This window comes from Thermobifida cellulosilytica TB100 (assembly GCF_001517975.1).
Taxonomy (GTDB): Bacteria; Actinomycetota; Actinomycetes; order Streptosporangiales; family Streptosporangiaceae; genus Thermobifida; species Thermobifida cellulosilytica.
The window spans coordinates 344169-400522 of the sequence record NZ_KQ950182.1 but is presented as its reverse complement, the minus strand read 5'-3'; the positions used below and the strand labels follow the sequence as shown (position 1 = coordinate 400522).

The 56354-nt window shown below is 72.2% G+C and carries 55 protein-coding genes and 1 pseudogene (1 of these 56 only partly in view); 27 read left to right on the top strand and 29 right to left on the bottom strand.

Annotated features, from left to right (window positions below; translation table 11 throughout):
- The 7 genes from AC529_RS11900 to AC529_RS11875 all read right to left on the bottom strand — a co-directional run.
- Window positions 1-66, bottom strand: partial view of an RNA polymerase sigma factor gene (locus AC529_RS11900; protein ID WP_232306709.1) — the 5' end (the start) only. It extends 1458 nt beyond the left edge of the window; the window shows 66 of its 1524 coding nt (coding positions 1-66); the start codon lies at window positions 64-66; the stop codon falls past the left edge of the window.
- A gap of 124 nt (window positions 67-190) precedes the next feature.
- Window positions 191-949: a hypothetical protein gene (locus AC529_RS11895; RefSeq protein WP_068756582.1), complete on the bottom strand. Its 759-nt coding sequence runs from the start codon at window positions 947-949 to the stop codon at window positions 191-193.
- 190 nt (window positions 950-1139) lie between these two features.
- Window positions 1140-1442 carry a DUF1416 domain-containing protein gene (locus tag AC529_RS11890; RefSeq protein WP_068756579.1) on the bottom strand — a complete coding sequence of 101 codons (303 nt, stop codon included), beginning with the start codon at window positions 1440-1442 and terminating at the stop codon, window positions 1140-1142.
- Window positions 1439-2278, bottom strand: a complete 840-nt coding sequence (locus AC529_RS11885; RefSeq protein WP_068756576.1) for a sulfurtransferase — start codon at window positions 2276-2278, stop codon at window positions 1439-1441. Before AC529_RS11885 ends, AC529_RS11890 begins: the two co-directional genes overlap by 4 nt.
- Before the next feature lie 239 nt (window positions 2279-2517).
- Window positions 2518-2607 (bottom strand): putative leader peptide, encoded by a 90-nt coding sequence (locus tag AC529_RS21340; RefSeq protein WP_394326442.1) that lies wholly within the window; start codon window positions 2605-2607, stop codon window positions 2518-2520.
- Between the two features lie 101 nt (window positions 2608-2708).
- Complete coding sequence (locus tag AC529_RS11880) at window positions 2709-3395, bottom strand: LmeA family phospholipid-binding protein (RefSeq protein WP_068756574.1); 687 nt, start codon at window positions 3393-3395, stop codon at window positions 2709-2711.
- 170 nt (window positions 3396-3565) lie between these two features.
- On the bottom strand, window positions 3566-4774 hold the full coding sequence (locus AC529_RS11875; protein ID WP_068756572.1) for a putative quinol monooxygenase: 1209 nt from the start codon (window positions 4772-4774) through the stop codon (window positions 3566-3568).
- 185 nt (window positions 4775-4959) lie between these two features.
- On the opposite strand from AC529_RS11875, the gene AC529_RS11870 reads away from it, so the two are divergent.
- Entirely contained in the window at window positions 4960-5856 is an 897-nt protein-coding gene (locus AC529_RS11870; protein WP_083948156.1) for an HAD family hydrolase, read from the top strand.
- Between the two features lie 44 nt (window positions 5857-5900).
- Here the strand turns inward: AC529_RS11870 and AC529_RS11865 are convergent, their stop codons facing one another.
- The 5 genes from AC529_RS11865 to hemL form a co-directional block, all read right to left on the bottom strand.
- Window positions 5901-6884 carry an NAD-dependent epimerase/dehydratase family protein gene (locus AC529_RS11865; protein ID WP_068756571.1) on the bottom strand — a complete coding sequence of 328 codons (984 nt, stop codon included), beginning with the start codon at window positions 6882-6884 and terminating at the stop codon, window positions 5901-5903.
- A 119-nt stretch (window positions 6885-7003) separates the two neighbouring features.
- Window positions 7004-7102 carry a 30S ribosomal protein bS22 gene (locus AC529_RS19655; protein ID WP_078760640.1) on the bottom strand — a complete coding sequence of 33 codons (99 nt, stop codon included), beginning with the start codon at window positions 7100-7102 and terminating at the stop codon, window positions 7004-7006.
- Window positions 7103-7325: 223 nt separating this feature from the next.
- Window positions 7326-7961: a histidine phosphatase family protein gene (locus AC529_RS11860; RefSeq protein WP_068756568.1), complete on the bottom strand. Its 636-nt coding sequence runs from the start codon at window positions 7959-7961 to the stop codon at window positions 7326-7328.
- Window positions 7962-8004: 43 nt separating this feature from the next.
- Window positions 8005-8949 (bottom strand): LysR family transcriptional regulator, encoded by a 945-nt coding sequence (locus AC529_RS11855; RefSeq protein WP_068756566.1) that lies wholly within the window; start codon window positions 8947-8949, stop codon window positions 8005-8007.
- 102 nt (window positions 8950-9051) lie between these two features.
- Entirely contained in the window at window positions 9052-10344 is a 1293-nt protein-coding gene (gene hemL, locus AC529_RS11850) for a glutamate-1-semialdehyde 2,1-aminomutase (protein WP_068756564.1), read from the bottom strand.
- A 165-nt stretch (window positions 10345-10509) separates the two neighbouring features.
- Here hemL and rraA point away from each other — a divergent pair, with 165 nt between their 5' ends.
- Together rraA and pglX are read left to right on the top strand one after the other, a co-directional pair.
- Window positions 10510-11001: a ribonuclease E activity regulator RraA gene (rraA, locus tag AC529_RS11845; protein WP_068756562.1), complete on the top strand. Its 492-nt coding sequence runs from the start codon at window positions 10510-10512 to the stop codon at window positions 10999-11001.
- Between the two features lie 568 nt (window positions 11002-11569).
- Window positions 11570-15142: a BREX-2 system adenine-specific DNA-methyltransferase PglX gene (gene pglX, locus AC529_RS11840; protein ID WP_068756560.1), complete on the top strand. Its 3573-nt coding sequence runs from the start codon at window positions 11570-11572 to the stop codon at window positions 15140-15142.
- 10 nt (window positions 15143-15152) lie between these two features.
- Here the strand turns inward: pglX and AC529_RS11835 are convergent, their stop codons facing one another.
- The 8 genes from AC529_RS11835 to AC529_RS11800 all read right to left on the bottom strand — a co-directional run bounded on the left by AC529_RS11835 (window position 15153) and on the right by AC529_RS11800 (window position 22625).
- On the bottom strand, window positions 15153-15815 hold the full coding sequence (locus tag AC529_RS11835) for a bifunctional DNA primase/polymerase (RefSeq protein ID WP_068756558.1): 663 nt from the start codon (window positions 15813-15815) through the stop codon (window positions 15153-15155).
- A gap of 129 nt (window positions 15816-15944) precedes the next feature.
- Entirely contained in the window at window positions 15945-16928 is a 984-nt protein-coding gene (gene hemB / locus AC529_RS11830) for a porphobilinogen synthase (RefSeq protein ID WP_068756556.1), read from the bottom strand.
- Between the two features lie 19 nt (window positions 16929-16947).
- Window positions 16948-18633: a bifunctional uroporphyrinogen-III C-methyltransferase/uroporphyrinogen-III synthase gene (locus tag AC529_RS11825; protein WP_068756554.1), complete on the bottom strand. Its 1686-nt coding sequence runs from the start codon at window positions 18631-18633 to the stop codon at window positions 16948-16950.
- Between the two features lie 53 nt (window positions 18634-18686).
- Complete coding sequence (gene hemC, locus AC529_RS11820; protein WP_068756551.1) at window positions 18687-19649, bottom strand: hydroxymethylbilane synthase; 963 nt, start codon at window positions 19647-19649, stop codon at window positions 18687-18689.
- Entirely contained in the window at window positions 19646-21088 is a 1443-nt protein-coding gene (locus AC529_RS11815) for a glutamyl-tRNA reductase (protein WP_068756921.1), read from the bottom strand. The genes hemC and AC529_RS11815 overlap by 4 nt, the downstream gene beginning before the upstream one ends.
- An 80-nt stretch (window positions 21089-21168) precedes the next feature.
- Window positions 21169-21861, bottom strand: a complete 693-nt coding sequence (locus AC529_RS11810; protein ID WP_068756549.1) for a redox-sensing transcriptional repressor Rex — start codon at window positions 21859-21861, stop codon at window positions 21169-21171.
- A 179-nt stretch (window positions 21862-22040) separates the two neighbouring features.
- Window positions 22041-22271, bottom strand: coding sequence for a glutaredoxin family protein (locus AC529_RS11805; protein ID WP_068756547.1), 231 nt, complete (start codon window positions 22269-22271; stop codon window positions 22041-22043).
- A gap of 93 nt (window positions 22272-22364) precedes the next feature.
- Window positions 22365-22625 (bottom strand): MoaD/ThiS family protein, encoded by a 261-nt coding sequence (locus tag AC529_RS11800; protein ID WP_068756919.1) that lies wholly within the window; start codon window positions 22623-22625, stop codon window positions 22365-22367.
- Window positions 22626-22732: 107 nt separating this feature from the next.
- On the opposite strand from AC529_RS11800, the gene AC529_RS11795 reads away from it, so the two are divergent.
- The 7 genes from AC529_RS11795 to pstB all read left to right on the top strand — a co-directional run bounded on the left by AC529_RS11795 (window position 22733) and on the right by pstB (window position 30355).
- The gene (locus AC529_RS11795; RefSeq protein ID WP_068756546.1) at window positions 22733-23497 is read left to right on the top strand and encodes a winged helix-turn-helix transcriptional regulator; all 765 of its coding nucleotides are present in this window, start codon (window positions 22733-22735) and stop codon (window positions 23495-23497) included.
- A gap of 258 nt (window positions 23498-23755) precedes the next feature.
- Window positions 23756-24766, top strand: a complete 1011-nt coding sequence (locus tag AC529_RS11790) for a hypothetical protein (protein ID WP_083948155.1) — start codon at window positions 23756-23758, stop codon at window positions 24764-24766.
- Window positions 24767-24801: 35 nt separating this feature from the next.
- The gene (mshD, locus tag AC529_RS11785; protein ID WP_068756542.1) at window positions 24802-25767 is read left to right on the top strand and encodes a mycothiol synthase; all 966 of its coding nucleotides are present in this window, start codon (window positions 24802-24804) and stop codon (window positions 25765-25767) included.
- 278 nt (window positions 25768-26045) lie between these two features.
- Window positions 26046-27161, top strand: a complete 1116-nt coding sequence (gene pstS, locus AC529_RS11780; RefSeq protein ID WP_068756540.1) for a phosphate ABC transporter substrate-binding protein PstS — start codon at window positions 26046-26048, stop codon at window positions 27159-27161.
- 321 nt (window positions 27162-27482) lie between these two features.
- Window positions 27483-28445 carry a phosphate ABC transporter permease subunit PstC gene (gene pstC, locus AC529_RS11775; RefSeq protein ID WP_068756538.1) on the top strand — a complete coding sequence of 321 codons (963 nt, stop codon included), beginning with the start codon at window positions 27483-27485 and terminating at the stop codon, window positions 28443-28445.
- Window positions 28445-29527, top strand: coding sequence for a phosphate ABC transporter permease PstA (gene pstA / locus AC529_RS11770; protein ID WP_068756536.1), 1083 nt, complete (start codon window positions 28445-28447; stop codon window positions 29525-29527). Before pstC ends, pstA begins: the two co-directional genes overlap by 1 nt.
- Window positions 29528-29575: 48 nt before the next feature.
- Window positions 29576-30355: a phosphate ABC transporter ATP-binding protein PstB gene (gene pstB, locus AC529_RS11765; RefSeq protein ID WP_068756533.1), complete on the top strand. Its 780-nt coding sequence runs from the start codon at window positions 29576-29578 to the stop codon at window positions 30353-30355.
- A gap of 114 nt (window positions 30356-30469) precedes the next feature.
- Here the strand turns inward: pstB and AC529_RS11760 are convergent, their stop codons facing one another.
- A complete protein-coding gene (locus AC529_RS11760; protein WP_068756532.1) occupies window positions 30470-31468 on the bottom strand; it encodes an inorganic phosphate transporter in 999 nt (332 codons plus the stop codon).
- A gap of 42 nt (window positions 31469-31510) precedes the next feature.
- The gene (locus tag AC529_RS11755) at window positions 31511-32128 is read right to left on the bottom strand and encodes a DUF47 domain-containing protein (RefSeq protein ID WP_068756530.1); all 618 of its coding nucleotides are present in this window, start codon (window positions 32126-32128) and stop codon (window positions 31511-31513) included.
- 446 nt (window positions 32129-32574) lie between these two features.
- On the opposite strand from AC529_RS11755, the gene AC529_RS11750 reads away from it, so the two are divergent.
- From AC529_RS11750 to purM, 3 genes are all read left to right on the top strand, one after another.
- Window positions 32575-33084: a sterol carrier family protein gene (locus AC529_RS11750; protein WP_068756527.1), complete on the top strand. Its 510-nt coding sequence runs from the start codon at window positions 32575-32577 to the stop codon at window positions 33082-33084.
- 10 nt (window positions 33085-33094) lie between these two features.
- A complete protein-coding gene (gene purF, locus AC529_RS11745) occupies window positions 33095-34549 on the top strand; it encodes an amidophosphoribosyltransferase (protein WP_068756525.1) in 1455 nt (484 codons plus the stop codon).
- A gap of 80 nt (window positions 34550-34629) precedes the next feature.
- The gene (gene purM / locus AC529_RS11740) at window positions 34630-35679 is read left to right on the top strand and encodes a phosphoribosylformylglycinamidine cyclo-ligase (RefSeq protein WP_068756523.1); all 1050 of its coding nucleotides are present in this window, start codon (window positions 34630-34632) and stop codon (window positions 35677-35679) included.
- 189 nt (window positions 35680-35868) lie between these two features.
- On the opposite strand, the gene AC529_RS11735 is transcribed toward purM, so the two are convergent.
- Window positions 35869-36108, bottom strand: coding sequence for a DUF3073 domain-containing protein (locus tag AC529_RS11735; RefSeq protein WP_068756522.1), 240 nt, complete (start codon window positions 36106-36108; stop codon window positions 35869-35871).
- A 443-nt stretch (window positions 36109-36551) separates the two neighbouring features.
- On the opposite strand from AC529_RS11735, the gene AC529_RS11730 reads away from it, so the two are divergent.
- Complete coding sequence (locus AC529_RS11730) at window positions 36552-37481, top strand: hypothetical protein (protein WP_068756520.1); 930 nt, start codon at window positions 36552-36554, stop codon at window positions 37479-37481.
- Between the two features lie 694 nt (window positions 37482-38175).
- The gene (gene bldC / locus AC529_RS11725) at window positions 38176-38379 is read left to right on the top strand and encodes a developmental transcriptional regulator BldC (protein WP_011293174.1); all 204 of its coding nucleotides are present in this window, start codon (window positions 38176-38178) and stop codon (window positions 38377-38379) included.
- A gap of 129 nt (window positions 38380-38508) precedes the next feature.
- Here the strand turns inward: bldC and AC529_RS11720 are convergent, their stop codons facing one another.
- Window positions 38509-38871 (bottom strand): YkvA family protein, encoded by a 363-nt coding sequence (locus AC529_RS11720; protein ID WP_068756518.1) that lies wholly within the window; start codon window positions 38869-38871, stop codon window positions 38509-38511.
- 236 nt (window positions 38872-39107) lie between these two features.
- Between AC529_RS11720 and AC529_RS11715 the strand changes: the two genes are divergently transcribed.
- Together AC529_RS11715 and AC529_RS11710 are read left to right on the top strand one after the other, a co-directional pair.
- A complete protein-coding gene (locus tag AC529_RS11715) occupies window positions 39108-39977 on the top strand; it encodes an N-acetylmuramoyl-L-alanine amidase (protein ID WP_068756516.1) in 870 nt (289 codons plus the stop codon).
- A gap of 104 nt (window positions 39978-40081) precedes the next feature.
- The gene (locus AC529_RS11710; protein WP_068756514.1) at window positions 40082-40714 is read left to right on the top strand and encodes a DivIVA domain-containing protein; all 633 of its coding nucleotides are present in this window, start codon (window positions 40082-40084) and stop codon (window positions 40712-40714) included.
- Window positions 40715-40730: 16 nt separating this feature from the next.
- Here AC529_RS11710 and AC529_RS11705 read toward each other — a convergent pair whose 3' ends face one another.
- The gene (locus AC529_RS11705) at window positions 40731-41333 is read right to left on the bottom strand and encodes a TetR/AcrR family transcriptional regulator (protein ID WP_068756512.1); all 603 of its coding nucleotides are present in this window, start codon (window positions 41331-41333) and stop codon (window positions 40731-40733) included.
- Window positions 41334-41600: 267 nt separating this feature from the next.
- On the opposite strand from AC529_RS11705, the gene AC529_RS11700 reads away from it, so the two are divergent.
- A complete protein-coding gene (locus tag AC529_RS11700; protein WP_068756510.1) occupies window positions 41601-41843 on the top strand; it encodes a DUF6504 family protein in 243 nt (80 codons plus the stop codon).
- A 4-nt stretch (window positions 41844-41847) separates the two neighbouring features.
- Here AC529_RS11700 and AC529_RS11695 read toward each other — a convergent pair whose 3' ends face one another.
- Entirely contained in the window at window positions 41848-42489 is a 642-nt protein-coding gene (locus tag AC529_RS11695) for a YigZ family protein (protein ID WP_068756508.1), read from the bottom strand.
- Between the two features lie 61 nt (window positions 42490-42550).
- On the opposite strand from AC529_RS11695, the gene AC529_RS11690 reads away from it, so the two are divergent.
- Window positions 42551-43042 (top strand): NUDIX hydrolase, encoded by a 492-nt coding sequence (locus tag AC529_RS11690; RefSeq protein ID WP_068756506.1) that lies wholly within the window; start codon window positions 42551-42553, stop codon window positions 43040-43042.
- 105 nt (window positions 43043-43147) lie between these two features.
- Here AC529_RS11690 and AC529_RS11685 read toward each other — a convergent pair whose 3' ends face one another.
- The gene (locus AC529_RS11685) at window positions 43148-43630 is read right to left on the bottom strand and encodes a glutathione peroxidase (RefSeq protein WP_068756504.1); all 483 of its coding nucleotides are present in this window, start codon (window positions 43628-43630) and stop codon (window positions 43148-43150) included.
- A gap of 152 nt (window positions 43631-43782) precedes the next feature.
- On the opposite strand from AC529_RS11685, the gene AC529_RS11680 reads away from it, so the two are divergent.
- The 5 genes and pseudogenes from AC529_RS11680 to AC529_RS11660 all read left to right on the top strand — a co-directional run bounded on the left by AC529_RS11680 (window position 43783) and on the right by AC529_RS11660 (window position 51194).
- Entirely contained in the window at window positions 43783-45240 is a 1458-nt protein-coding gene (locus AC529_RS11680) for an outer membrane protein assembly factor BamB family protein (protein WP_068756502.1), read from the top strand.
- A gap of 62 nt (window positions 45241-45302) precedes the next feature.
- Window positions 45303-47195 (top strand): methylmalonyl-CoA mutase small subunit, encoded by a 1893-nt coding sequence (gene mutA, locus AC529_RS11675; RefSeq protein WP_068756499.1) that lies wholly within the window; start codon window positions 45303-45305, stop codon window positions 47193-47195.
- The gene (gene scpA, locus AC529_RS11670) at window positions 47192-49414 is read left to right on the top strand and encodes a methylmalonyl-CoA mutase (protein ID WP_068756498.1); all 2223 of its coding nucleotides are present in this window, start codon (window positions 47192-47194) and stop codon (window positions 49412-49414) included. The genes mutA and scpA overlap by 4 nt, the downstream gene beginning before the upstream one ends.
- Before the next feature lie 103 nt (window positions 49415-49517).
- Window positions 49518-50516: a methylmalonyl Co-A mutase-associated GTPase MeaB gene (gene meaB, locus AC529_RS11665; protein ID WP_068756496.1), complete on the top strand. Its 999-nt coding sequence runs from the start codon at window positions 49518-49520 to the stop codon at window positions 50514-50516.
- Between the two features lie 309 nt (window positions 50517-50825).
- Window positions 50826-51194 (top strand): annotated as a pseudogene (locus AC529_RS11660) (STAS domain-containing protein).
- A 231-nt stretch (window positions 51195-51425) separates the two neighbouring features.
- Here AC529_RS11660 and ptsP read toward each other — a convergent pair.
- Complete coding sequence (gene ptsP / locus AC529_RS11655) at window positions 51426-53102, bottom strand: phosphoenolpyruvate--protein phosphotransferase (protein ID WP_068756493.1); 1677 nt, start codon at window positions 53100-53102, stop codon at window positions 51426-51428.
- 131 nt (window positions 53103-53233) lie between these two features.
- Between ptsP and AC529_RS11650 the strand changes: the two genes are divergently transcribed.
- The 3 genes from AC529_RS11650 (at window position 53234) to AC529_RS11640 (ending at window position 55058) form a co-directional block, all read left to right on the top strand.
- Window positions 53234-53908 (top strand): helix-turn-helix transcriptional regulator, encoded by a 675-nt coding sequence (locus tag AC529_RS11650; protein ID WP_068756492.1) that lies wholly within the window; start codon window positions 53234-53236, stop codon window positions 53906-53908.
- Between the two features lie 33 nt (window positions 53909-53941).
- Entirely contained in the window at window positions 53942-54391 is a 450-nt protein-coding gene (locus tag AC529_RS11645; RefSeq protein ID WP_068756490.1) for a DUF3291 domain-containing protein, read from the top strand.
- A 103-nt stretch (window positions 54392-54494) separates the two neighbouring features.
- On the top strand, window positions 54495-55058 hold the full coding sequence (locus AC529_RS11640; protein WP_068756488.1) for a superoxide dismutase family protein: 564 nt from the start codon (window positions 54495-54497) through the stop codon (window positions 55056-55058).
- Window positions 55059-55085: 27 nt separating this feature from the next.
- On the opposite strand, the gene AC529_RS11635 is transcribed toward AC529_RS11640, so the two are convergent.
- Complete coding sequence (locus tag AC529_RS11635; protein ID WP_068756486.1) at window positions 55086-56246, bottom strand: carbohydrate kinase family protein; 1161 nt, start codon at window positions 56244-56246, stop codon at window positions 55086-55088.
- Window positions 56247-56354: the final 108 nt, after the last annotated feature.

Sequence of the window (56354 nt, the reverse complement as noted above, 5' to 3'; positions counted from 1 at the left end):
GTACGCCGCACTCAGCCCGTCCCGCTCGCCTTTCGCGATCGCGTGCACGATGTCTGCGTCACGCATGGCCAAAAGCCTAGCCTCGCCGCCGTTTCCGGCATAGTCCCGTGAACCGTGACAGCGGGGGGCGCGGTGGCGGTCCTGCCGGCCGCGCCCCGCCGCGGTCTCCGTCCGGTCGTCCGGCCGCCGACTACTCGGCGCTCCCGGTGTCGTCGTCGGGGGTGCGGCGCCGGTACAGCAGCAGACCGCCCGCGCCGACCGCGGTGAGCAGTACTCCCGTGCCCGCGACGAGGGCCAGGCCGGGGCCGGTCAGCGGCAGTCCGCCCGCCGGTCGCGGCTTGTCGGCGGGCTCGTCTGCGGGCGTGTCGCCGGGTTCGTCGTCCGGCCGGTCACCGGGCTCGTCGTCCGGGGTGGGGCGCAGGCAGTCCTCGGAGACGTGGGTGACGGGGCAGTCGGGGACGTCGGTGACCGGGCAGGGGTCGCCCTCCTCCGTGACGCACGGCTCGGGGTGGCCGCCCGGGGGCTCGTCCAGGCAGTAGACGTGGTCGTCGTGGAAGTAGCAGCCGTCCTCGTCGAGCGGCACGGGGTGCTCCTCGCCCGGGCAGTACACGTAGCCGGGGTTGCCGCTGTAGGAGAAGCATCCGCTGTCGAGCTCGGTCCACTCGCCGTCCCCCTCGTCGGGGCTGCACGCGTCGCCGATGCAGCCGTCGATCGGCAGCTCCTCCTCGGCGGGCAGGACCGGCTCCGCCTCGGGCAGGACCGGCTCCGCGGGGGAGGGCTCCCCCGTGCCGGGGGCGGAGGGCGGGGCCTCCAGCAGCGGGCCGCCGGTGGTGAGGCCGACCTCGGAGTCGGCCAGCGCGGCGGGGGCCTGGGCCAGGGAGGCGGCGCCCAGGCCCAGGGCGAGGACGGCGGCGGCGAGCAGCCGCCGGGCGAGAGGCGTGGTCGTCATCGTGGACTCCTCGGTGTGCGTCGTGCGCGTTCACCGGTAAGAGCCGCCGACCGCGGCGGGGACAACGATTTTTCGGCGACCGGTCCAGAAATTTCTTCCGCGGTCCGCAGGACACGAAAGTCCACCGGCGGCGACGGGGTGGTCCCCGTCGCCGCCGGTGGACTTGTGCGCTGTGGCGGACGGCTGCGGACTAGGCCTGCACCTGCAAGTCGATGACCTTGCCGACCTCGGCGTTCACCGCGTACTCGGCGGTGAAGCCCTTGGAGGCCAGGACCCTGACCTTCCACTGGCCGTCGGCGGCGAAGAAGCGGAAGGTGCCCTCCTCACCGGTCACGACCTCGCCGACGAAGTCGTCGGAGGCGCTGAGCAGGCGCACGTAGGCGCTGGCGAGCGGCTGGCCGTCCCGGGTCACCGTGCCCTGGATGACCGCCTGGTTTCCGGCGTCGACGCCGGCGAGGGCCACGCCCCCGACCGGGGCAGCGCAGGTGCTCACTTGGCCTCCCCCAGTTCCACCGGGACGCCGACCAGCGAGCCGTACTCGGTCCAGGAGCCGTCGTAGTTCTTCACGTTCGGGACGTCGAGGAGCTCGTGCAGCGCGAACCAGGCGATGGAGGAGCGCTCACCGATCCGGCAGTAGGCGATGATCTCCTTGTTGAGGTCGACGCCGGCCTCCTCGTACAGCTTCCGCAGCTCCTCGTCGGACTTGAAGGTGCCGTCCTCGTTGGCGACCTTGGCCCACGGGATGTTGCGGGCGGTGGGGATGTGGCCGGGGACCTGGGAGACCTCCTGCGGCAGGTGGGCGGGGGCCAGCAGCTTGCCGCTGAACTCGTCGGGCGAGCGGACGTCGACCAGGGCCTTGTTGCCGATCGCGGCGACGACCTCGTCGCGGAAGGCCCGGATGGAGGTGTCCTGCTCCTTGGCGGTGTAGTTGGTGCGCTCGCGCTGCGGGACCTCCGCCACCAGCTCGCGGGAGTCGAGCTCCCACTTCTTGCGGCCGCCGTCGAGCAGGCGCACCTTCTCGTGGCCGTAGAGCTTGAAGTACCAGTAGGCGTAGGCCGCGAACCAGTTGTTGTTGCCGCCGTAGAGGACGACGGTGTGGTCGTTGGAGATGCCGCGCTCGGACAGCAGCGCCTCGAAGCCGGCCTTGTCGACGAAGTCGCGACGGACCGGGTCCTGGAGGTCCTTCTTCCAGTCGATCTTGACCGCGTTGCGGATGTGACCCTTGTCGTAGGCCGAGGTGTCCTCGTCGACCTCGACGATCACGACCTCCGGGTCATCCAGGTGAGCCTCCACCCAGTCGGCGTCCACCAGGACGTCGGAGCGGCTCATGGGGAACCTCCTTGTTGTGTGTTCTCTTCTCTGCTGTTCTGGCTCTGGCACAGCGTGCGAGTCGGCAGGAACGGAAAGTTGTTGCTCGGGGCGCACCCGTGGCTGTGTTCTACGGAGACGGGGTGCGGTGCACGGTGCGGGAGGGAACTCGCCCCGGAGGGGTGCGGGAGTTCCGTTCGTATGGCGCGTGAGGAGGGTTGCGGCGCAGAAACAGCCGCACTTCCGTGAGCGGGATCGCTCTAACGGGCAGCGTGACAGAGCGCCGTGGCGACACGGCAGAAGTCGACGGCGCGTCGCTTCGTCAAAAGCGCGTCTGTCAGGAGAGTCACGGAGAAGATGTTACGTGCTCATTCTTCGGATGTCACGGGTGGCTTGGTTCACAGCATGAAAAAAGCCGCCCCGCCGGTCCGGCGGGGCGGCCTGCGGGGGCCTACTTGTCGGCGGAGCCGACGATCTGCACGTTGCTGCCGACCGCGGTCGCCTGGATGCCGTTGGGCAGCAGCTCGACGTCGGTCACCTCGAGGTCGAAGGGGAGGCGGGGCAGCTTCATGGTGAGCGTGAGCATGCTCTCCACCACGCTCGTCGGCACCAGGTCCTCGCCCAGCTCGATGTCCTGGGGGGTGACGGTGAGCTCGTCGCCGTCCACCTCGATCGTGAAGCCGCTGGAGAGGGAGGCGCTGAAGCCCTGGTAGGCGAGGTCGCCGGACATGCGGGGCGCACCGTTCGCGGCTTCGATGACCACGCCCTCGGGCAGCCGCTTCTGCAATTCGCTGTAGGGCAGCAGCACCGTGCCCTCGACCCCTCCGGCCACCACGTTGGGCTCCGTCAGCAGGTCGGAGAAGGGCGCGCGGACGTCGGTCAGCGTCACGTCGACCCGGTCGACCTGCACCTCCTCGACGGTCATGGCACCGGTGACCACGTGGATCTCCTGGTACTCGCCGCCGATGGCCTGGTGGAGGAAGGGGAAGCCACCGATGGTGACCTCCGGTTCGGAGGCCATGTCGTACTGCTGGGAGATCCGCTTGGCGATCTCGCTCTCCGCCGCGTAGTGCGCTCCCCTGTCGGCGGCCACCAGCAGAACCAGGAGGAAAATCAGGAGGACGAGGACTTTTCTCATCGGGCTTCCAGCACACTCCGTAGGTCGGCGAGCCGCGCCGCGCTTGAGACGCACCGAACGCGGGTATCGCTAGGAGATTACTGCAATCGTCCGATTGATCCGGGTGTGCGGTGCGGTATCCCAGTGAACTCTGAGGAACTTTCCACCGCGGGCTCGTGGGCGGGCCGGCGTCACCTCGGCATCAGCATGTCGGGCAGGGCGTCGGCCGCGGCCGCTCCGGCCAGGGAGAGCTCGATGACGTTGGTGGCCACGACGTGCCGGACGGAGCGCCGCATGAAGTCGATCATGTGCGGCTGCTGCTCGTGCTCCTCGTAGGCCAGCCGGTCGCGGTAGATCGCGTAGACGATGCGCTGCTGCGGGGAGCTGGGCACGGTGTGGCAGGCGTACAGGAGGGTGTCGGGCTCCCGGCGGGAGACCTCGTCGACCACCTCCTCCACGCACTCGTCGAAGAGGTCCTCGTGCCCCTCCTTGAGCGTGTAGATGGTGATGATGCCCTGCACCCGGGAGGGCCTGCGCGCCGGAGGCTCCGGCTCCTCGTCGTAGTCGTCGCGGCTGCCCCTGCGCCGCCGACGCCGTACCGGTTCCTCGTCGAAGTCGTCGTGGTCGCCCCTGCGCCGTCTGCGCCGCACCGGCTCCTCCTCGTCTTCGTCCTCGTCGAGATCGTCGTCGAAGAAGTCGTCCTCGTCGTCGCGGCCCCTCCCCCGGCGCCGCCCGCCGCGGCGCGGGGGCGCGCTCGCCCTGACCACTGCGACCCACAGCGAGGCCACCGCCCCGAGCATCATGAACTGGCCGAGGGTGCCCAGGCCGAACCTGCTGACCAGGATCTCCAGCAGGGCCGCGAGCCCCACCAGCCCGAGCACGCCCAGCTCGTGGCGGCTCTGCTCCGGTCTCCGGGACATGCGCAGCCCGGCTGCGGCCGCCCCCCAGACCACTGCCACCAGGACGAACACGTGCACGAGGGCCAGGACGGCCATCGGGATGACGTCGTAGTGCTCGGAGGCGGCCGGGTAGTCGGTGTCGTAGCGCCCGCGCAGCCGGTCCATGGTGAGGATCACCAGGGGGACGATGGTCAGCGTGGTGACCACCAGGCGGGTGCCAAAGCGCCCCCGCGGGGACTCCACCGCGTACTCGACGGCGCCCCAGCCCAGCAGCAGCGGCCCCAGCAGGCCGACACCGATCTGGAAGAGCCGGAACGTGGTTTCGGAGAAGTCCAGGAGCGACGCCGGGAAAGCCGCGCTGAGCGCGATCACGGCGGCCGCCGCGGACCCCACCCAGACGATGACGGCGAAGCCCGGGTAGCGGTACGCACGCGCGCCGAGCGCCGCGGCGGCGCTCCAGGCCACCAGGGCGCAGACGACTGCAAGTCCTACTTCGACCATCTCGACAATGATGCTGCACTTTCCGGACGGAACGCGCCTTCGGGCATGAAGCCGATCCCCCAACAGGGTGATCATTGCGACATAAGGACCACATTCGACAGGTATATGTGACTTACCTCACTCACCTCGGCTTCGGGTTCCTCAGAGGGGACCCCCGTGCCGTCACGGGCCGTAGGCTCGTTCCCATGTGGAGCCGTCTCCAAGACCGTGACCACGGCCGCACCGCGCTCACCGGAGCGGCCTCCGTCACGGCAGCCGCCAACGCCCCCTCCCACCCGGCGGACGCGCACGCCCCCCAACAGCGCTCCGGCGATCCCAGCCGCAGCGCCGCCTTCTTCGACGTCGACAACACGCTCATGCGCGGTGCCTCCATCTACCACTTCGCGCGCGGGCTGGCCGCGCGCAACCTGTTCACCACCCGTGACCTCATCCGCTTCGGCTGGGGGCAGATCCTCTTCCGGATCAGCGGGCTGGAGCGGCACCACCACATCAACGCCGCGCGCGAGGCCGCCCTGGCGTTCGTGGCCGGGCACAAGGTCTCCGACCTCGTCGCGCTGTGCGAGGAGATCTACGACGAGACCATGGCCGACCGCATCTGGGAGGGCGCCCGGCGGCTGGTCCGGCGCCACCTCGACGCCGGGCAGCGGGTCTGGCTGGTCACCGCGACCCCGGTGGAGCTCGCCGACATCATCAAGCGCCGCCTGGGCCTCACCGGCGCGCTGGGCACGGTCGCCGAGTCGGTGGACGGGGTGTACACGGGACGCCTGGTGGGCGATCTGCTGCACGGTCCGGCCAAGGCCGAGGCGGTCCGCGTGCTCGCGGAGGAGGAGGGGCTCGACCTCTCCCGGTGCACCGCCTACAGCGACTCCTACAACGACCTGCCGCTGCTGTCCCTGGTGGGCAACCCCAACGCGGTCAACCCCGACGACGAACTACAGCGGCACGCGCACGCGCACGGCTGGCCGGTGCACGACTTCCGCAAGCACCGCACCGCGCTGACCGTGGGGCTGCCCTCCGCCGTGGCCGGTGCGGTGGCCGGCGGGGTCCTGGTGGGGGTGCTGCGGCGCCGTAGGCGCCTGTGAAGCGGGGCGCGGGCACGCCGCCCGCGCAGGGCCGGTTGCGCGGCTCAGGCGCTGCGCTGCGGACGGCGGCGCCGCCGCGGCGACGACACGGCGCACCCGGCCACGTAGCTGTCGAACGCCTCCTGGGAGGTGTAGGTCGGCGACCAGCCGAGCGCCCGCTGCACCTCGGCGCAGTCCAGGGGGCGGGGAGTCCCCCACTGCCGCAGCCGCTCCGGGGAGTAGTCGAGCTTCCTGCGGCCTGCCAGGCTGCCGAGCACGCGCAGCCCCGACTCGGGCATCGGCAGCGCCACGGAGCGGCCGGTCCGGCGCAGGCACTGCGACAGCGGGATCGCCCCGGGGGCGGCCACGTCGAAGACCCCCGCGCGGTCGACGAGCGCCATGCGGCGGATGACCTCGACGCCGTCGTCCTCGTGGAGGAACTGTAGCCGCGGGTCGTGGCCGCGCAGCACCGGCACCAGACGCCGCTCCAGGTACTGGGTGAAGGGGGACTCCACCGACGGCCCCATCAGGTCGGTCAAGCGCAGCACCGCGATGGACAGGTCGGGGCGGCGGCGGGCGAGGCCGCGCACGTAGCGCTCGGCCTTGGCGGCCTCGGTGACCTCTCTCAGCCGGGCCCGCGCCGCCCTGCGGCTGCGGGCCGGGACCGCTCCCGCCGGAGGGTCCTCGGGCACGCAACTGTGGACCGCGGCGGTGGAGCGCACGACCAGCCGCCGCACGGTGCTGGACCGCTGGCAGGCCGCCAGCACCTGCATGGTGCCCAGGACGCCGTTCTCCGCCTCCCGGCCCCGGCCGTCCGCCACGGCCAGCCGGAGGTGCAGGACGGTGTCGGCCCCCGAGTCCCGTACCGCCGCGGCGACGCTGCCGTCGCGCAGGTCGGTCCGGACGAACTCGGCCCGCCCCAGTGAGTGCTCGGGGGCCGTCGAGTCGACGCCGATGACCCGTTCGACCTCGGGATGGTCCTGCAGGGCGGCGGCGACTCTGGCTCCCAGGTAGTCGGAGACCCCGGTGACGAGCACGACGCGGGCCATGTCGACACTCCTTCGACGGGCGGAAGCTGCGGGAGAGAGGTCCTTGTCCGCGTCGCCCGCAGCCGCCGCACCTGCGCTTGGGGGGCTGGGTCTCGCGGAACGTCCGCGGAGAGGCAAGCCTACTTCTTGTTGCGGCGCGCGATGCGGGTCTTCTTCAGCAGCTTGCGGTGCTTCTTCTTGGCCATGCGCTTGCGGCGCTTCTTGATCACCGAACCCATAGGATCACCTCGGTTGCACAGATGTGTCAGTGGAGAAAAACACGACGACGCGACACTGGACAGGGGACCGGCCCGCCGTCTGGGCAGGTGGGGCGACACATGGCGTGCGGCCCGGCACCCGGGCGAGCCGCCCCGACCGAGGCGGTGCCCAACAAGCTAGGGTACCCTCTCCGGCCGCGGGACGAACGCAGTGGCGGCGCCTGCGGCCCCGCCGCGCCGGGGCTCAGGCTCCCGGCACCGGGGAGCTTCCGGGGTACAGGGAGGCCGCGGGTTCGGCGTAGGAGATCTCGACCAACTGCTCGTCCCTGAAGATCAGCGAGGTGACGCTGGCCAGGTTGCACTGGCGCCGGTCCGGCCGGTGCCACAGGCGCTGCCGTTCGGCGGCGCGTCTGATGATCCAGATCGGAAGCTGGTGGCTGACGCACACCGCCTCCCGCCCCCACGCCACCTTGCGCACGTGGCGGATCACCTCGCTCATGCGCCGCACGATCGCGCGGTAGGGCTCGCCCCAGGAGGGCTGGAACGGGTTGTACAGCCTGCTCCAGGTGCGCGGGTCGGCGATCGAACGGGAGGTGAAGGGCCTGCCCTGGAAGTGGTTGGCCGCCTCCACCAGCCGCTCGTCCAGTTGGATCTGGAGGCCGAACTCGGCGGCGACCGGCTCGGCGGTCTCCTGGGCCCGCTCCAGCGGGGAGGAGTACAGCGCCGCGACGTCACGTCCGGAGAACCACTCCGCCGCGAGCTCGGCCATCTTGCGCCCCCGCTCGCTGAGGTGGAAGTCGGGCAGCCGCCCGTAGAGGATCCCTTCGGGGTTGTGCACCTCGCCGTGGCGCAGCAGGTGGATGACGGTGGTCGTGGACATGACGGCGGGACCGCTTTCCTTCGGGGTTCGTGCCTGGCCCGGTTCACACCGTGACAGAACCGGGGCGGAGGTGGACCTTCCGCGTATCCCCCACCGTATCGACCGCCTCTTGCAGCGCCCGCACCACGGCCTGCACAGCCGGGCGGTGGCGCGACTCGCAGCGCCACACCAGGTAGAGGTGGCGCTCCAGGCGGGGCCGGACCGGGACCGCCGCCACTCCCGGGGGAAGGGGCCCCCTGCCGAGCCGCGGCAGCACCGCGATGCCGTGGCCCTCGGCGACCAGGGCCAGTTGGGTGGAGTACTCCTGGGAGAAGTGCACGATGCAGGGCTCCATCCCGTGGGACCGCAGCGTGTGGCAGAGCCAGGCGTGGCAGATGTCGGTCGGCGGGGCGCCCACCCACTCCTCGTCGGCCAGTTCGGTGAGGGACAGCGCCTCGCGGCCCGCCAGCGGGTGCGTGCTCGGCAGCGCGATCTCCGCCGGGTCGTCCATGAGGTGGAGCTTCTCCAGCCCGGCGGGGAAGGACAGCGGCGACCCCCGCCAGTCGTGCACGACGGCGAGGTCGAACTCTCCGCGCAGGACCTGCGGCAGTGCGGCCTTGGGGTCGCGTTCGTGCAGTTCCACGGTGAGCTGGGAGTGCTCCTGGGCGACCCGGCGCAGCATCTGCGGCATGAGCCCGCGCGAGGCGGTGGCGAAGGAGGCGATCTTGAGCTTGCCCACGACGCTGCCGCGCTTGGCCTCCAGGTCGGCCTCGGCCTCGGCGACCAGGCTGAGGATGCGCTCGGCGTGCCCGGCCAGCAGCAGCGCCACGTCGGTGAGCCGGACCCCGCGCCCGCTGCGCTCCAGAAGCCGGCAGGAGGTCTCCCGTTCCAGCTTGGCGATCTGCTGGGAGACCGCGGAGGTGGTGATGCCCAGTACCTCGGCCGCCGCACTCACCGAGCCGTACTCGGCGATCGCGTGCAGCGCTCTTAATCGGTCGAGATCAAGCACTATCCCATCGTAAAGATCTCTTTAACGATGGGCCAGCGAAATCCGTAGCCCGGCTGCGTGTGCGCGGGGGCGGCCCCGGGCCGGAGCCCGGAGCCGCCCCGGCTAGGCCGCCTGGGCCGCGGCCTTGGCCGCGGCGGGCAGGGCGGAGACGATCCGGTCCAGGGCGGCGTCGTCGTGCGCGGCCGAGAAGAACCACGCCTCGAACGCCGCGGGCGGCAGGTAGACGCCCTGCTCCAGCATCGCGGTGAAGAACGCCGCGTACCGGGCGGTGTTCTGGGCGCGGGCGCCGTCGAAGTCGACGACCTCCTCGTCGGTGAAGAACACCGTGAACAGGTTGCCGCCGTGCTGGATGCGGTGCGGCACGCCCTCGGCGGACAGCGCCTCGCCCACGGCCGCGGAGACCCGCGCGGCGGCGGCGTCGATGTGCGCGTAGACCTCGGGCGTGGCGTTGCGCAGCGTGGCCAGTCCGGCGGCGGTGGCCAGCGGGTTGCCCGACAGCGTGCCCGCCTGGTAGACGGGGCCGCTCGGGCTGAGCTGGTCCATGAGGTCGGCCCGGCCGCCGAACGCGGCCGCGGGCAGCCCGCCGCCCATGACCTTGCCGAAGGTCATCAGGTCGGGGGTGACGCCCTCCAGCCCGAACCAGCCCGACGGGCTCACCCGGAAGCCGGTGAGGACCTCGTCCAGGATGAGCAGCGCGCCGTGCCGGGCGGTGATCTCCCGCAGCTTGGCGTTGAAGCCGTCGCGCGGGGGCACCACGCCCATGTTGGCGGGGCACGCCTCGGCGATGACGCAGGCGATGTCGTCCCCGGACTCGGCGAAGGCCGCCTCGACGGCGGCCACGTCGTTGTAGGGCAGCACGATGGTGTCGGCCGCGCTGGCCCCGGTGACCCCGGGCGAGTCGGGCAGGGCGAAGGTGGCCACCCCCGACCCGGCGGCGGCCAGCAGCGCGTCCACGTGGCCGTGGTAGTTCCCGGCGAACTTGACCACCTTGCTGCGGCCGGTGGCGCCGCGGGCCAGCCGGATCGCGGACATGGTGGCCTCGGTGCCGGAGTTGACCAGCCGCACCTTCTCCACCGGGGTGCGCGCCGCGATCTCCTCCGCCAGCTCCACCTCGGCGGCGGTGGGCGCGCCGTAGGAGGTGCCCCGGGACGCCGCCTGGGCCAGCGCCTCCACGACGGCCGGGTGGGCGTGGCCCAGGATCAGCGGCCCCCACGAGCAGATGAGGTCGACATAGGTGTTCCCGTCGACGTCGGTGAGGTAGGCGCCCCTGCCCGACGCCATGAACGGGGGCGTGCCCCCGACCGCCTTGAAGGCCCGGACCGGGGAGTTCACCCCGCCGGGGATCACGGCCCGGGCGCGTTCGAACAGCTCACGTGATGTCTGTTGAGTAGCCACACGCCCAGTCTGTCAGCCGTCGGCACCGCCCCGGTTCCGGGACGCGGTTCGCGCCCCCTGGTCGCGGACCGTGGCGGACCGGTCGGTAACTTGGGGCGCGTCCGCGCTCCCGGGGCGCCCCCGCACGGGCCCCGGTTCCCGCCACCGACACCCACGGAGCGACCGATGCCCACGGACTTCACCACCGCCGACCTGATCGACGCCCACGGTGACGAACTCGCCAGTTGTGAGACCCAGTTCCGCCAGTTCGGCGGCGTCCGGGCGTTCTTCGGCCCGATCCGGACCGTCAAGTGCCACGAGGACAACGCCCTGGTCAAGGAGGTCCTCAACCAGCCCGGCGAGGGCCGGGTCCTGGTGGTGGACGGCGGCGGCTCGCTGCGGTCGGCGCTGATGGGCGACATGATCGCCAGGGCCGCCGAGCGCAACGGCTGGGCGGGCGTGGTGATCAACGGCGCGGTGCGCGACGTCGCCGAGCTGGCCACGCTGTCGCTGGGGATCAAGGCGCTGGGGTCTAACCCCCGCAAGTCCGCCAAGGCGGGCGCGGGCGTGGTCGACGGCCCGGTCGCCTTCGGCCAGGTGGTGTTCACGCCGGGGGCGTGGCTGTACAGCGACGAGGACGGGATCGTGGTGAGCGACCGGGAACTGGCGCTGGGCTGAGCGCCGCCACCGGGGCGCGGCCGGGCCCCGCTGCCTGCGGAGCGGCGTCCACCGCTCCGCAGGCAGGAGCCTCGACCCCGTCGGCGGGCGCCGACGGTACCGGTGGAGGCCGCGTCCCGACGTGCCCCCCTTTTTCCATCTCCCCCTGGTACGCCGGAACGCGGCCCGTCTGCAACGGGTGGGCGGACATGTCGGGATGCCCGCCCACCCGAGTCCGGACGCACTCCTACGGCCGCCGCAGCCGCAGGGGACGGCCGCGTCACCGCCCGAACGTCCTGCGGTACCGCGAGGCCCGCAAACACCACAGTCAACGCTCGGTGAGTGCTCTGCTTCAGAATGTTACCCCCCTGACGCAGAAGCGTGGGTCGATTCGCGATTTTCCCCGTTCCGGCTGCCTCCGGCCGCGCTCCCCGCGGTCGCGCGTCTTCCGGCCTCCCGGCCCGCCCGTCTCGACCGACTCCGGTACCACCTGGACGGATCTCCCGTTCCGGCCCTGTCTGCGGGATGCCGCCTGGCAGGATGAGAGGCGCGTGTGCCCCGGAGAGCCGGATCGGATGAGGGAGGCGCGGTGGCCGGTTGCAAGGACCGAGGTGACCTGCTGGCGGAGCTGGGCCGACAGGCCGTGCTGCTGGAGGAGGACCTCCGCGCCCGCAGTGCGGAGGAGGAGTTCGCCGCCGTCCTGGAGGCGGAGTACCGCGCGGCTCGCGAGGCGCGGCGCACCGGCGCCTCCTACCCGGCCTGGCGGGACGAGCGGGTCGCCCAGGCGGCCGCCGCCTGGGTGCTGGGCACGCTGTTCGTCCGGTTCTGCGAGGACAACGGACTGGTCGAGCAGCCCTGGATCACCGGTCCCGGCGACCGGGCGGAGGCCGCCGAGGCGCGTCAGCAGGCGTTCTTCGCCACCACCCCCAACCTGAACGACCGCGACTGGCTGGTCTCCGCCTTCGTCCACCTCGCCAAGTGCCACCGCACCACCGAGGGGCTGTTCAACCGCTCCTACAACCCGCTGTGGCAGCTCACCCCCAGCGCCGAGGCCGCCGGCGCGCTGCTGGAATTCTGGCGCCGCCGCGGCCCCGACGGCGCCCCGGTGCACGACTTCACCGACCCCGACCTGGACACCGGCTTCCTCGCCGACCTGTACCAGGGGCTGCACGAGTCCGCGCGCACGGCCCACGCCCCGCTGCACACGCCCGCCTTCGTCGTGGACTTCCTGCTCGACCTCACCCTGGAGCCGGCGATCGAGGAGTTCGGGCTGGAGCCCGAACTGGAGGTGCGCAGCGGCTCGGGCGGCGCCGTCTGGCAGCACAGGGGACTGCGGGCCATCGACCCCGCCTGCGGCAGCGGCGAGTTCCTGCTCGGGATGTTCACCCGCCTCCTCGCCCGGCACCGCGCGGCGGCGGGGGCGCAGGCCGACCTCTGGGAACTGGTCCGCAAGGCCCTGAACTCGGTCCACGGCTGCGACCGGGACCCGCTCGCGGTGAGCATCGCCCGGTTCCGCCTGCTCGTCTGCGTGCTGCGCGAGACCGGCGCGCGCCGCCTGGACCAGGCGCCGGACTTCCCCCTCCACATCGCGGTGGGGGACGCACTGCTGCACGGCCGGGACGCGTGGAGCTCCGCCGACGGCCCGCCCACCGCCGACCGGCAGGTGTTCACCTACGCCACCGAGGACGTGGCGGACCACGTCCGGCGGGTGGACCTGCTGGGCCGCGAGAGCTACCACGCGGTGGTGACCGAGCCGCCCCACGCGGTGGTGCGGGACCGCCAGGAGAACGCCAACTACCGCTCCGTCTACGACGTCTGCTCGGGCGCCTACCCGCTGTCCGTGCCGTTCACCCAGCGGCTCTTCCGGCTGGCCACCCGCGAGCACGCGGGCTTCGCCGGGCAGATCACCGCCAACGCGTTCCTGAAGCGCGAGTTCGGCCGCAAGCTCGTCGAGGACTTCCTGGGCCGGAAGGTGAAGCTCACCCACATCGTCGACACCTCCGGCGCGTTCCTGCCCGGGCGCAGCGCCCCGACCGTCGTCCTCGTCGGCCGCAACACCGTCCAGGGCTGGGCCGACCCGATCCGCGAGGTCCTCGGCACGCGCGCCGAGCCCGCCCCGCCCGCGGACCCGGCCCGGGGCGCGGTGTGGCGCTCCATCGTGGAGAACGTCGGCCGCCCCGGCATCGAGACCGCCTGGGTGAGCGTCCGCAACGGCGACCGCGACCTGCGCGCCTGCCATCCCTGGTCGCTCAGCGGGGGCGGCGGGGAGGAGCTGCGGCGGCACCTGGAGGGCGCCCCGCAGCGCCTCGGCGACCGCGTCGCCGAGGTCGGCTGCGACACGCTGCTGCGCGAGGACGGCGTCCACGCGGTGGGCGAGGGCGTCCTGGTGCGCGCCCGGGTCGGCGCGCCGCACCGGCGGCCGGTGGCCGCGGGCGGCGCCGTCCGGGACTTCCGGGTCGCCGCTCCGGTCGTCTCGCTGTGGCCGTACTCCGGTGAGCCGCCCGCCCCGGACCTCCCGCCGGAGGCGGAGCGCCTCCTGTGGGCCTACCGGACCCTCCTGCGCGGTCGGGCCGCCCCCGGCCAGCCCTGGTACGGCTACCCGGCGTTCCAGGCCGACCGGCGCCGCGGCCCGCTCGCCATCGCCTACGCGGAGACGGCCACGCACACCCACTTCGCGCTGGACCGGGACGGGACGGTGTTCGGGCAGGGCTCCCCGGCGCTGCGCCTCCCCGAGGGGGCCACCGAGGAGGACCACCTGCGGCTGCTGGGGGTGCTGAACTCCGCCGCGGCGTGCTTCTGGCTCAAGCAGGTCAACCCGTCCAGGGCCGGAAGACCGGGCCGCAGCGGGGAGGAGGCGTGGCAGGAGCGCCACCAGTTCGCGCCGGCGCGGCTGTCCGGCCTGCCGCTGCCCGCCCGGCTGCCGCTCGAACCCGCCCGCACCCTGGACTCCCTGGCCCGGCAGGTCGCCGACCACGAACCCGCCGCCGTCGTGGCCCGGGGCGTGCCCTCCCGGCAGCGCCTGGCCGAGGCGCGGGAGGCCGCCGAGGCGCTGCGCCGCCGGATGGTCGCGCTCCAGGAAGAGCTGGACTGGCAGGTGTACGGCCTCTACGGGCTGCTCTCCGACTCCGAGGCCGCCGCGGTGCTCTCCCCCGACCCCGTCGAGGTGCCCGGGATCGCCCCGGGCGAGCGCGCCTTCGAGATCGTCCTGGCCCGTCAGATCGCGGTCGGCGACTCCATGACCGCCTGGTTCGCCCGGCACGGCACGACCCCCGTCACCGAGCTGCCCCGGCACTGGCCCGAGGAGTACCGCAGGGTCGTGCAGGCCCGGATCGACCTGCTGGAGAAGCGCAGCGACCTGGCCCTGGTGGAGCGCCCCGAGTGCAAGCGGCGCTGGTGGTGCGAGCCGTGGGAGGAGCGCCAGGCCGCCGCGCTGCGGTCCTGGCTGCTGGACCGGTGCGAACGGCGCGACCTGTGGTTCGCGGACCGCGACGGCACGGCCGTGCCCCGCACGCTGACCCTCGCCGAACTGGCCGACGCCCTGACCCGCGCGCCGGACGGGGAGGACGTGGTCGCGGTGGCCGGGTGGTACGCCGCCGAGCACCTGGGGCGTCCCGGCGCCGGTCTGGTCGAGGTGCTCGAACAGGTCGTCGCCGACCAGCACGTCCCCTTCCTGGCCGCCTACCGGTACCGGCCGTCGGGGCTGCGCAAGTACGCGCGCTGGGAGGAGGTGTGGCAGTTGCAGCGGGAGGAGGACCGCACCGGGCGCGTCCTGGACGTCCCCGTGCCGCCCCGCTACGCCTCCGCGGACTTCCGCAGGCCTTCGTACTGGGCCAACCGCGGTCGGCTCGACCTGCCGGGCGAGCGGTTCGTGTCCTATCCGCGGACGGAGCCGCCGCACGACGGCGCGGTCGTGCTGGGCTGGGCCGGGTGGGACCACCTGCAGCGGGCCGAGGCCCTCGTGGGGCTCGTCGAGGCCCGTCCCGCCGAGGCGTGGAGCCGGGAGGAGGTCGCCCCCTTGCTCGCCGGGGTGCGCGAGCTCCTGCCGTGGCTGCGCCAGTGGTACGACGGGGCCGACGCGGCGCGGATCGCCGACTGGCTCGCCGCGCAGCAGGAGCGCCACGACCTCACCGACGACCACCTCAGCACCTGGCGGCCCGCCTGATCCGGTCCGCTCAGGAGGGGGTCCCGCACACGTCGACCAGGATGCTCAGCATCGCGATCGGGTCGGGCAGGTGGACGGGGCCCTCCGTGCTGAAGGGGGAGCGGATCCACTCGACGGTGCGTCCCGAGGGGAGCAGCGACGGCGGGGCGGGCACGTAGCTGTCGCGGCAGTGCCAGCGCAGGCCCGGGGTGTCCTCGACCGTCTCGGGGAAGCAGTCGAGGCGGCAGGACCACCACTCGTCCTCGTCGATGGGGGAACGGGTGGCCACGAAGAACAGGTAGCGCTGGGCGTCCAGGGCCGCGACCGGCCCCAGGCGCAGGCCCGCCCGGTCCACCTGGGCCATGGCCATCACCCCGGCCTCCGCGGGCACGTCGAAGACGTCGAACACACGCCCGGTGGGCAGGATGATGTTCGCCTCCGGCGCGGCCGACCACCAGCGTCTGATGGTGTCGGGGTCGGTGCTGGCCTCCACCGCCCACGCCGCGCTGACCGGGTGCACCCCCGGGGCCGGACATCCCAACCGGTCGCAGGTACAGGAGCGCGGCCCCTCGCGGTCGGGATGCGCTCCCCTGCACACCGGCCATCCCAGCGCCGCGTACTCCAGCGCGGCGTCCACCGTGGCGGCCGGTTTCTGCCGACGGCGCCGGCGCCTGCCACCCAACACACCGACCATGTGTCCCCCTTGCTCTCGTGCCGGCCTCCGACACCGGGTGCGGTGCCCTGGGGCCGGGCCCGCGGGTGTCGGGGCTGTTTCCTGCTCCCGGCACCCGCCTGGGCTGCCGGGGTGCTGTGTGGTTCCCGGTTACCGAAGCATCCGCGCTGCCTCGGTGGCCCAGTAGGTGAGGATCTGTGCGGCTCCCGCCCGCCGATAACAGGTGAGCGTCTCCAGGATCACCCGCTCCCGCTCCAGCCAGCCGTTCCTGGCCGCCGCCTCGACCATCGCGTACTCGCCGCTGACCTGGTAGGCGGAGACCGGCACGGTGACGGCCTCGGCGACCCTGGCCACGACGTCCAGGTAGGCCAGGCCCGGTTTGACCATGACCATGTCGGCTCCCTCGGCCAGGTCCAGCTCGACCTCGCGCAGCGCCTCCCTGGCGTTGGCGGGGTCCTGCTGGTAGGTGGAGCGGTCACCGAACTGCGGCGCGCACTCGGCGGCGTCGCGGAACGGCCCGTAGAACGCCGAGGCGTACTTGGCCGCGTAGGCGAGGATCGCGACGCCGGTGTGCCCGGCCCCGTCCAGCGCGGCGCGGATCGCCGCCACCTGGCCGTCCATCATGCCGCTGGGGGCGACCACGGCCGCCCCGGCCTCGGCCTGGGCCACCGCGACGGAGGCGTAGCGCTCCAGGGTGGCGTCATTGTCCACGTCGCCGGTGTCGGTGAGCAGCCCGCAGTGGCCGTGCGAGGTGTACTCGTCCAGGCACAGGTCGGTCATCAGCACGGTGGCGTCGCCGAGGTCGGCGGCGAGGTCGCGCAGTGCCGACTGCACGATCCCGTCGGGGTCGTCGGCGGCGGAGCCGCGCTCGTCCTTGGCCGCGGGGACGCCGAACAGCATGATCCCGCCGACGCCCGCCTCGACCGCCTCCTCCGCGCTCTTGCGCAGGCTGTCCCGGGTGTGCTGGTAGACGCCCGGCATGGAGCCGATCTCCTGGGGCTCGTCGATGCCCTCCTTGACGAACATCGGCAGGATGAGGTTCTCCGGCCGGACGCGCGTCTCCGCGACCAGCCGCCGCATCGCGGGGGTGGCGCGCAGCCGCCGCGGCCGGGCCAGCGGGAAACGGGCGGTCATGGGTCCTCCTGGTCTCGCGTCACATCATGCTCTTGCGGCGGCGGCCCCGACGCTTCTGGCTGGGCCGCAGCACCGGCTTGCCCTCCTCGATCGCGGCCTGCCGCTGGGCCGCGCCGAACTCCGCGAGCGCCTCCGCCAACGCCGCCACGGACGCCTTCGGCGCCTGCACGTCGACCCGCAGCCCGAACTCCTCGGCGGTCTTGGCGGTCTCCGGCCCGATCACGGCGATGACCGTGGTGGCGTGCGGCTTGCCCGCGATGCCGACGAGGTTGCGGACCGTGGAGGAGGAGGTGAACAGCACCGCGTCGAACCCGCCGCCCTTGATGGCCTCGCGGATGGGCGCGGGCGGCGGCGCGGCGCGCACGGTGCGGTAGGCCGTGACGTCGTCGACCTCCCAGCCGAGTCTGGTCAGGCCCTCGGAGAGGACCTCGGTGGCGATGTCGGCGCGCGGCAGCAGCACCCGCTCGATCGGGTCGATCTCGGCGTCGTAGGGCGGCCACACCTCGACCAGTCCGGCCCCGGACTGCCGGTCCTCGGGCGGCTGGAGGTCGGGGTGGATGCCGAACGCCCGCAGCGCGGCGGCGGTCTGCTCGCCGACCGCGGCGACCTTCACCCCGGCGAAGGCGCGCGCGTCCAGGCCGTAGTCCTCCAGGCGCTCGCGGATGGCCCGGACCGCGTTGACGGAGGTGAAGGCCACCCACTGGTAGCGGCCGGTGACCAGGCCGCGGACCGCCCGCTCCATCTGCTGCGGGGTGCGCGGGGGCTCCACCGAGATGGTGGGCACCTCCTCGGGCACCGCCCCGTAGCCGCGCAACTGTTCGGAGAGGGCGGCGGCCTGCTCGCGGGTGCGCGGCACCAGGACCCGCCAGCCGAACAGCGGCTTGGTCTCGAACCAGGAGAGCTTCTTCTGGCGGCGCGCCCCCTCGCCGACGACGAGCAGCGACGGCCGCGGGACCGTGTGGCCCTTGGCGTCGGCGGCCTTCAGGTCGGCCGCCAGGCGGGCCAGGGTGGAGGTGACGGTGGTCTGCTGGGTGGTGGTGCCCATGCGGGTGACCGTGACCGGGGTGGTGTCGGGGCGCCCGCCCGCGATGAGGGTCTTGCAGACCCGGTCGAGCCCGGGCCCCCTGGCCTCCGGGTCGTCCTCGGTGGGCGCGTCGGCGGCCAGCACGACCAGCGTGGCGCCGCTCTGCGCGGCGTTGACCCAGTCCACGTCGGTGTTCGAGGCGTCGATCACCCGGATCTCGGCGGTACCCGCGGGCGTCAGCTCGGTTCCCGCGTAGGCGGGGACCGCGGTGATCGCGGAGAGCCCGGGCACGATCTCGAACTCGATGCCCGCGTCGCGGGCGGCCTCGGCGAGGTCGGCGCCCTGGGAGGCCAGCAGCGGGTCCCCGGCGTAGAGCCGGACCACGCGCAGCCCCTGGGCCGCCTTGGCCACCGCGAACGCGTCGGCCTTGTCCCCGTACTCCTCGGGGCCGACGATCTCGGCGTCGGGACGGCAGTGGCGCAGCAGCCCCTCCCGGTGCCGGGCGAGCGGTCCGGTCTCGCCGACCGTGAGGACGACGTCGGCCTGCCCCAGCAGCGCGGCGCCCCGCAGCGTCAGCAGCTCGGCGTCGCCCGGTCCGGCGCCGACCAGCGCGATGTGGCCGACGGCGGGCTTGGCGGCTTCCTCGGCCCGGGGGGCCGGGGTCTCAGTCTGCGGGTTCACTTCGCTCCTCTTCTCACCTGTCCGCGTCCCTGGTCCAGCGTGGGACGCGCTGGTCAGATCTCTCCCCTTCCCACCGCGGCGTCGGCCACGATCCGATCGGCTCCCTGCCGGATCATCTCGCGGGCGAGCTGACGGCCGAGTGCGGCGGCCGCCTGGACCGTGTCGGGGTAGTCGGTGACGGTGACCGTCCGCTCGGCGCGCACGGCCTGGCTTCCGTCGGGGGCGACGACCGCGGCGCGCAGGCGGAGGCGGTCGTCGGCGGTGAACTCTGCGTACGCCCCGACCGGCGCGGCACAGCCGGCCTCCAGTTCGGCCAGGACGACGCGCTCGGCGGTGACCGCGGCCCGGGTGGGTCCGTGGTCGACCGTGCCGAGGTAGCTCAGGGCGCCGGCGGCGTCGGCGGTGCGGCACTCCACGGCGAGCGCGCCCTGTCCGGGGGCGGGGAGGACCTGTTCGACCTCGAACACGTCGGTGACGTCGTCGAGGCGGCCCACCCGGTCCAGTCCGGCGTAGGCGAGGACGACCGCGTCGAGTTCGCCGGAGGCGACCTTGCCCAGGCGGGTCTCGGCGTTGCCGCGGATCGGCACGTAGCGCAGGTCGGGGCGGAGCGCGGCGAGCTGGGCGACCCGGCGCGGCGAGCCGGTGCCGACGGTGGCGCCGGGCGGCAGGTCGGCGAACTTCAGCCCGTCCCGGGCGCACAGGGCGTCGCGGGGGTCGTCGCGCTCGGTGACGGCGGCGAGGGTGAGGCCGTCGGCGGGGGCGGTGGGAAGATCCTTGAGGGAGTGGACGGCGAACTCGACGTCTCCGGCGAGCAGGGCGTCGCGCAGCGCGTTGACGAAGACTCCGGTGCCGCCCAACTGGGTCAGGTGGGCGCGGGTGACGTCGCCGAAGCTGGTGATGAGCACCAGTTCGACCGGCACCCCGGTGCGCGCGGTGATGGTGTCTGCGACCCGTTGGGACTGGCTGGTGGCCATGGTGCTGCGGCGGGTGCCGAGTCTGGCCGCGGTCGTGGTCATCTTCTTCTCTCCTCACCGGACGCGGCGCCGGGTGTGACGACAGCGTCGGGGATCGCGGGGTCGAGGTCGAACAGCTCGCGCAGGGCCTCGGCGTAGGCGGCCCCGCCGGGGCCGGTCGCCAACTGCTTGACCCGCACGGTGGGCTGGTGCAGCAGCTTGTCGACGACCCGGCGCACGGTGCGGGTGATCTCGGCCCGCGTGCGGTCGTCGATGTCGGGCAGCCGGCCGTGCAGACGCTCCAGCTCGCTCTCCATCACCGACCGGGCCTTGCTGCGCAGCGCGACCACGGTCGGTGCGACGCGCTCGGCACTGCGCACCGCCTGGTACTCGGCGACCTCCTCGGCCACGATCTCGCGCACCGCGGTGAGGTCGGCCGCCTGCACGCCCGTGGCGTCCTCTTCGGCCACGGCGGAGCGCAGGTCCTCGATGCCGACAAGGTACACGCCCGGCAGGTCGCGTACGGCCTTGTCGATGTCGTGCGGCAGCGCGAGGTCGAGGAAGACGAGGGGCCGGGAGGTGCGGTCGCCGACGGCGGCGGCCACCTGTTCGGCGGTGAGGACGACGCCCTGCGCCCCGGTGCAGGAGACGACCAGGTCGACCTCGTCGAGGTGGGCGGCGGCCTCCTCGAAGGGCACGGCGCGGCTGTGCACCGAGTCGTAGCCCTCGGCGAGGCACTCGGCGAGCCGTTCGGCGCGCTCGGGGGTGCGGTTGGCGACGAGGACCGTGCTGGCGCCCCGGCGGGCGATGGTGTTGGCGGAGAGGGCGCTCATGGAGCCCGCGCCCAGCACCATGACGCGCAGTCCGGTGAGGGGCTGGGGGTCGGGCAGCGCGGCGCTGACCTCCTCGGCGACGTCGCCGACGGGGCAGGCGGCGGAGGGCGTGGCGGTTGCGGAGGCCGCGGCGGTGGGCAGGTGGCGTCCGGCGACGGACAGCCCGAAGCTGACCATGTCGGCGCCGGCCCGGTCGAGGCGGGTCTCGGTGTGCGCGCGCTTGCCGACGCGCAGGGCGCGCTGGCCGAGGTCGTTGAGGACCCGGCCGAGGGTGCCGACGTACTGGGCGTCCTTGAGGGCGTTGCGGACCTGGCCGAGGATCTGGCCCTCTCCGACGACCATGGAGTCCAGGCCGCAGGTGACGGAGAACAGGTGCTGGACGGCGCGCTCCTCGTAGTGCACGTAGCAGTGCCGGGTGAGTTCGTCCTGGGAGACGCCGGTGTACTGGGAGAGCAGGTCGCAGATGGCGGCCACGGCCGGGTGGAACTGGTCGACGTCGGCGTAGACCTCGGTCCGGTTGCAGGTGGAGACCATCATCACCTCGTTCACGGCGGAGGTGGCGGTCATCTCCGTCATGAGCTTGAGGCGGGTCTCACCGCTCAGCGCCACGCGTTCGAGCAGCGCCACCGGCGCGCTCCGGTGGCTCACTCCCAGGGCGAGGACACTCATCCGCACTCCAATGCAGCCATCTTCTTCGCAACGCTCCCTTCCTCGCGCGCCCGCGGAGGGCGCCCGCCCCGGCGGTCGGCTCAGGCATCCAGAACGTCCACCCAGTCCGATCCCTGTCGGCCAGCGGACTTGCGCTGCTCGTGGAAGGCCAGGATCTGGAGTTCGATGGACAGATCGACCTTACGCACATCGACGTGGTCGGGCACATTGAGTACCACTGGGGCGAAGTTCAGGATGCTGGTGACTCCGACCGCGATGAGCCGGTCGCAGACCCCCTGAGCGGCTTTCGCCGGGGTGGCGATGACCCCTATGGAGACGTCCTCATTGCTGACAACGTCCTCCAAGCTGTCAATATGCCGTACGGTCAGACCGGCCACCCGGCGGCCCACCACTTCGGGGGCCGCGTCGAGCAGGGCGGCGATCCGGAAGCCGCGAGTGCCGAATCCCCCGTAGTTGGCCAGTGCGCGCCCCAGGTTGCCCACGCCGATGATGGCCACGGACCAGTCCTGGGTGAGACCGAGTTCACGGGAGATCTGGTAGATGAGGTACTCGACGTCGTAGCCCACCCCGCGGGTCCCGTAGGAGCCCAGGTGGGAGAGGTCCTTGCGGAGCTTGGCGGAGTTGACCCCCGTGGCCGCGGCCAGTTCCCCGGACGATACCGTGGGGATTCCGCGTTCGCTCAGTCCCTGCAACGCACGCAGGTAGAGGGGGAGTCGGGCGACTGTCGCCTCCGGGATTCCCCTATCCCGAGGCCGTGACGGGCGGCTGGTCACAGGTGCGCGCTCCTGGGCGACATCGGCGTTGTGGGCCATCTCCAGGCCGGTACGGGAACCAGGTTCGAGGAAACTCTGTGGTACCCGTCACGGTTCGACCGGAAAGAATTTGCCCTCAGGTTACGCCCTTGTGAAAGCACGCACAAAGTGGGGCCGAGTGTCACACGTGAGAACGCCCGTCAGCGCAGCGCCTCGCGCAGCCGGCGCTCGTCCACCCGCCAGTAGTCGTGCTGCCTGCCGTCGACGAAGGTGACCGGGATCTTGTCCCAGTACTCCTCCTTCTCCTCGTCGTCGGCCATGGTGATGTCGCGGACCTCGTAGCGCACGCCCAGCTCGGCGCAGACCCGCGCGATCACGGCGAACGCCTCGTCGCACAGGTGGCACCCCGGCTTGCCCAGCAGGGTCACCACGTGAGGATTGTCACTTTTTCCGGGATATTCCGGCTCCGGCACCACTGCTCTCTCCCTCCCCTTCCGTCACACTCCCCCGCCTTCGCCGACGGATCAGCCGCCCGCGAAGGGCGGCAGGACCTCGACGGTCCACCCGGGTTCCAGCACGACCTGGTCGTGCGGGCGCCGACCCACCGCGGTGGAGTTCACCAAAAGCGACGAACGATCAAGAACTTTAAGAAAAGTGGCGTTTCCCTCATATCTCCGACGAACCTGCCCAAGCAGGTCCTCCAGAGTGCCTGCGGCGAAGGCTTCCTCGGCCCGACCCGCGGCCGCTTTGGCCGCAGCCCAGTACCTGATGGTTCCATGGGACATCAACGGATTATCCTTGTGTTACTCGGAGGCAATTTTTCCAGTGAGCATTCTTGTCGGGGGCAATGGGGCCTTCGTACACGCCGTTCGCGGGTGACGGGAAGAGGCACATGAGCCACCTTCTGCTACTGACCAACTCCAACGAACCGTCCGATCAGATCCTGCCGGCCCTGGGCCTGCTGCTGCACTCGGTGCGCGTCGCACCGGCGGAGCCGAGCGCCCTGCTGACCCCCGGCCACGACCGCGCGGCGGGACTCCCGGTGGACGCGATCCTCGTGGACGCCCGCACCGACCTCGCCGCAGTCCGGAACCTGTGCCGCCTGCTGAACACCACCGGCCTGGACTGCCCGCTCATCGCCGTCCTCACCGAGGGAGGAGTCGCTGCTCTCACCCCCGACTGGCAGGTGACCGACTTCCTGCTCACCACCGCCGGTCCGGCCGAGGTGGAGGCGCGACTGCGGCTGTCGATCGGCCAGGCCGACAGCGCGGCCGACGACCCCGACGAGATCCGCCGCGGCGACCTCGTCATCGACGAAGCCACGTACATCGCCCGACTGCGCGGCCGCATCCTCGACCTCACCTTCAAGGAGTTCGAGCTGCTCAAGTTCCTCGCGCAGCACCCCGGACGCGTCTTCACCCGCGCCCAACTGCTCCAGGAGGTGTGGGGGTACGACTACTTCGGCGGCACCCGCACGATCGACGTGCACGTGCGGCGGCTGCGCGCCAAGCTCGGCCCCGAGTACGAGTCCCTGATCGGAACCGTGCGCAACGTGGGCTACCGCTTCGTCATGGACTCCATGACCAAGCCCCCCGCGGACCCTCCGGCGCCGCAGGCCGACCAGGCCGCCCAGCCGCTGGCCCACCACCGGGCCTGACCTCGGCGGGGAACAGGCGGACGGAGCCGTCCGCACACCCGGCGCCTCCGCTGTGTCACCGAACGGACACCCAGGGGTCGTATTTCGCATCCGTAACATCTAGGATATTGCTACCGGTTGCCGTGCGACCGGCCGCCCAGCGGCCCGGTCGCACGCTGCTTTCCTGTCGGCCGGACGCTGATCGGGTCCGCCCGGCCGACCTTCCGGCGGCTCGGAAATCACCTGGAATCGAGGAGGGCCATCCCTATGCCCCTTGGGATGGAGGCACACGCTTCCCGCCCGCTGCGGCGCGCGTGGCTGACGATCCCGCTGGGCGCGGTGTTCGTCGGCAGCGCCCTGGTCCCCGTGCTGCCCGCCTCCGCCCAGGCCACGCTCGAACTGGGCCTGGACCACGGCACCGCGGCCCCGGGCGCCTCGTTCTCCCTTCCGCTGTCGGTCCGCAACACGCTCGACTCGGTCGAGGTCACCGTGACCGAGGCGACCGCCACGACCGCCTCCGCCGACGTGGTGGAACTGGACGTCGTCGGCCTGTCCGAGACCCTGGAGCCCGAGAGCCTCACCGAGGCCCAGGTCACCGGGGAGGTGGCGGAGGACGCCCCGAACTCCCGGGTCCGCGTCGAGGTCGAGATCGCCTACTCCTACCACGAGACCCCGTGCGAGACGCCGTCCCCCTCGGCGCAGGACTCCCCCGACGGGGAGGACTGCCCCGAGACCACGGGCACGGCTCGGGTCAGCGCCGTGCTCGCGGTGGTCCAGCCCTCCCCGACGCCCACGGCGTCCCCGACACCGCTCCCCACCCCCTCGGAGCGGCCCCCGACGGCGTCGGTCCCGCCGGAGCGGCCCCCGGCCACCACGACTCCGTCGGCACCTGCCACGGCCGGCGGCTCCCCCGAGCCCACCCGCTCCTCCTCGCCGCCGCGCTCCCCGTCGCGCCCGTCCTCGCCCACGCGCTCCGCGGCCCCGCACAGCCCGGTGTCGACGGCCGCCCCCGGCGGCCCGCCGTCCGACCCGCTGCCGACCGGCGCGGCCGACCTCCCGGCGCTGACCGCCCCGACCGAGGAGTACGCCGACCTCCCGATGGTCACCCCGGGTGACGAGGAGCCGGGCGCCGCCCCGGTCGGCCGGGAGGAGGACCGGGTCGACCCCCTCGTCACCCCGTTCATCCTGCTGCTGGTGCTGATGCTGCTCCTGCTGCTGGCCGCCCCCCTGGGACCGGCCCGGCGGGTGCGCGTCAAGCAGGCGTACGTCGGCCGTCGCCGCAGGCAGTGAACGGCCTCGCACAGGCGGCTCAGTAGGCTCGTGCCATGAGCCACATCCTCACCACTGACACGCTGGACTCTGCGCAGGCGTCGGCGGTGCTCGCGCTGGCCGAGGCCGTGCGGGAGGCGGACGGCGTGGCCGCGCTGTCGGAGCAGACCCTGCTGCGGGTCCGGCACGGGGCGCTGGGCCGGGCCCGCTTCCACCTGGCCTACGTCGAGGGCGACCGCGGCACGGAGCTCGGCGGCTTCGCGTTCGCCGAGCTCTCCCCGGCGGAGCCGGACGCGGCGGAGCTGGCGGTCGCGCCGTCGTGGCGGCGGCGCGGGCTGGGCCGACGCCTGCTGGACGACCTGTTCGCCAATGCCAGCGCGCGCGGCCTGCGGGTGTGGGCGCACGGCGACCTGGCGGCCGCCCGGGCGCTGGCCGCCTCGGCCGGCCTGGAGCGGATGCGGGGGCTGTGGAAGATGCGGCTGCCGCTGCGCGCCGCCGAGGGGGCCGCGGTACCGGACCTGCCCGAGCCCCGGCTGTCCCCCGAGGCCGCCGGGAAGCTGGAGATCCGGACGTTCCGGGTCGGCTCCGACGAGCAGGAGTGGCTGCGCGTCAACGCCCTCGCCTTCGCCGACCACCCCGAGCAGGGCGCCATCACCCTGGAGGACCTGCGCCAGCGCCAGCAGGAGGAGTGGTTCGACCCGACGGGCTTCTTCGTCGCGGCCGATCCGCGCGACGGCCGGATCGCGGGCTACCACTGGACCAAGGTGCACGCCGACGGTGCGGGGCTGACCGACGGGGAACCGGTGGGCGAGGTCTACGTGGTGGGGGTCGACCCCGCCTGGCAGGGCAGCGGACTGGGCCGCGCGCTGACCCTGGTCGGCCTGCGCCACCTGCGCGACCGGGGGCTGCCGTGGGTGCTGCTGTACGTGGACGAGGACAACCGCCCCGCGGTGTGGCTGTACCGCTCGCTCGGCTTCGAGCTGTGGGAGAGCGACGTCATGTACGGGCACACGACCCGCTGAGCGGGCGGCGGACCACGGCGTTCACCGTGAGCGACAGTCCGTCACTCCGCGACATCGCCGCAGGTAAAATGTCGTTAAAATACCCGCAAGACACCTTGTTTCCCTAAAGTCCACTATGCGGACGAAGCACTTTCAGTGTCACTCATCATGACGTTCACTGCCCGTTCACCTTCTTTGGTACGGCTGGCCACCTGCGCTCCCTACCTTGGGCTTCGGCGGGAGCGCTGACCGTTCCCCCGCACGAATGGTGAGTAGCCACAGGAAGGAACCCCCGGGCTGTGAAGCTCTCTAGGTACGGCACGATCGCGAGCGCCGCTCTCGCCGGCGTCCTCGCGCTCTCTGCCTGCGGCAGTGACCAGGCCGTCAGTCCCGGCGAGAACGGCGGCGCGGCCGCGGGCGACGTCGACTGCGTCCAGGGCGGCGGAACCCTGGCCGGAGCCGGTGCCAGCTCCCAGGAGAACGCGATGGCGGCGTGGGTCGCCGCATACACCAGCGCCTGCGCGAACACCACCGTCAACTACGACTCGGTGGGCTCCGGAGCGGGACGCTCCCAGTTCATCGAGGGGGCGGTGTCCTTCGCCGGCTCCGACTCCGCCATGGACGACGAGGAGATCCAGCAGGCCACCGAGCGCTGCGGCTCCGAGGTCGTCCACCTCCCCGCCTACATCAGTCCGATCGCCGTCGTCTTCAACCTCGAGGGCGTCGACTCGCTCAACCTGCGCCCCGAGGTGATCGCCGACATCTTCAACCAGAAGATCACCAAGTGGAACGACGAGGCGATCGCCGCGGACAACCCCGACGTGGACCTGCCCGACACCGAGATCGTCCCGGTGAACCGCTCCGACGAGTCCGGCACCACCGAGAACTTCGTGCAGTACCTGTCCGAGGCCGCCCCGGACCACTGGCCGCACGAGGTCAGCGGCGACTGGCCGATCGAGCCGGTCGAGGCCGCCCAGGGCTCCTCCGGCGTGGTCTCCGCCGTCCAGGGCGGCACCGGCACCATCGGCTACGTGGACGCCTCGCACGCCGGCGAGTTCGGCACCGTGGCCGTCGGCGTCGGCGACGAGTTCGTCCCCTACAGCCCGGAGGCCGCCGCCGCGATCGTCGACTCCGCCCAGCCGCGCGAGGGCAGCACCGAGAACGACCTGGCCGTCACCCTCGACTACGCCACCGACGAGGCCGGCGTCTACCCGATCGTGCTCGTCAGCTACGAGATCGTCTGCCTGGAGTACCCCGAACAGTCCCAGGCCGACCTGGTGAAGAGCTTCATCGGCTACGTCGTCAGCGAGGAGGGCCAGGAGGCCGCGGCCGCCGAGGCCGGGTCCGCACCGCTCTCCGCGGAGACGCGCGAGAAGATCCAGTCCGTCCTCGACAAGATCCGGGTCGCGAGCTGAACCGCACCGCTCCTACCGCACTGAGGGTGGGGCGCCACAGGACCGCTGTGGCCCCCGCCCTTGGCTGCGTTGTCCACCCGTCCGCCCCGAGGGCTCCGCACCCCCCGGGCGCGCCCCGCCCGACCGGCCGCCGCCACGCTGCCCCGACCAGAGATTTTTCTCCTTCCGGGGGTATCCCCGGAACGACGCCCGGGTTCCTTCCGTTCTGGTCGGGGGTGCACTCCACACCGTCCCAGGCCCTGCCCTCGCCTGGCGGAACCACGTCGAGCGCGGATGCTGCTCCCACCGGGTGTACCCCGCATCATCTGACCGGAGTCTCACATGACCACCACGGACCCGTCCACGACGACCCGAGCGCCACGGGGCAGACGTCGTCTCGGCGACGTCCTCTTCGCCGGTGGAGCCCAGGGATCGGGCATCCTGATCCTGGCGATCCTCGCCGGTGTCGCCGCCTTCCTGATCTTGCAGTCCTTCGACTCCCTGGCCGCGAACACCGCGAACTTCTTCACCACGTCCGAGTGGCACGCCAACACCAGGGAGGAGCCCGCCTTCGGCGTGGCCGCCCTGGCCTTCGGCACCGTGCTGGCCGCGGCGATCGCCCTCGTCCTCGCCACCCCGGTGGCGATCGGCATCGCCCTGTTCATCGTCTACTACGCGCCGCGCCGCATCGCCGCGGTCCTGGGCTACCTGGTGGACCTGCTCGCCGCGATCCCCAGCGTCGTCTACGGCCTGTGGGGCATCGGCTGGCTCGTCGTGCAACTGGCGCCGTTCTACGCCTGGCTGGAGACCTACTTCGGGTGGATCCCGCTGTTCGCCGGTCCGGTCTCCACGACCGGGCGCACCATGCTCAGCGCGGGCATCGTGCTGGCGGTCATGATCCTGCCGATCATCACCGCCATGACCCGGGACGTCTTCCTCCAGGTGCCGCAGGCCCACCGGGAGGCCGCCCTGGCGCTGGGCGCCACCCGCTGGGAGATGATCCGCATGGCGGTGCTGCCGTTCGGCCGCCCCGGCATCATCGGCGGCGCGATGCTCGGCCTGGGCCGCGCGCTCGGCGAGACCATGGCGGTGGCCATGATCCTGTCCCCCTCGCTGGTCATCTCCTGGTTCCTGTTGCAGAGCGGCAACCAGACGATCGCCGCGCACATCGCCCTGCAATACCCCGAGGCCACCGGCTACGGCGTCTCCGCGCTGATCTCGGCAGGCCTGGTCCTCTTCGCCATCACCCTGGTCGTGAACATGGCAGCGCGCTTCGTCGTCTCCCGCCGCAAGGAGTTCGCGTGATGTCCGCCACCAAACTGTCCGCCCCGGAGCAGACCGTGCCGCCCCGCCCCACGCCCTCGCTGCGGGGCAGGACGCTGCCCAAGTACCTCCCGCCGGCGCTGCTCGGCGGGTCCGCCGTCGTCTGCGCGGCCGCCCTGTACCTGCTCGACCGGTGGAACCCCGCGGTGTGGGCGATCCTCGCCGCCGTGCTGTACACGGCGGCGGTCACCGTGCTGTCGGCCGTCGTGGAGAACCGCCGCAAGGCCGTGGACCGGCTGGTCACCTCGGTCGTCTACGTCTGCTTCACCGTCGCCATGGTGCCGCTGGTGTCGCTGCTGTGGACGGTGCTGTCGCGGGGCCTGGTCCGGCTGGACGGCTACTTCCTGAGCGTGTCCATGAACGGGGTCACCCCGAGCATGGACGCGGGAGGCGTCTACCACGCCATCGTCGGCACCCTGCTGATGACCCTGATGGCCGCGGTCATCTCGGTCCCCATCGGCCTGATGACCGCCGTCTACCTGGTGGAGTACGGCAGGGGACGGCTCAGGCAGGCCATCACGTTCTTCGTGGACGTCATGACCGGCATTCCGTCCATCGTGGCCGGCCTGTTCGTGGTGGCGCTGTGGATCCTGCTGTTCGGCCCGGGCCACACCAACGGCGCGGCCGGCGCGATCGCGCTGTCGGTGCTGATGATCCCGGTCGTGGTGCGCTCCTGCGAGGAGATGCTGCGCCTGGTGCCCAACGAGCTGCGGGAGGCCTCCTACGCGCTGGGCGTGCCCAAGTGGCTGACCGTGCTCAAGGTGGTCCTGCCGACCGCCCTCTCCGGGCTCACCACCGGCGTGATGCTGGCGCTGGCCCGGGTCATCGGCGAGACCGCCCCGCTCATCCTCACCGCGGGCTCCTCGGCCGTCTCCATCAACGCCAACCTCTTCGAGGGGCAGATGATGAGCCTGCCGGTGTTCATCTACTCGCAGGTCCGCATGGGCGGCGCCATCAACTACGAGCGTGCCTGGGCGGGCGCGCTGACGCTGATCATCATCGTGATGCTCCTGTTCCTCGCCGCCCGTCTGGTCTCGCACTTCTTCGCTCCGAAGACGCGCTGACCCGAAACCCCGACGTCCCCACCACCGAACACGGTCTTAGGAAACACAGTGGCCAAGCGAATCGACGTCTCCGGACTGCACGTCTACTACGGCGACTTCCTCGCCGTCGAGAACGTCTCGATGACCATCGAGCCCCGGTCGGTCACCGCCTTCATCGGCTCCTCCGGCTGCGGCAAGTCCACCTTCCTGCGCACCCTGAACCGGATGCACGAGGTCACCCCCGGCGCCCGGGTGGAGGGCAAGGTCCTCCTGGACGACCAGGACATCTACTCCCCCGACGTGGACCCGGTGGAGGTGCGCCGCGAGGTCGGCATGGTCTTCCAGCGCCCCAACCCGTTCCCCACCATGTCCATCTACGACAACGTCATCGCCGGGGCCAAGCTCAACAACAGGCGGCTGCGCAAGTCCGAGGCCGACGACATCGTGGAGCGCTCCCTGCGCGGCGCGAACCTGTGGGAGGAGGTCAAGGACCGCCTGGACCGTCCCGGCGCGGGCCTGTCCGGCGGCCAGCAGCAGCGCCTGTGCATCGCGCGGGCCATCGCGGTGGAGCCCAGCGTGCTGCTCATGGACGAGCCGTGCTCGGCGCTGGACCCGATCTCGACGCTGGCGATCGAGGACCTGATCGCCCAGTTGAAGGAGAACTACACGATCGTCATCGTCACGCACAACATGCAGCAGGCCGCCCGGGTCAGCGACGTGACGGCGTTCTTCAACCTGGCGGGCACCGGCAAGCCCGGCAAGCTCATCGAGATGGGCGAGACCAACAAGATCTTCACCAAGCCGGAGAAGAAGGAGACCGAGAACTACATCACCGGCCGCTTCGGCTAGGCCGTCCCCGGCCCGCGGCTGCGGCCCGCCCGGTCCTCCGGGCGGGCCGCAGCCGTCTGCGCCGGACTTCGCGCCCCGCCGCCGCTCCTCGGCGCCGGGCGGCGCGGGCGCGGCTCACAGCCCGGTCAGCCGCAGCAGCCCGTAGACGCAGGCGGCGACCGCCCCCGACGCCGGGACGGTGAGCAGCCAGAACTTCACGATGTCGACGAACACCGGCCAGCGCACCTCCGCCAGCCGCCGGGCCGTGCCCGCGCCGACGATGGCCGAGGTGGTGGTGTGGGTGCTGGAGATCGGCGCGTGCCAGACCAGCGAGGTGAAGCCGGTGATGAGCGAGACGGCCGCCTCCGCGGCGAACCCCCGGGCCGGGTCGATGCGGCTCACCCGCCGCCCCAGGGTGCGCACGATGCGCCAGCCGCCGGTCGCGGTGCCCAGCGAGACCGCCACCGCCGCGCAGGCCACCGCCCACTTCGGAACGGTGTAGTCGCTCTGGTGGCCGACGGTGACCAGGGCCAGGACGACGATGCCCATGGTCTTCTGCGCGTCCTGGAGCCCGTTGCCCAGCGCCAGGGTCGCCGCCGACACGCTCTGGGCAAGCTTGAAGCCCCGGTTCACCGAGCGCGGGGCGGTGTTGCGGAACAGCCACAGGATCGCCAGCATGATCAGGTAGCCGAGCAGCCAGCCCAGCAGCGGCGCCACCACCATGGGCACCAGGAAGCTGGTGGCGAGCCCGCGCCAGTCGACGCTGCTCGACGAGACCAGCGCGGCCCCGACCATCCCCCCGACCAGCGCGTGCGAGGCCGAGGAGGGCATGCCCCGGTACCAGGCGAAGACGTTCCAGACGACCGCGCCGCACAGCGCCGCGAACAGCACGGCCAGGCCGTCCCCGCCGTGGACGGGGCTGATGATGTCCTGGCCGATGGTGCGGGCCACGCCCTCGCCGAGGAACGCGCCCAGCAGGTTCATCAGCACGGCCAGGGCGATCGCCACCTGGGGGGTGAGCGCCCTGGACGCGACGGAGGTGACGATGGTGTGCGCGGCGTCGTGGAGGCCGTTGGTGAACGCGAAGACCAGGGCCGCCGCGACCACCGCGAGCAGGGCGGATTCGAGGAGCACGGGGGGTGTTCCGGTTCCGGGGTCGGGGGGTGGAAGGGGCGGTCAGGCTTCCTTGACCGCGATGCTCTCGACCGTGTTGGCCACGTGTTCGAAGGCGTCGGCCGCGGCCTCCAACTGGTCGACGACGTCCTTGAGCTTGAGCACCGTCAGTGCGTCGTAGGCCCCGCTGAACAGGTGCGCCAGCAGGCGCCGGTAGATGTGGTCGGCCTGGTTCTCCAGGCGGTTGATCTCGATCCAGTAGCTGGAGAGGTTGCGCATGGAGCGCAGCCGCGGCATGGCCTGTGCGGTGAGCTCGGCGGCGCGCTCCAGGATCCCGACCTGGTCGATGATGCCCTTGGGGAGGCGTTCCAACTGGTACAGCCCGATGAAGTCGACCGCGGCCTCCATGGAGTCCATGACGTCGTCGAGGCTGGAGGTCAGCCGGTAGATGTCCTCCCGGTCGAACGGGGTGACCAGGCTTCCGTTGAGGCGGCGCATGATGGCGTGGGTGCGTTCGTCCCCCGTCTGCTCGCACTGCCGCATCTTCTCGACGATGGCCTCGCGGTCGGCGTCCTCGCTGATCAGTTCCACCAGGAGCCCGGAGGCCACGACCAGTTCGTTCGCGAAGTCGGCGAACATCTCGTAGTAGCTGTCATCGCGCGGTGTCAGGCGAAGACGCACATCTTTCTCCCATGAGTGCGGTAAGGCTCGTGTCCTCTGGGCTGTCGGGCCCTGTCCCGCGGTAGTCCCCGTCTGGGCGCGACCGCGCCGCACCCCCCGGTTCACGGCGCGGGGTGCGTCACTCGATGTTCAGTTACAGCTACCCCGGCGTCGCCAAAATGCCGACGTAGTGGAGCAATTCCATCCTAGCCGCCACACCTCAGACACGAAGGCGGCGAAGTGGACCGCTGTCCCACTCGTTCTCGGAGATAGGGTTTCGTAAACGTGAGACGAACCGGTGGAGAACTCTGCAACCCGAGGAGGCTTCACCGACCGGTCATCTTTCCGAAACGCAAGGTTAACCCACTGTCCACCGCCCGTTCGCCCGGCCGTCCGGACCGGCGTCCCGGCCGGCGCCGCTCCCCGCGGCACAGCGCGACAATCGTTCTCTGATCGTGATCTAAGTCATGGCTTCCCGATCCACCGCCGCACAGCGCCGCCACGCCGCGCTGCGCTCCGCGCTCGACGAGCAGCTCGCCGCTCTGGGCGAGCCGCCCTACGGCGGCCCCGACCTGACCGGACCGGTCCTGGAGGAGTGCGCCCGCGCCGTGCTGCGCGCCGACCGCAGCGGCCTGGAGCCGCACCGCCCGGCCGTCAAGGCCGTGGTGCGCGCGACCCTCGCCGAACTCTCCGCCCGCCACCCCGGGCAGGCCCTGGAGGTCCGCGTCCCGCCGTACGGCGCCGTGCAGTGCATGGCGGGCCCCCGGCACACCCGCGGCACCCCGCCGGGCGTGGTCGAGACCGATCCGCTCACCTGGACCGCGCTGGTTGTGGGGGAAGTCACCTGGGCCGACTCGGTCGCCTCCCACCGCGTCTCGGCCAGCGGCGTACGCGCCGATCTGGCGCCGGTGCTGCCGCTGTGGCCCAGGCAGGACGGGGTGCCCCCGCGTGACTCCGGTCTCGGGAACAGCCACTAAGCTGGATCACGTGTCGCAACCCGACGGCCGTCTCAGCCTGGACATCGATCCCCTGGAACGCGGACCGCAGGACGCCTGCGGAGTGTTCGGAGTCTGGGCTCCAGGCGAAGAAGTAAGCAAGCTGACCTACTTCGGTCTCTACGCACTCCAGCACCGGGGCCAGGAGTCCGCGGGCATCGCCCTCAGCGACGGCGAGCGCATCGTCGTCTACAAGGACATGGGACTGGTCTCCCAGGTCTTCAACGAGGTGACCCTCGACTCCCTCAAGGGGCACCTGGCGATCGGCCACTGCCGCTACTCCACCACGGGGTCGCCCGTGTGGGAGAACGCACAGCCGACCTTCTTCAGTGCGCGTGAGGGCGGACTGGCGCTCGGCCACAACGGCAACCTCATCAACACCCCGGAACTCGCCGCGATGCTGCCCTCGGACCGGCTCAACGCGACGACCGACACCGAGGTGCTGACCAGCCTGCTGGCCGCCGCCCCCCACCGCACCACCGAGGAGGCCGCGCTGGAGGTGCTGCCCAAGGTCAAGGGCGCCTTCTCGCTGGTCTTCATGGACGAGCACACCCTGTACGCCGCCCGGGACCCGCAGGGCATCCGCCCGCTGGTGCTGGGCCGGCTCGACAGCGGCTGGGTGGTCGCCAGCGAGACCGCGGCCCTGGACATCGTCGGCGCCCACGTGGTGCGCGAGGTCGAGCCAGGGGAGCTGCTGCTCATCAACGCCGACGGTGTGGTGTCCCGGCGGTTCGCCCCGGCCGAGCCGAAGGGCTGCCTGTTCGAGTACGTCTACCTGGCCCGCCCCGACACCACCATCGCCGGGCGCAACGTCAACAGCACCCGCGTCGAGGTGGGGCGCCGGCTCGCCGAGCAGCACCCGGCCGACGCCGACATCGTCATCCCGGTCCCCGAGTCGGGCACCCCGGCCGCGGTGGGCTACGCCGAGGGCAGCGGCATCCCGTTCGCCCAGGGCCTGGTGAAGAACTCCTACGTGGGCCGCACCTTCATCCAGCCCAGCCAGACGCTGCGCCAGCTCGGCATCCGCCTGAAGCTGAACCCGCTGCGCGAGGTCATCGAGGGCAAGCGGCTGGTGGTGGTGGACGACTCGATCGTCCGCGGCAACACCCAGCGCGCGCTCGTACGGATGCTGCGCGAGGCGGGCGCCGCCGAGGTGCACGTGCGCATCTCCAGTCCGCCGGTCATGTGGCCCTGCTACTACGGCATCGACTTCGCCACCAAGGCGGAACTGATCGCGGGCAACCTCTCCGTCGAGGAGATCTGCCGCTCCATCGACGCGGACTCGCTCGGATTCATCGACCTGGACGAGCTGGTCGCGGCCACCCGGGTCGCGAAGAACCGGCTCTGCCGGGCCTGCTTCGACGGCGCCTACCCGATCGAGGTCGACGAGGACTCCCGCGGCAAGTACCTGCTGGAGAAGTCCTGCGGCACGCCCAAGCGCACCTAGCCGCCGTCCCGTCCCCAGTCGCCGTCCAGCGGCGCGACCGCCGCGCCGCGCTCCCGACCACCACAGAAGAGGTTTCTCTCGTGTCAGAGGGCGCCACCACCGCCTACGCCGCCGCCGGAGTCGACATCGCCGCCGGCGAGCGCGCGGTGGAACTGATGAAGAGGCACGTGGCACGGACCCGCCGGCCCGAGCTCGTCCCCGACGCCAGCGGTTTCTCCGGGCTGTTCCGGCTCGACCTCGCCAAGTACACTGCCCCGGTGCTGGCCACCTCCACCGACGGGGTGGGCACCAAGGTCATGCTGGCCCAGGAGCTGGACCGGCACGACACGATCGGCATCGACCTGGTCGCGATGGTGGTGGACGACCTCGTGGTCAGCGGGGCCGAGCCGCTGTTCCTGACCGACTACATCGCCTGCGGCTCGGTGGTGCCCGAACGGATCGCCGAGATCGTCGGCGGGATCGCCGAGGGCTGCTGCCAGGCGGGGTGCACGCTGATCGGCGGGGAGACCGCCGAGCACCCCGGCGCGATGGGGCCGGACGAGTACGACCTGGCCGGCGCGGGCACCGGGATCGTCGAGGCCGACGCGATCCTCGGCCCCGACCGGGTCCGCCCCGGCGACGTGGTCGTCGCGATGGCCTCCTCGGGGCCGCACTCCAACGGCTACTCGCTCATCCGGCGTGTCGTCGCCGACGCCGGGCTGGACCTGCGGGCCGAGGTCCCCGAGCTGGGCGGCGAGCTCGGCGCGGTCCTGCTCACCCCGACCAGGATCTACGCCCGGGACTGCCTGGCGCTCGCCGCAGCCGTCGAGGTGCACGCGTTCGCGCACATCACCGGCGGCGGGCTGGCCGCCAACCTGGCCCGTTCGCTGCCGGACACGGTCGACGCGGTGCTGGACCGCGCCACCTGGACGCCCGACCCCGTCTTCGGCTTCATCGCCGAGCACGGTTCGATCTCCCGCGAGGACATGGAGGCCACGTTCAACATGGGCGTGGGCATGGTGGCGGTGGTCGCCGAGGACGCCGCGGAGCGCGCCCTGGCCGTGCTCGCGGAGCGGGGCGTGCCCTCCTGGGTTCTGGGTTCGGTGGTCCCCGGCTCCGGACGGGCCGTCCTCACCGGAGACCACCGTTAGCGGACATGCGAAACCGGGGCTTCTCGTCGGTGAGACAGCCCCGGGTTTCGACCCTGTTCCTGTGTGGTTCGGCGGCTGCGTCTCCGTCGCTCAGAGCTCTTCGAACAGATCGACTGCCGCGCGGTAATCCGGCAGAAAGGCCCGGCTCCGTGCGGTTGACATCTCTGGTCGACGGTGAAGGCAGCGGGGTCAGCGACGGTCCGAGTCGGAGTCGTCGCCCCCCGGGTACTTCTCGGCGTAGTCCGCGTAGCGTTCGATCAGGTCGTCGTAAGGGTCACCGTACGTGTCTTCCGGTGAATCCGAGGACTTCGACGCACGCTCACCGACACCCAGCTCTGACCGAAGCCGATCAAGGTCCGTGTTACCGGTGCTGTACTTCAACCGCCGGGCGACCTTCTGCTGCTTGGCCTTGGCTCGGCCGCGCCCCATTGGCTCGACCCCCTCAACGATTGGGTTCTCGCAAACCCCAGTTCACTAGCAAAACCGCATTGCCGGGCTGGCGGCCATCACCGCACTGACGACAGGCACCAGCTTTACGTACGGATACAACCGTACCCCGTTCAGAGGTGACCTGCCTACGCCGCCCACGTCCAAGCGGTCGTGCCTTCCCCTCCACACCTCCCCGGAGGGGGATTTCGGAAACCGAAATCCTACAGAACCACAGGGCACAAACCTCGGCCGTACACGTCGTCCGCCGTCCGCGCGGGTACGGCGCGGACCGCCGGGCGGCCGGATCCGGTTCCCGCCCGCGACCCCCTGTGAGGTTGCTCTCTCCCGCCGGTTCCCGCCGCCGCGGCGACGATGACCGAAAACAGTTGCCATACCCAGCCAAAATCCCACGTTTCGCGGTTGTTCTGTGTCACTATGCGAGCGTGCTCCCGTATATCGCCTATCTCCGCCTCTACCAGCCTCTCGTGGCCTTCCCCAGCCGGGAACGGGAGTACTGGAGGTCGTATGCGGACTCGCCGCGCTGCCGAGGGCGGATCGAGGCGATGGCGGCCGAACACGAGGAGAGCCTCCAGCGGCTGCTCTGCGACCCGCCGCTGGCCGCGCCCCTGGCGGAGAGCGGGGACGCCTACGTGCGCCGGGTCGGCGGCGAGCTGTTCGTCTGCCCCTGGCAGACCCGGCTGCGCTCCTGGCTCGCCTTCGCCACGCTGCGCACCACGGCCTCGCAGCGGCTGCGCCAGGCGTTCCTCCCCGACCTGGTGGTCCAGGAGACCCAGCGCGACTTCGAGCGGTGGCGCGAGCGGACGGGGAACACCCGGGTCCAGATCCTGACGAGCACCTGGGAGGTGCCGCTCGCCTGGTTCGTGCCGTTCGACCCCGGGGAGCGGCACCTGGTCCTGGAGCACGGCGACGGGGCCCCGGAGGGCGAGCCGTTCGCCCACGCCTCGCAGGGCGGGGCGTGCCCGCAGTGCGGGACCGCGCTGCCGGTCCCGGAGCACGCGCCCGTGCGCACGCTGCTCTACGTCACCCAGGCGGCCGACGCGCTTCCCCGGCTGGCCCGGGCCGTCCGCGTGGTGAGCGGTTGCTCCCCGGCGGGCTCCTCGTTCCTGTACGCCCTGGAGCGCCTGGAGGAGTGGGTGGGCGCGGTGGCGCACCCGCGCGCGCTCCTGGAGCTCGACTACGGCGGTCTGGTGCACCTGCTGGACGACGCGGCCCTTCAGTCCGACCAATCGGCCGCCGAGGTGCACACGGCGCTCACCGCGATGGAGCGGGGACGCCCGGAACTGGTGGCGGCGATGCGCATGCGGCTGCGGGAGCGCTGGGACGCGGTCCGCGCCCTGCGGCACGCCAACTAGGCCCCTGCGCCGCCTTTGCCCAACGCGGGGACGATCGCGCCCGTCAGCAGAGCTTCCGTCCCCGCTCCCGGCACCTCCGAACCTGGTCAACCAGGTTTTTGCCGATGTGTTTTCGGTTTCCGTGCGGGTAGGGACGGGATAGTCAGGGACGAGCCACTCAGTTGACGCCAACCTTACTGAAAGTGGGCATAACATCCGATAGGTAGCGATATAGACTGTGTTGGCACCGTCACCGAGCGCACCGAGGAGGCCTCGGAGCCCCGGACAGCAAGGGGTTCCCCACCGTCTGCACGGGTCGGTGGCCGACACCGGCCAGCGCAGCGACCACTCGACCCGGGGGCACGAGGGGGTCGGACCACTACCCAGGAACCGCCCCTTCCACGGCGGGAACAGCCGGTTTGGGTCCCCATCCTCCCCGCACTTTCGGCCCGCCGGATCGAGAAAACCAGAGTCCGAGAACGAAGTTTTGACCGAATACGCCACATGCCACTAAACGTGTCGCTAGAATCACTCAGCGTGACGCGCTACATGTGCGGCTTTGCGGTCCCATTTGACAAAGTCGCGTTAAGTGGTCGCACAATCACCTCGGGTGATGCCAATATAGACCTCAGGGCAATATTGGACATCCGGACCAAGCGCCAGGATTGAAAGTCTCTAAGGATCAGACAGAGATCCGGGAGGAGAGGCCGTACACATGTCAACTCGCACGCCCGAGGCGGAGCCCCTGTTGACCCCTGCCGAGGTCGCCACCATGTTCCGCGTGGACCCCAAGACCGTCACCCGTTGGGCGAAGGCCGGCAAGCTGACTTCGATCCGCACCCTCGGCGGCCACCGCCGCTACCGGGAGACCGAGGTCCGCGCTCTCCTGGCCGGAATCCCCAGCCAGCGCAGCGAGTAACCTCCTCGCCCCACACGGTTTCGGCGGGACGTCGGGGGGACGCCCACCACCCGAAAGTCCGGGGTGGGCCGCTGCAGCGGCCCACCCCTCAGCATGTCCGGCCCGAGGCGCCCGCCGGGTGCGGCCGGTTCAGGACACCACCTCACCCTCGATGTGGTCGGTCCCGATCCGCTCCCAGTTGATGAAGCGCTCGGTCTCCCCCAGCAGCATGGCGGTCAGCCAGACCGCGACGCCCACGTCGTCGGCGACCCCGAAGAGCGGGACGAACAGTTCGGGGACGAGGTCGACGGGGGAGACGACGTAGGCGAGGGCGGCGAGGAGCAGCACGATCTTCGAGGTGGTCAGCTCCCGGTACTGCCCGCGCATCCGCGCCCCCAGCATGCGCGGCAGGGCCTTGATCCGGGCGCCGAGGGACGGCTTTCCGTTCTGCGTGCTGTCGTAGACCATCTTCCAGGCGGCGGCGCCGGCAGCGGCGCGGTTCGACTTGCGCATTCCTCCACCTCGAAACGGGGTCGGCACGCCCGGAGCGGTTCCGGGCGCCTGGCCATATTGACGTGCCGTGGTGCTTTTCTGTTCCCCCGTGTCGAAAGCTCTTAAGCGCCGGGCGGAGTGACAATCTCTGCACCGCCGCACCGGATTCACGCTCCGCGACCGACGTGTCATAAGTTTGGGATCGGTCGTCCCGATCCGACGACCGACCGCCACGACACCCCGTCACCGGAGGAAGCATTACCGCCCCCCGTCCGTCCGAGCCCTCCCGCGCGGTCCGGCTGCTCGCAGCCGCCGCCGGGCTGCTGCTGACCGCCGCCTGCTGGTCGCCCCCGCCGGGCGCCCGCCCCAGCATCGGGGTGGCCGCCGAGTCCCCGCTGCCCTCCCCCGACGGCGGCGCGACCGCGTCCTCCTCCCCCTCTCCGGCCGGCCCGCTGCCCCTGGAGGGCAGGGTCGTGGTGCTCGACCCCGGCCACAACGGCGGCAACGCCGACGCCGCCGAGCGGATCAGCCGCTCCGTCCCGGCCGGGCCGGGCACCAAGGAGTGCGACACGGTGGGCGCCCGGACCGCGGACGGCTACTACGAGCACGAGTTCACCTGGGAGCTGTCGCTGCTGGTGCGCGACCGTCTGGAGGAGGCGGGCGCCACCGTGGTCCTGACCCGCCAGAGCGACGGCGGCGTCGGCCCGTGCATCGACGAGCGCGCCCGGATCGGCAACGAGGCCGGAGCCGACGCCGCGCTGTCCGTCCACGCCGACGGGGCGGCCCCGGGCTCCCGGGGCTTCCACGTGATCGTCCCCGGCGAGGTCCCCGGGTTCACCGAGCCCATCCTGGAGTCCTCCTACGCGCTGGGCGAGGCCCTGCGCGACGAGTTCCACGCGGTGACCGGCCACCCCTACTCCGACTACCTCGGCGAGGAGGGCATCGACGTCCGCACCGACCTGGGCGGCCTGAACCTGTCCACCGTGCCCAAGGTCTTCCTGGAGGTCGGCAACATGCGCGACCCCGAGGACGCGGCCAAGCTCACCGACCCCGAGTGGCGCGAGCTCGCCGCGGACGGCATCGCCGCCGGGCTGACCCGCTTCCTGGAGGAGTCCGTCCGGAGGTGAAAGGCGGCCGGGAAGCGTCCTGAGTCCCGAAGACCCCTGTCCTTCGGGACACTCCGCTTTCCCCGTGTGTGGTGCCGCTCACGCTCAGTCGGCACAATGGTGCTATGCCACTGACTTCCAGTGATGTGCGCGACAAGCGGTTCAGCCCTTCCCGCATGCGCCTGGGGTACGTCCAGGAGGACGTCGACGCGCTGCTGCGCAGGGTCGAGGCCACCCTCCGGGCGCTCGAACAGGGCACCCGCCCGACGAAGGTCATCACCGCCTCCGACGTGATGCGGTCCCAGTTCCGGACCACCGTGATGCGCCCGGGCTACGACGAGGAAGAGGTGGACGCCTTCCTCGACGAGATCGCCGAGACCCTGCGGGGGTTCGGCCTCTACTCGCAGCAGTTGCGCACCGGCAAGCACAGCGCCGAGTACTTCCGCCGCACCGCGCCGCCTCCCCGCGAGCCCGTCAGTCCCCGCATGCGTCCCGAGGACATCCGCAACAAGGGCTTCAACACCACCCGGCTGCGGGTCGGCTACGCGGAGGAGGAGGTGGACGCCTTCCTCGACCGCGCCGAGGCCACCATCGCCGCACTGGTGGCGGGCCGGGTCTCCGACGCCCAGTTGACCGCGTCGCAGGTGCGCGAGGCCCGGTTCTCCAGCACCCGGCTGCGCTCCGGCTACGTGGAGGCCGAGGTGGACGCCTTCCTCGACGAGATCGCCGACGAGCTGGAGCGCTACGGGCTGCACTGACCGCGCCCGCGGCGGGTCAGTCGGTCCGCAGGCTCGCCAGGAGCAGGTCGGCGTAGTGGGCGCCCAGTTGGGCGCCGCTCAGCTCGCCGTCGGACCGGTACCACATGCTCAGGTGGTGGACCGCGCCGAAGAAGTAGTTGACCACGATGTCCGCCGGGATCTTGTCGTGGAAGACGCCCTCGCTCATCCCCTCCTCGATCAGGGAGCGGAACAGCTCGTGGTACTTGCGGCGCTCCCTGCGCACCTCGCGCTGTCGCCCGGGGGAGAGCATGTGCAGCGACCGGAAGAAGATGACCATGTCGTCGAGGTTGTCCACGGTGGTGCGCACGACGTCGGCGGCCGCCGCGTGCAGCCGCTCGGTCACGTCCCCGCCGCCCTCGACGACCTGGCGCAGCCGGCTCATCTGCAATTTGAGGACGCGCTGGTAGACCGCGAAGAGCAGGTCGTCCTTGGAGGTGAAGTAGTGGTACATCGCCCCCTTGGTGACCCCGGCGGCCTCGACCAGTTCCTGGACCGAGACCCGGTCGAAACCGCGCTGGGCGAACAGCCGGGTGGCCTCGGCCAGCAGGCGATCCGGCACGGAGGGGGAGACCGTCTTCGACTCGACTGACTGCGTCATGTTCCTCTGCCTCTCGCGTCCACCGCCTGTCCGTGGCGCCGCCGTCCCCGGGTGTGCCGGTCCAAGCATAGGACACGGGACATACCAACCAGTATGTCACCGTCCAGTCCCCTCCGGGACGGCAGTTTCCGACGATATCGGTGACCGAGCGGTAACCGGGCACCGAATTCCCTCCGGAACAGGCGGCGACAATTCTCGCACCGGAACGACCGCGGCACACCGTGGCAAAAGACCCCGACCCGAACCTGTGTTCGGTAGGGTGCGCGGGTGAGTCTCTACAACGAACAGATCGACGTCCGTTCCACCGTAGGCGACACCCCCGCCCTGTTCGCCTGGCGCGGCACCCTCTACCGGGTACGCCGGGTCATCGGCACCTGGGGCGACACGGCTCCCACCGAGGGGCGACTGGTCCGGGTGGCGGCCGAGTCCGACCACGGCCACCCCGGCATCGCCGACATCGCCCTGGACCCCGAGACCAACCACTGGACGATGCGGCGGCTGTGGCACTGAGCTCCTAGGACGCGGCCCCGCCCGCCTCGACCTCGACCTCCACGGTCGTCTCTCCCTGCGGCTCGCAGAGGGCCTGCCCGGCGGTGATCTCGGCGATCCAGGCCGCGAACTCCGCCGGGCCGGTCCCGACCAGCGCGACGTCCAACTGGACGTCGGCCCCGTAGCGCACGTCCAGCACCCGGTGCGGCGACTCCCGCAGCGCGCTCTCCAGCCGCCCGGCCTGCTGGTAGTCGGCCAGCACCGCCATCACCGGCAGCGTGCGCCGCTCCAGCACCCCCACCGCGTCGACCGCCTCCGCCACCGCGGCCCCGTAGGCGCGGATCAGTCCGCCCGCGCCGAGCTTGATCCCCCCGAAGTAGCGGGTCACCACCGCGACGGTGTCGGTGAGCCCGCGGTGGCGCAGCACCTCCAGCATGGGAATCCCCGCGGTCCCCGCGGGCTCGCCGTCGTCGCTGGACCGCTGCACCCCGCCGTCCTCGCCCACCACGTAGGCGGTGCAGTTGTGGGTGGCGTTCCAGTGCAGCCTGCGCCGTTCCGCGATGAACGCCCGCGCCTCGTCCTCGTCCGCCACCCGGGCGAGCGCGCAGATGAAACGGGACTTCTTGATGTCGATCCGGTGCTCGCCGCCGCGTCTGATCGTTCTCATGCCGCCTCCGATCGTATGCGCCGCACCGGACGCCGCCGCGGCCCTCTGTAGGGTCGGTGCCATGCCGACACCCCCATTCGTCCTGCGGTTGCGCGAGCACGTGGGCCACGCCCTGCTGCCCCTCGTCGGAGTGACGGCGGTGGTCGTCGCCCCGGACGGGCGCATCCTGCTGCACCGCCGCGCCGACGACGGACGCTGGTGCACCCCCGGCGGCCTCGTGGAGCCCGGCGAGCAGCCCGCCGCCACCCTGGTGCGGGAACTGGAGGAGGAGACCGGGCTGCGCGTCCACCCCGAGGCGCTGGTCAGCGCGGTCATGGAGGAGCCCTACACCTACCCGAACGGGGACCTGGTGCAGATCCTCGACCTGACCTTCCGCTGCCGACCGGTGTCGGGCGAGGCTCGCGTCAACGACGACGAGTCCCTGGAGGTGCGCTGGTTCGCCTACGCCGACCTGCCGCCGATGCCGGGGCGCATCATGCGCCGCATCGACCACGCGCTGTCGGGCACGGTCGGCTGGTTCGACCTCCGCGACGGGCCGTGGCGCGAGCCCTGACCCGTACCCGCCCCCGCTCCCGGCACGGCGTGTCCGCGCTGCGGCGGACCCGCCTGCCGCGACCGCGTCGGGGCGGGTGATTCGGTGCGGCCGGACCGGTCCCGGTCAGTTCGGCAGGTTCTCCTCGATCGCGCTGATGACCTCGGGGTCCTCCGGCTCCACCGCGGACCGGAACCGGTAGAGCACCCTTCCGCCGGGCGCGACGAGGAACTTCTCGAAGTTCCACTCGACGTCCCCGGCCAGGCCCCGGGTGTCGCGGGCCTTGGTCAGCTCGGCGTAGAGGGGGTGCCGGTTGGGACCGTTCACCTCCATCTTCTCCAGGATGGGGAAGCTGACCCCGTAGGTCGTGGCGCAGAACAGCCGGATCTCCGCGGCGTCCCCCGGCTCCTGTCCGCCGAACTGGTTGCAGGGCACGCCGATCACGGAGAACCCGCGGTAGGCGTACGCTTCCTGGAGTCTTTCCAGCCCGCTGTACTGCGGGGTGTAACCGCACTTGGAGGCGACGTTGACGATCAGCAGCAACTGGTTGTGCGGCAGTCGGAACGGCTCGCCCTCCAGGGTGCGCAACTCGCTCTGGTAGATCTTCATGCCCGGAGCCTAACCCGATCCGCCTCAGCCGCCGGGCACCCGATCCCGCGAACACTCTCGGTGACGGTTGCGGCGACTCGCGTGTCCGCCCCCGGTCGGAGCCCTAGGATCGGGCACAGATCAGTCCGGCCGAGGAAGAAGTAGGTAGCGACATGCGCAGCGGACGGCGACGCCTCTGGACGCTGGTGACCGGCGTGATCCTGCTGTCCGCCGCGGTGTCCTGCACGGACCGGGACGCCCCTCCCGAACCGGCGCCGTCCTCGCCGCGGCCCCTCCCCACGGTCTACGAGGGGGAGGCCCCGCCCGGCCTGGCGGACACTCCGCTGCGCTACCTGCACGACCCGCAGGAGCCCGCCCAGGAGATCCTGGACGACCCCCGCGGCGTGCGCATCCACGCGGTCGGCGACGCCTTCCTCATCAGTTCCAACAGCGAGGAGCGGCACCTGTTGCAGGAGGCCGCCGACGGCCGCGTCCTGTGGCGGGGCGAGTCGCGGGTCGAGCGGTTCACCCAGGACCGGACCGGGGCGGACGTGTTCGAGGTGAGCACGCGCGAGGGGGACCGGGTCACCCGCAGCGTGGTGGACGCGGCGGGCCGGACGGTGTGGACCAGCTCCGACCCCCGCGAGAGCTACCTCAACGGGCTGGTCGTGCGCGCCCCCGCCGACTGGAGCGCGAGCGAGCCGTACGGCGAGTTCGTGATCCGCGAGCCCGCGGAGGGCGGCGTCGAGTGGTCCTACGAGTTCACCGCGCCCGAGGACCCCGCCCGGGGGGACGCGCAGGAGGACGGGGACAAGGACGCGGAGGACGAGGAGGCCGCCGCGCACCTGGGCGTCCCGGTGGGCGCGCGGGACGAGGTGGTGCTGCTGGACGACGGCGCCGGGCTGCTCCAGGCCCGCGACCTCGCCGACGACGGGGCACTGCTGTGGCGCGTCTCCGGCGACTCCGTGGAGGCCCCGGACGGCCGGACGCTGTCCACCCCCCGGCCGCACCTGGTCGGCTTCTACACGCTGCCCGCCGCGGAGAAGGAGGAGGACGCGCCGACCGGCGCCGAGGAGTCCGCGGAGCCGGACGAGACCGCCGAACCGCGGTGGACCGTGCTGGTCCGCTGGAGCAGCCCCGAGGAGTCCTCCCTGCTCTCCCTGCACGACCTGCGCGACGGGACGACGCTGTGGACGCTCGGCGAACCGGGCAGCAACCCCCTGGGCGACTCGTTCGGCGCCACGCCGGTCCCCGGCACCGTCTGGGACGGCGCGACCGGCACCCTCCTGGTGCCGCAGGCCGACGCCGCGACCACGGTGATCGCCGTGGACCTGGCCGCGGGCGAACGGCTGTGGTCGTTCGACAGCGTCGCGGAACGGTCGGTGTCGCCGCGCTTCGCCCTGGCCGGGTACGTCTACGGCGACTCCCGCGCCGACGACGACGGCTCCCAGGTGGTGTTCGAGGCCACGACCAAGGACGTCGTCGCCGACGACCTGACCGGCTACGTGGAGGCGGTCACCGACAACGGCCACGCCCTCGTCGTGCAGGACCGGCAGCGCTTCGTCTTCGCCCCCGAGACCCCGCCGAAGCCCACCGCCGCTCCGTCACTGTCGCCCACAGAGCGTGGTTGAGGTGCACCGTCACCGAACCCTGGTGCGCTCCAAACCGAATGCCGTTCTCTACCATCCGAAGTATGAGCGTGCCGGAGAACACAGCCACGACCACCGGTGCCCTGACCCTGGCCGCCGACTTCCCCTCGGTGTCGAAGGAGCAGTGGCGCGACCTGGTCGCAGGAGTGCTGCGCAAGAGCGGTGTGGACGTCGACGCGGCGTCCGGTGCACCCGAGAGCCTCCTGTCCACCACCACCTACGACGGAATCACCATCCAGCCGCTGTACGACCGTGACGACGACATCGAGTCCGGTTTCCCCGGCATCGCACCGTTCATCCGGGGAGCGCGGCCCCAGGGCGCGGTGGCCGACGGCTGGGACGTGCGCCAGTACCACGCCCACCCCGACGCCGCCGCCGCGCGCCGGGCGGTCCTGGAGGACCTGGAGAACGGGGTCACCTCGATCTGGCTGGGCGTGGGCGCGGCCGGGGTGCCGGTGGACCGGATCGGCGAGGTGCTCGCCGACGTCCACCTGGACCTGGCCCCGGTCGTCCTGGACGCCGGAGCCGACTACGAGGCCGCCGCGGCGGCCCTGTTCACCGCGTACGCCGACCGGGACCTGCCGGACAGCGCGGTCTCCGGCAACCTGGGCATCGACCCGCTCGGCCTGGCCGCCCGCACCGGTGAGCGCGCCGACGTCGCCGCGGCCGCGCGGTTCGCGGCCGGGCTCGCCGCCGCCCGCCCCGGCCTGCGCCTGGTGGTCGCCGACGGCACCCCGGTCCACGAGGCCGGCGGTTCGGAGGCGCAGGAGCTGGGCGCCGCCGTCGCCGCGGGCGTGGCCTACCTGCGCGCGCTGACCGACGCCGGGCTGGACCTGGCCGACGCGGCGGCGCGGATCGAGTTCCGGTTCGCCGCCGACGCCGACCAGTTCCTCACCATCGCCAAGCTGCGCGCCGCCCGCGCCATGTGGAACCGGGTCACCGAGGTGTGCGGTCTGCCCGAGGAGCGCCGCGGCATGCGCCAGCACGCGGTCACCTCCGCGGCGATGATGACGCGCCGCGACCCGTACGTGAACATGCTGCGCACCACCCTGGCCTGCTTCGCGGCGGGAGTGGGCGGCGCGGACGCCGTCACCGTCCGCCCCTTCGACACGGCCCTGGGCCTGCCCGACGCGCTGGCCCGCCGCATCGCCCGCAACACCCAGTCGCTGCTGCTGGAGGAGTCGCACATCGCCCGGGTCATCGACCCCGCGGGGGGCTCCTTCTACGTGGAGCGCCTCACCGCCGAGCTGTACCAGCGGGGGTGGGCGTTCTTCCAGGAGCTGGAGGCCGCCGGGGGCCTGGCCGAGGCGCTGGCCTGCGGCCTGGTGGCCGAGCGGGTCGACGCGGTCTGGCAGCAGCGCCGCGTCAACCTGGCCCACCGCCGCGACCCGCTGACCGGGGTGAGCGAGTTCCCCAACCTGGACGAGCCGGTCCTGGAGCGCGACCCCGCGCCCGCGGCTCCCGTGTCCGACGCCCCCAACGCGCTGCCGGCGCGCCGCTACGCCGCCGAGTACGAGGCGCTGCGGGACCGCTCCGACGCGACCCTGGCCGAGACGGGGGCGCGGCCCCGGGTGTTCCTGGCCACGCTGGGGCCGGTCGCCGTGCACACCGCGCGGGCGACCTTCGCCGCCAACCTGTTCCAGGCCGGCGGCATCGAGCCGGTCAGCGGCGGCGGAGCCGGTCCGCAGGAGGCCGCGGCCGCGTTCCGGGAGAGCGGGGCGCGCGTCGCCTGCGTGTGCTCCAGCGACCGGGTCTACGCCGAGCAGGCCGCCGCCACCGTCGCCGCGCTGCGGGAGGCGGGCGCCGAGCGGGTGCTGCTGGCCGGAAAGCCCTCCGACGACCTGTCCGCCGCCGGAGTGGACGGCTTCGTGTTCTCCGGCTGCGACGCACTGACCCTGTTGACCGACCTCAGCGACTTCCTGGGAGCAGCCCGATGAGCGCCAACATCCCGAACTTCGCGGAGGTCGCCGCGGGCACCCCCGCGGCCGCCTCCGGTCCCGAGTCGGCCGAGCGGTGGCGCCGGGCGCTGGCCGAGGCCACCGGCAAGGGCCCCGACGCGCTGGTGTGGGAGACCCCCGAGGGCATCGGCGTCAAGCCGCTGTACACCGGGGCCGACCGCGAGGGCCTGGACTTCCTCGACACCTATCCCGGGCTGGCGCCGTTCCTGCGCGGCCCGTACCCGACGATGTACGTCAACCAGCCGTGGACGATCCGCCAGTACGCGGGCTTCTCCACGGCCGAGGAGTCCAACGCCTTCTACCGGCGCAACCTGGCCGCCGGGCAGAAGGGCCTGTCGGTCGCGTTCGACCTGGCCACCCACCGCGGCTACGACTCCGACCACCCCCGGGTGGCGGGCGACGTCGGCATGGCCGGGGTGGCGATCGACTCCATCTACGACATGCGGCAACTGTTCGACGGCATCCCGTTGGACCGGATGAGCGTGTCGATGACCATGAACGGCGCGGTGCTGCCGGTGATGGCGCTGTACATCGTGGCCGCCGAGGAGCAGGGGGTGGCGCCCGAGCAGTTGGCGGGGACCATCCAGAACGACATCCTCAAGGAGTTCATGGTCCGCAACACCTACATCTATCCGCCGCAGCCGTCGATGCGGATCATCTCCGACATCTTCGCCTACACCTCGCAGCGGATGCCGCGGTTCAACTCCATCTCGATCTCCGGCTACCACATGCAGGAGGCGGGGGCCACCGCGGACCTGGAGCTCGCCTACACGCTGGCCGACGGCGTGGAGTACATCCGCGCCGGGCTGGACGCCGGGCTGGAGGTGGACGCGTTCGCGCCGCGCCTGTCGTTCTTCTGGGCGATCGGCATGAACTTCTTCATGGAGGTCGCCAAGCTGCGCGCGGCCCGGCTGCTCTGGGCCAAGCTGGTCAAGCAGTTCTCGCCGCGCAACCCCAAGTCGCTGAGCCTGCGCACGCACTCGCAGACCTCCGGCTGGTCGCTGACCGCCCAGGACGTGTTCAACAACGTGGTGCGCACCTGTGTGGAGGCGATGGCCGCCACCCAGGGGCACACCCAGTCCCTGCACACCAACGCGCTGGACGAGGCGCTGGCGCTGCCCACCGACTTCTCCGCGCGCATCGCCCGCAACACCCAGTTGCTGTTGCAGCAGGAGTCGGGGACCACCCGCGTCATCGACCCGTGGGGCGGCAGCTCCTTCGTGGAGCGGCTCACCCACGAGCTGGCCGTGCGGGCCTGGGGGCACATCCGCGAGGTGGAGGAGGCCGGCGGCATGGCCAAGGCCATCGACGCGGGCATCCCCAAGATGCGCATCGAGGAGGCGGCGGCGCGCACCCAGGCGCGCATCGACTCCGGGCAGCAGCCGGTGATCGGCGTCAACAAGTACCGGCCGGCCGCGATGGACGAGATCGAGGTCCTCAAGGTCGACAACAGCCGGGTGCGCGCCGAGCAGATCGAGAAGCTGCGGCGGCTGCGCGCCGAGCGCGACGAGGAGGCCGTGCAGGAGGCGCTGCGGCGGCTCACCGCGGCGGCGGCCGCGACCGCGAACGGCGCGACGCTGGAGAACAACCTGCTCGCCCACGCGGTGGAGGCGGCCCGCGCCAAGGCCACGGTCGGGGAGATCTCCGAGGCCGTGGAGAAGGTGTTCGGGCGGCACTCCGGCCAGATCCGTACCATCCAGGGCGTGTACCGGAACGAGGCGCAGAACTCGGAGGCGGCGCGGGTGTCCATGGACGAGGTGGCCGCGAAGGTCGCGGAGTTCGAGGAGGCGGAGGGGCGCCGTCCGCGCATCCTGGTCGCCAAGATGGGCCAGGACGGCCACGACCGCGGGCAGAAGGTGATCGCGACCGCGTTCGCCGACCTCGGCTTCGACGTCGACCTGGGGCCGCTGTTCCAGACGCCCGCCGAGGTCGCCGCGCAGGCGGTGGAGGCCGACGTGCACATCGTCGGCGTGTCGTCGCTGGCCGCGGGGCACCTGACGCTGGTGCCCGCGCTGCGCGACGAGCTGGCGGCGCTGGGGCGCTCCGACATCCTGATCGTGGTGGGCGGCGTGATCCCGCCCGCCGACTTCGACGCCCTGTACGAGGCGGGCGCCGCGGCGATCTTCCCGCCCGGCACCGTGATCGCCGAGGCCGCGCTGGAGCTCCTCGACCGGCTCCGCGAGAGCCTGGGGCACTGACGCTCCGGCGGGTCGAGCGCGGGGACCCCGGGCGTGCCCGGGGTCCCCGCGGCGCTCCCCCGCCAAGCGGCGGACCGGACCGATCTGGAAGCATCGAGGAGCCATGAGCAGAACCATCGACATCGACGCCTACGCCGAGGGCGTGCTCGCCGGGCACCGGCCCACGCTGGCGCGGGCGATCACCCTGGTGGAGTCGCGTCGGCCCGACCACGTCCGGCTGGCCCAGGAGCTCCTCGTGCGGCTGCTGCCGCACAGCGGGAAGGCGCACCGGGTGGGCATCACCGGCGTGCCGGGGGTGGGCAAGTCCACGTTCATCGACGCGCTGGGCAGCCTGCTGACCGGGCGGGGCCACCGGGTGGCGGTGCTCGCGGTGGACCCCTCCTCGGTGCGCACCGGCGGCAGCATCCTGGGCGACAAGACCCGCATGGCCCGCCTGTCCACGGACCCGAACGCGTTCGTGCGCCCCTCCCCCTCCGCCGGGACGCTGGGCGGGGTGGCCCGCGCCACCCGCGAGACGATGCTCCTGATGGAGGCCGCCGGGTTCGACGTGGTGCTGGTGGAGACGGTGGGGGTCGGCCAGTCCGAGGTGGCGGTGGCCGGGATGGTGGACTGCTTCCTGTTCCTCACGCTGGCGCGCACCGGCGACCAGCTCCAGGGCATCAAGAAGGGCGTGCTGGAGCTGGTGGACGTGGTCGCGGTGAACAAGGCCGACGGCCCGCACGAGCCGGAGGCCCGCCGGGCCGCCCGGGAGCTGTCGCGCGCGCTGCGGCTGCTGCAACCGGTCTCCCCGTCGTGGACTCCGCCGGTGCTCACTTGCAGCGGTCTGGAGGGCACCGGGCTGGACGCGGTGTGGGAGCAGGTGCTGGCCCACCGCGCGGCCCTGGAGGAGACCGGCGAGCTGGCCGAGCGCCGCAGCCGCCAGCAGGTGGACTGGATGTGGAGCCAGGTCAAGGACCGGCTGCTGGAGAACCTGCGCACCGCTCCGGGGGTGCGGGCGCTCGCCCCGCGCCTGGAGGAGGAGGTGCGGTCGGGGACGACCACCGCAACACTCGCCGCAGAGCAAATACTCTCCGCATTCACAGAGTCACCACAGAGTGACTGACGAAACAGCAGACCCTGTTTTATTCCCGGGTTTCCGCCGGGCTCGAACCGGTCGGGACCGACGGCTCGAAAATTTCTTGCTTCCAGCCATTCCCGATTGACGTTTTGGCTAATACCGTGTGTGTCCAAAGCCTTACGAGCGACCAGGGGATCGGGGAGAGGCGCCCCCGTCGCATGGTGCGGATGAACACCGTGGGGCGGGAGTATCGGCGCGACAAGGGACCGCGCTGAGGGCAACCGGTCTGAGAGGTGACCTGTGGTCGCTGATGGGGACCCCTCATGATTTCGTGAGGCTGGGAGGAGTGACAACGTGTACAGGCTTGGGGTGAGCACCCGGGTCGAGAACCGCAGCGTGATCGTTTCGGTGGAGGGAGACCTCGACATCGCCACGGCGGGAGATCTGCGTTCCGCGGTCCAGTCCGCGATCGACGCGCACGGACCGTAGCTGATCCTCGACTTCTCCGCCCTGGACTTCATGGATTCCAGTGGACTCAACGCCGTCATCAGCGCCTACCGCCTGGTGCGGGAGCGCGGCGGCAGCCTCGCACTCGCCGCGCCGAACGAGCGGGTCACCAAGGTGATCCGCCTGGTGGGCCTGCACCGCCAGCTTCCGGTGCACCGCACGGTGGCGGCGGCGGTCGTCGCCATGCAGGCCCTGGTGGCCCGGCAGGCCGGCTGATTCCCCACCGCCGGGCGGCCGGCGGAAGACTCCCGTGGTCCCGGTCGGCTCCGGCCGGGGCCACGGCCGCGCCCGCGTTTCCCGGACGCCTCCGGTGCGCAGCGCGTTTTTCCGGTGAGCCGCGCCCGTGTTTCCGCCACGCACAAGACAGCTACTCTCAGTAATAAGAGAATTACTTTTCGCTCCTCCTGTGGCCTGCGGTCGCGGGCACGGCCTCCTCCCCCGTTCCGCTCACCACCCGACCGCGCCGCGGACGGCCTCCCGGGCCTCCCGCGGTCCCGCCGCCGCCAGCGCCAGGGCCGCCAGGTCGCGGCAGTCCCGCAGGCTGTGTCGGGCCAGCGCACGGCGCACCCCGGGCAGGGCGGGGGCGGCCATGGACAGGCTCGTGGCACCGAGTCCCACGAGCACCAGGGCGAGCAGGGGATCGGCGGCGGCCTCCCCGCACACCCCCACCGGTCTGCCCAGGCTCCGGCCCGCCGCCCCCACCCGGCCGACCAGGTGCAGCAGCGCGGGCTGCCACGGGTCCAGCAGGTCGGGCAGGGCGTTGCGGGTGCGGTCCGCCGCCAGGGTGTACTGGGACAGGTCGTTGGTGCCGACGGACACGAAGTCCACCTGCCGCAGGATGCGGTCGGCGAGCAGCGCGGCCGAGGGCACCTCGACCACCACGCCGACCTCGGCGAGCCCGGCCTCGCGCGCCATCCCGACGAAGTCCGCGGCCTCCTGGGGAGTGGCGACCATCGGCGCCATCACCTGGACGCGCGCCCCGGTCTCCCGGGCCGCCCGCGCGACCGCCGCGAGCTGGCGGCGCAGCACCCCGGGGCAGGTGCGCACGGTGCGGAACCCCCGCGTCCCCAGCGCCGGGTTGGGCTCGTCGCCCTGGGCCGCGAAGGCCAGCGGCTTGTCCGAGCCCACGTCCAGGGTGCGCACCGTCACCACACGGTCGCCGAAGGCCCGGAACAGCCGCGCGTAGGCGGCGTACTGCTCCTCCTGGGTCGGTTCGGTGACGCGGTCCAGGAACAGGAACTCGGTGCGCAGCAGCCCCACTCCCTCGCAGTCGTGCGCGGCGGCGCGCTCGGGGTCCTCCCCGCCCAGGTTGAGCAGGAGCGCCACGGGGTGCCCGTCCGCGGTACGCCCCGGCCCGGTGACCTCCGCGTCGGCGGCCGGGCGGGCCGGGCGCACCGGCGGGGCCTGCCCCGCCGCGGGGCGCACCACGACCTCGCCCCGGTCGCCGTCGACCGCGACCGGAACGCCGTCGTACAGCCGGTGCGCCTCGGTGCAGGCGACGACGGCGGGGATGCCGAGCGAGCGGGCCAGGATCGCGGTGTGGTCGGTGGGGCCGCCCATCCGGGTGACGATCGCCAGGACCGTCTGGGGGTCCAGGCGGACGGTGTCGGCGGGCGCGAGGTCTTCGGCGACCAGCACGAACGGATGGCCGGGGGCGGGTGGGCGGGGCATGGGGGCGTCCAGCAGCACCGCCAGCGCCCGGTTGCGGATGTCGCCGAGGTCGGCGGCGCGGTCGGCCAGGTAGCCGCCCATGGAGCGGAACACTTCCTGGTAGGAGGTGATGGCGGCGTCGAGCGCCCACTCCGCCGCGAGCCCTTCCCGGACCCGTTCGGCGATTGCGGCGGCCAGTTGCGGGTCGGCGGCCATGAGGGCCTGCGCCTCCAGGATCTCCCGGGCCGGGCCGTCGAGGGAGGCGGCCTGCGCGCGCAGCAGTTCGGCGACGCGCTCCAGGGCGGCCAGGGCGCGGGCGGTCTCCGCGGCGGGGTCGTCGACCGCGGGGCGCACCCCGGGCAGGGCGGGCGGCGGGGCCAGCACCGCGACCGGCCCGACGGCCCTTCCCGGGCTGGCCGGCACCCCGGTGAGCGTCCGCTCCCCGACGGCAGGGGGTCTTCGGTTCGGTTCCATTCCGTCCTCCGTCGTCCCGTCGGCACACCGCGCTCCGGCGGCCGCGGGCCGGCCGCGGGGCGCGGAATTCCCTCCATGGTGGTGGACCCGCCGCGCCACGGCCAGTCCCCCTGCTGGTCGACAATGGGGGGATGAGCCAAGCCGACATCGACGCGGTCAGCGCGCTGGCCGACCCGGTGCGCCGGCGACTCTACGAGTACGTGGCGGGCCGGGACGGTGAGACCAGCCGCGCCGAGGCCGCCGACGCCGTGGGCGTGCAGCGTACCCTGGCCGCCTTCCACCTGGACAAGCTGGTGGAGGCGGGGCTGTTGACGACGAGCCGCCGCAAGCTCTCCGGCCGCGAGGGCCCCGGGTCGGGGCGCCCGGCCAAGCTGTACCGGCGCGCCGACCGCCAGGTGGACGTGCACCTGCCGCCCCGCGACTACGAGAGCGCGGCGCACCTGCTGGCCGAGGCGGTGCAGCGGGCGGGCGCCGAGGAGCCCCTGTACGCGGCGGCCCGCGCGGAGGGCAGGCGCCGGGGCGGCGCCGTCTCCGCCGAAGGCCCGGTCGACCTGGAGCAGCTCCGCGAGGCCCTGGTCAGCCTGGGCTACGAGCCCGCGGCGGACGACGGAGACCCGGAGACGCTGCGGCTGCGCAACTGCCCGTTCCACACGCTCGCCCGCGACTTCCCGCCGCTGGCCTGCGGGATGAACCTGGAGCTGCTGAGCGGGCTGCTGGCGGGCGCGGGGGCGGAGGGCTTCACCGCGCGCATGGCCCCGCGGCCCGGGCACTGCTGCGTCGCCATTTCTAAAAACAAAAATCATTGACTTAGAAGGCCGGGGCGTGGTGGACTCCTCCCCATGAGCGGTTACCACCTCGCCCAACTGAACATCGGCACCCTCAAGGCCCCCATGGACTCCCCCGAGGTCGCGGAGTTCTTCGCGCTGCTCGACCCGATCAACGCCCTGGCCGACGCCAGCCCCGGCTTCGTGTGGCGCTACCGCTGCGAGGGGTCCGACGACGCCACCGGAGAACGCTTCTTCGGCGACGACCTGCTGCTCAACCTCTCGGTGTGGGAGTCGGTCGAGGCACTGTGGGAGTTCACCTACCGCAGCGCCCACCTGGACCTGGTGCGGCGCCGCCGCGAGTGGATGATCCCGCTGGCCGAGCGCCACCTGGTGCTGTGGTGGGTGCCGGCCGGGCACCTCCCCTCCCTGGAGGAGGCGGGCGACCGCCTGGACCTGATCCGCGCCGAGGGACCCACCGAGCGGGCGTTCGACTTCCGCACCCGCTTCCCCGCCCCCGCCTGACAGTTGTCCACAGGCTCCCGGGCGCACTGCATCGACTCAAGCACTTTGAGTAATCTATGCGGCCAAGCCTGTGAATCCTGTCACCTTCTGGGAGGCACCAGCCATGCGCACCCCGTCAACCGTCGCCGCCGCGGCCCTGTCCCTCCTCCTGTTGACGGGCTGCGGCTCCTTCGGCGAGGAAGCACCGGAGCCCTCGCACCAGGTCGAGGCGGCCTTCGAGACCTGGAGCGAGGGCGCGGAGGCCGTCACCTACGACCCGGCGAACGTCCCCGAGGGGGCCACCGTCAAGGTCACGATCACCCCGGTCGACTCCGGCTCCGACATCGCCCTCACCGTGGAGGGCCTGGTCGGCGACCGCGACTACGGTGCCCACCTGCACACCAAGCCCTGCGGCGAGAACCCCGAGGACGCGGGGCCGCACTACCAGAACGAACCGGCCCCCGACCCCTCCACGCCCGACCCCGACTACGCCAACCCGCAGAACGAGGCGTGGCTGGACTTCCACACCGACGCCGAGGGGCGCGCCCACTCCCAGACGTCGGTGTCGTGGACGCCCCGCGACGGGGAGGCGAACTCGGTGGTCATCCACGCCGAGCGCACCCAGACCGTGCCCGTCCTCGCCGGGACCGCCGGAGAGCCGCTGGCCTGCGTCACGATCCCGCAGTGACGCGCGGCCGGGCTGCCCGCCGCGGCGTCAGGGCCGCAGCCCGATCGTGGCGCTGGCGCGGCGCTGCGCTGTGGGCAGCCACGGCAGCGGAACGAGGTCGCCCAGGAAGCGGTACTCCCGGCCCAGCCGCGCGCTGGTCTCGTCGCTGCCGCGGGCCGCGCACAACTGGCCCCACCACGCGGCGATGTCGGCCCACCCCGGAGCCGACAGCGAACCCCCGGTGTGCTGCACCGACAGCGCCGCGCACAGGTTGGCGAAGCGCAGCCGCTGCTCCAGGGGCCACCCGGCCAGGGTCCCCACGATGAACCCGGCGCCGAACACGTCGCCCGCGCCGGTGGTGTCGACCGCGTCGATCACGATGCCCTCGACCTCGGCCTGCTCGCCGGTGGTCTGGTCGATCGCGATCGCCCCGCGCGGGCCGTCGGTGACCACCGCGACCGGGACGTACTCGGCGAGCGCGGCCAGGGCCAGCGCCGGACTGCCGGTGCGGGTGTAGGACATCGCCTCGATCGCGTTGGGCATGAACGCGTGGCAGTGCCGCAACTGCTCCAGCACCGACCTGGACCACCGCTGGCTGTCGTCCCAGCCCACGTCGGCGAAGAGCAGGGTGCCGTCCTTGGCCTGCTCCTGGGCCCACTGCGGCACCTCGCCGTCGCTGCTCAGGCTGACGAAGGCGGCCCTGGCCCGGGGCAGGTCGCGGGCCATGTCGTGCAGCGGGATCGGGGAGGGGTGCTCGTGGGTGACCATGCTGCGGTCGCCCCGGTAGGCCAGCGACACCGTGAACGGGGAGTGCCAGTTGGGGATCCGCCGCGACGCCGAGAGGTCCACCATCTCCTGCGTCGCCAGGGTCTCCCAGCAGAAGTCGCCGTAGACGTCCTCGCCGAACGCCGCCGCCACCGCGGTCCGCAGGCCCAGCCGGGACGCGGCCACCGCCATGTTGGCCACCCCGCCGGGACACGACCCCATCCCCTGGGCGCCGACCTCGGTACCGCTGGAGGGCGGCGCGGACAGCCCGGTCAGCACGATGTCGAAGAAGACCGTCCCGCTCAGCGCCAGGTCGACGGCCGGACCACCGCCGCCGCGGGTCTTCTCCAGCACGTCCTTCGGCTCCCCGACGAGGGGAGTGGATTCGAGTGCACCGTACTCCGCGGTGAGTGCCCGGGGCTCCGCTTCTCCATCCGTGGCCATACCGGCTCCCTGCATGTCCGACGTCCAGAACCGTAGAGTAACCGCTCCTGGCCTGGTGACCTGCGCTGCCCGGCGCCGCCGCGTCCCCCCGCGTCGCACTACCGTGGA

Bases quoted from the DNA above. Each gene is read 5' to 3' on its own strand.
- AC529_RS11640 (WP_068756488.1), top strand. From the start codon at position 54,495: ATGCGCACCCCGTCAACCGTCGCCGCCGCGGCCCTGTCCCTCCTCCTG.
- meaB (WP_068756496.1), top strand. From the start codon at position 49,518: ATGAGCAGAACCATCGACATCGACGCCTACGCCGAGGGCGTGCTCGCC.
- AC529_RS11705 (WP_068756512.1), bottom strand. From the start codon at position 41,333: ATGACGCAGTCAGTCGAGTCGAAGACGGTCTCCCCCTCCGTGCCGGAT.
- AC529_RS11875 (WP_068756572.1), bottom strand. From the start codon at position 4,774: ATGGTCGAAGTAGGACTTGCAGTCGTCTGCGCCCTGGTGGCCTGGAGC.
- hemB (WP_068756556.1), bottom strand. From the start codon at position 16,928: ATGACCGCCCGTTTCCCGCTGGCCCGGCCGCGGCGGCTGCGCGCCACC.
- rraA (WP_068756562.1), top strand. From the start codon at position 10,510: ATGCCCACGGACTTCACCACCGCCGACCTGATCGACGCCCACGGTGAC.
- AC529_RS11790 (WP_083948155.1), top strand. From the start codon at position 23,756: ATGGAGGCACACGCTTCCCGCCCGCTGCGGCGCGCGTGGCTGACGATC.
- AC529_RS11650 (WP_068756492.1), top strand. From the start codon at position 53,234: ATGAGCCAAGCCGACATCGACGCGGTCAGCGCGCTGGCCGACCCGGTG.
- AC529_RS11815 (WP_068756921.1), bottom strand. From the start codon at position 21,088: ATGAGTGTCCTCGCCCTGGGAGTGAGCCACCGGAGCGCGCCGGTGGCG.
- AC529_RS11860 (WP_068756568.1), bottom strand. From the start codon at position 7,961: ATGTCCACGACCACCGTCATCCACCTGCTGCGCCACGGCGAGGTGCAC.
- AC529_RS11895 (WP_068756582.1), bottom strand. From the start codon at position 949: ATGACGACCACGCCTCTCGCCCGGCGGCTGCTCGCCGCCGCCGTCCTC.
- pstA (WP_068756536.1), top strand. From the start codon at position 28,445: ATGTCCGCCACCAAACTGTCCGCCCCGGAGCAGACCGTGCCGCCCCGC.
- AC529_RS11635 (WP_068756486.1), bottom strand. From the start codon at position 56,246: ATGGCCACGGATGGAGAAGCGGAGCCCCGGGCACTCACCGCGGAGTAC.
- AC529_RS11870 (WP_083948156.1), top strand. From the start codon at position 4,960: ATGTGGAGCCGTCTCCAAGACCGTGACCACGGCCGCACCGCGCTCACC.
- AC529_RS11835 (WP_068756558.1), bottom strand. From the start codon at position 15,815: ATGGTCGGTGTGTTGGGTGGCAGGCGCCGGCGCCGTCGGCAGAAACCG.
- AC529_RS11795 (WP_068756546.1), top strand. From the start codon at position 22,733: ATGAGCCACCTTCTGCTACTGACCAACTCCAACGAACCGTCCGATCAG.
- AC529_RS11750 (WP_068756527.1), top strand. From the start codon at position 32,575: ATGGCTTCCCGATCCACCGCCGCACAGCGCCGCCACGCCGCGCTGCGC.
- AC529_RS19655 (WP_078760640.1), bottom strand. From the start codon at position 7,102: ATGGGTTCGGTGATCAAGAAGCGCCGCAAGCGCATGGCCAAGAAGAAG.
- AC529_RS11880 (WP_068756574.1), bottom strand. From the start codon at position 3,395: ATGAGAAAAGTCCTCGTCCTCCTGATTTTCCTCCTGGTTCTGCTGGTG.
- AC529_RS11695 (WP_068756508.1), bottom strand. From the start codon at position 42,489: ATGAGAACGATCAGACGCGGCGGCGAGCACCGGATCGACATCAAGAAG.
- AC529_RS11680 (WP_068756502.1), top strand. From the start codon at position 43,783: ATGCGCAGCGGACGGCGACGCCTCTGGACGCTGGTGACCGGCGTGATC.
- AC529_RS11735 (WP_068756522.1), bottom strand. From the start codon at position 36,108: ATGGGGCGCGGCCGAGCCAAGGCCAAGCAGCAGAAGGTCGCCCGGCGG.
- pstC (WP_068756538.1), top strand. From the start codon at position 27,483: ATGACCACCACGGACCCGTCCACGACGACCCGAGCGCCACGGGGCAGA.
- mutA (WP_068756499.1), top strand. From the start codon at position 45,303: ATGAGCGTGCCGGAGAACACAGCCACGACCACCGGTGCCCTGACCCTG.
- bldC (WP_011293174.1), top strand. From the start codon at position 38,176: ATGTCAACTCGCACGCCCGAGGCGGAGCCCCTGTTGACCCCTGCCGAG.
- AC529_RS11720 (WP_068756518.1), bottom strand. From the start codon at position 38,871: ATGCGCAAGTCGAACCGCGCCGCTGCCGGCGCCGCCGCCTGGAAGATG.
- AC529_RS11800 (WP_068756919.1), bottom strand. From the start codon at position 22,625: ATGTCCCATGGAACCATCAGGTACTGGGCTGCGGCCAAAGCGGCCGCG.
- AC529_RS11885 (WP_068756576.1), bottom strand. From the start codon at position 2,278: ATGAGCCGCTCCGACGTCCTGGTGGACGCCGACTGGGTGGAGGCTCAC.
- AC529_RS11645 (WP_068756490.1), top strand. From the start codon at position 53,942: ATGAGCGGTTACCACCTCGCCCAACTGAACATCGGCACCCTCAAGGCC.
- AC529_RS11685 (WP_068756504.1), bottom strand. From the start codon at position 43,630: ATGAAGATCTACCAGAGCGAGTTGCGCACCCTGGAGGGCGAGCCGTTC.
- AC529_RS11690 (WP_068756506.1), top strand. From the start codon at position 42,551: ATGCCGACACCCCCATTCGTCCTGCGGTTGCGCGAGCACGTGGGCCAC.
- ptsP (WP_068756493.1), bottom strand. From the start codon at position 53,102: ATGGAACCGAACCGAAGACCCCCTGCCGTCGGGGAGCGGACGCTCACC.
- AC529_RS11710 (WP_068756514.1), top strand. From the start codon at position 40,082: ATGCCACTGACTTCCAGTGATGTGCGCGACAAGCGGTTCAGCCCTTCC.
- AC529_RS11865 (WP_068756571.1), bottom strand. From the start codon at position 6,884: ATGGCCCGCGTCGTGCTCGTCACCGGGGTCTCCGACTACCTGGGAGCC.
- hemC (WP_068756551.1), bottom strand. From the start codon at position 19,649: ATGACCACGACCGCGGCCAGACTCGGCACCCGCCGCAGCACCATGGCC.
- mshD (WP_068756542.1), top strand. From the start codon at position 24,802: ATGAGCCACATCCTCACCACTGACACGCTGGACTCTGCGCAGGCGTCG.
- scpA (WP_068756498.1), top strand. From the start codon at position 47,192: ATGAGCGCCAACATCCCGAACTTCGCGGAGGTCGCCGCGGGCACCCCC.